We start from the raw sequence: 57,671 nt of genomic DNA on the forward strand, positions 1-57,671 counted from the left end.
GGAGTCGCCGAGGTACCCGATGACGAACCAGTCGGGCTTGGCCTTGCGGGCCATCAGGTCGTCGTACATCCAGCGGGCCTCGGCCTCCGCGCCGGACGTGGCCACCTCGACCCGGGTGTCGTGGTCGAGCGAGCCCTCGGAGATGCGGACGAGCAGGCGGATCACCTCGCCGGGGTCCATGCGCCGCGCGGCCCGGTACGTCAGCCGCCCCGGCTCGTCCGGCAGGTCGCTGCCCGCCGCCCACTCCAGCAGCAGCCGCTCCACCTCCATCACGAACCCGGCCGCGAGCAGCGCCTCGTGCTCGACCGCGCGATCGACGACGGGCGTGAGGCCGGGCGGGAGCGTGATGTCGTGGATGGCCTTGCGCAGGCCCAGCTCGCGCAGGCTGTGGCGGAGCAGCTCGGCGGCGGTGCCGGGGTCGGGGCCCGGCTCGAACTGCCAGACGATCATCGGCTCGGAGCCGGGGATGGGCGTCCAGTACGCAAGCCGCGCCCGTTCCCGCGCGAAACACCACTCAGGCCGCGTCCGCCCCTCGTCGAAGGCGGCTGCGAGCTGGGATCGCGCGGGCTCGGGGAACTGCTCGAACAACGTGACGGCCTCCACATTCGCGCGGCGGCGTACGCCTCCCGCGGCAGGGAAGGCGTACGGCGGAGAAACGATCAGGCGGCGCTGCCGAGCGTGGCGCGTGCCGCGTTGAGGGATTCGCTCGTCTCGAAATGGCGGTCCAAATGAGTGATCGTCAGCAGATGGCGGATCATTCCCGGCCCGACGACGAGGATCATCCGGCCGTGCACATTCTGGATCATGTTGTACGCGGCCACGAGCACGCCGAGCCCGACCGAATCGCAGAAAGGCACCTCGGTCAGATCGACCACCACTCTGGGCGGATCGGCGGCGGACCCGTCGGCCGACCCATCGGAGGACCCAGGGGAGGACCCAGGGGAGGACCCAGGGGAGGACCCAGGGGAGGACAGTGCCTGCTCGAGTTCGGAGCGGAGCCGGGGCGCTCCGGCGACGTCGAGATCGCCTACGACGTGGAGAACCGTGCAGTGGTCCTCTCGCCAGCACTCGACCACCATGGGGCTCACCTGCCCGTCACCCGGATTGTTATACCTATTTCTTACATATGTTCTGCATTGCCGTTTTGGTGCTTGGTGTAACGCTCGGCTTCGCACTTGGCGTGGCGCTGGACTTGCGTTGCTGCACTTTCGGCTGATCGGTGCCCAGAATCAGCTCGATGCCGTCGATATCCGCCTCGCGCAGCTCGGCCCCGGGAATGGCCTGAGCGACCACTTTCGCCGACTCCTCCAAGCCCGCGCCGTACCGGATGAAGGTCTGCTTGTAGTCCTTCTTATTGGTGTTGCCGGGCTGGCCGGGCACCTTGAACCCGTACGCGACCAGCGCCTCCTTCGTACGGGCCGCGAGCCCCGTGATGAGCGTGCCGTTCTTGACCTTGAGCGAGATCTCGCCGGGCGCGGGCGCGGACGGCTTGGCCGACGGCTTCGGCGAGGCCGACGTGGTGGGCTTGCCGGGATCCTCGTCCCTGTCGATCTTCGCGAACAGCTCGCGCGCCGCCGCCTTGTCCCACAGCACCGCCGACTCGCCCGTGGGCGTCTTGAAGTCGACGTCGGCCAGCGGCACCTCAGCGAACTTCACGTCGTTCAGCGACACGTCGCGCAGCTGCGTGGCCAGGCCGAGCAGCCCGTCGTCGGGATCGACCTTCACCGTGCTCAGCGTGGAGTTGACGAACGAGGCCAGCTTCGCGGGATTGGCCAGCGTGTCGGCGCTGAGCGCCCGGTTGAGCAGCGCCGAGATGACCTGCTGCTGGCGGTCGATGCGGTCGAGGTCGGAACGCGCGGTCGCGCGGGTGCGGGCGTAGCCGAGCGCCCGCACGCCGTCGAGCTGGTGCGTGCCGGCCGGCAGGTTGAGGTCGATCTTGGTGTCGTTGATCGGGATCGGCGTGCACACCGTGACGCCGCCGAGCGAGTCGACGACGTCGATGAAGCCCAGGATGTTGACCTCGATGTAGCGGTTGATCTCCAGCCCGGTCGCCGCCTCGACGGTCTGCTTGGCCAGCTTCGGCCCGCCGAACTGATACGCCGAGTTGATCTTGTGCTCGCCCTTGCCGGGGATCGTCACCCAGGTGTCGCGCGGCAGGCTCACCACGGTCACCTTCTTGTGGTCCTCCGACAGGTGGATGACCATCATCGTGTCGGTGCGCTGGCCGGACTCGCGGCCCAGCTTGAGGCGGTTCTGCTGCCGGCGGGGGAGATCGTCGCGCTTGTCCACGCCGACCAGCAGGATGTTCTCCGCCCCGCTCGACGAAGGCGCGGTCACCCCCGCGTCGACCGTGCCGATCTGCCGCGGCGTCGCCCACACCACGCCCGTCGTGACCAGCACGCAGGAGGACAGGAAACCGGCGAGTATCAGGTTTCTGCGGCGGGCCTTCGCGCTCCTGCGCGGCCTCCGGGTGCGGACTGGCGCGAGCCTGACGCCGCCGTAGGCGTCGCCGCCCACGAGCACACCGCCGTCCTCCTCGCCCGGGTCGCCCATCCCGTCCCCCTTTTCACGCCGGAGTATCGGGCGTTGGATTGCCCTCCTCCCTCGGTCGTACAGTAGCGTGAGCCCCGCCATGAAGCAGTTCCCCGACTCGCCGCACGCGCCCGCGGAGACGCGCGGCTGGCCCCCCATCTCCGTCATCATGCCGGTACTCAACGAGGAACGGCACCTCCGCGAGGCCGTCGAACAGGTGCTCGCCCAGGACTACCCCGGCGAGATCGAGGTCGTCCTCGCCGTGGGGCCGTCCCAAGACCGCACCCAGGAGGTCGCCGACGCCATCGCCGCGTCCGACCGCCGCGTGACGGTCGTTCCCAACCCGACAGGACGCACGCCCAACGCGCTCAACGCGGCCATCGCCGCCTCGCGCAACGGCATCGTCGCCAGAGTCGACGGGCACGCCATGCTGCCCCGCGACTACCTGCGCGTCGCCGTCGAGACGCTGGCCGAGACCGGCGCGGACAACGTCGGCGGCATCATGGCCGCCGAGGGCATCACCCCCTTCGAGAAGGCCGTCGCCTGCGCCATGACCTCGAAGATCGGGGTGGGCGCCGCGGCCTTCCACGTGGGCGGCACCGCCGGTCCCGCCGACACCGTCTACCTCGGCGTCTTCCGCCGCTCGGCGCTCGACCGGGTGGGCGGCTACGACGAGCACTTCCTGCGCGCCCAGGACTGGGAGATGAACCACCGCATCCGCCAGACCGGCGGGCTCGTGTGGTTCCAGCCGCGCATGCGGGTCTCGTACCGGCCGCGGCCCAACGTCAAGGCGCTCGCCAAGCAGTACTTCCACTACGGGCGCTGGCGTCGCGTGGTGGCCCGTACGCACGAGGGCACGATCAACCTGCGCTACCTCGCGCCGCCCGCCGCCGTGCTGGCGATGCTGCTCGGGCTGGTCGTCTCGCCGTTCTTCCCCCTCGGGCTCGTCATCCCCGGCGGCTACGTGGTCGCGATCGTGGCCGGGTCGGTGCTGACCGGCGGCGGGCTGCCGCTGAGCTCCCGGCTGTGGCTGCCGGTCGTGTACGCCACCATGCACTGCTCGTGGGGCTGGGGCTTCCTCACCAGCCCGAAGAAACTCTCCCGCCCCCAGCGCTGACCGTTCCCGACCGTAACGGCCCCCGCCGGTGGTTCGGCGGGGGCCGTCAAGGGACGTGCCGGCGTGGCCGGGCGGCGGTCAGGACTCGTTGAAGACTCGTTCGATGGCGGCGTCGAAGCGGGTCATCGCGTCCGGGTACTCAGGACCGAACAGGTAGCTGCGGAGCTTGATGCGGGCCCTGGCGAGGGTGTCCTCGCCGTCCAGGAACTCGGCGAGCCCCGACAGGTCCGAGTTGATCAGCACCCCCGCCTCCGTGCTCGGATACCGCTCGTGGAAGGCGGCCTCGGGCAGCCCGGCCACGTTGGTGACGGCGTACGGCTTCTCACTGGCCAGGAAATCGGCGACGACGCTGGAGATGTCGCTGATCAGCATGTCGCACTCGTTGAAGCAGTCGTAGAGGTGCGGTTCCGGCCCGGTGACGATGAGGTGGCGGATGTGCGGCTGTTCTGCGGCGGCGCGGGAGGGGTGGCGGGCCTTGGACTTGGCGAGCTCGGCGGCCTCGATCATGGCGACGATCTTGCGGTGCGCCCGGGTGGCGGCCTTGTCGCGGTGCCCGGTGAGCGGATGCGGCTTGTAGATGATGCGCAGCGGCGGCTGGTGGTCGAGCAGCGCGCGCACGATGCGCGGGCCCATGGTGATGAGCGAGGTGTGGAAGAGGTCGTCGTTCCAGCCCTCCCAGGTGGGGGCGTACAGGACCGTCCGGTACGGCAGGTCGGGCCCCTTGGTCGAGATGCCTTCGAGCTGCGGCCTGCCGACCTCGTGGATGTTCTCGTCCCTGACGCCCACCTTGGCCCGCCGGTAGCGGTCGCGGCCGGCCGGCCCGGCCACCCACACCTCGTCGTACACGCGCGAGAACGGGTTGAACGACGCCTCCTTGTCGCTGTCGCCGTGGTTGAGGAACACGCTGCGCAGGGTGGGGATGCGCAGCATGTGGACGTTCCTGCCGACGTTGGAGACGTACAGGCAGAGCTTCGCGCCGGTCAGGGCGCGGAAGCTCATCAGGTCGGCGGACGAGGGGATGCACACCATGGGCAGGCTGGTGTCCTCCAGGTGGGCGGCCATGCCGCGCTCGCGCAGGACGACGATGGCGCGGCGGCGGATGCGTTCGAGCACGGGCAGCCACATCTTCGCCTGGTAGGCGGCGGCGGTGGCGCCGGAGAAGTACAGGATGACCTCGGGGGCGTACCGCTCGACCTGCGCGCCGACGACCTCCAGGACGCGGGCGCGGTCGGTGAGCGGGGCGGCGCGGCGGACGTACGGGATGAGCGCGAGCGCCCCGGCGAGCCCGGCGGCGAGCGCCGCAGCGGCCCCCAGCGTGGCGGTGGCGGCCCCCAGGACGGCGCCGAGCACCGGCAGGGCGTCCAGGTAGAGGAAGGGCAGGCTGCGGCCGTCACGCAGCGGCTTGGGCGGCAGCTTGGGGATGCGCAGCGCGGAGACGTCGAGGTTGCGGGTGGTGACCGGCATCCTGCTGAGCATCTGCCGCAGCCGCAGGGCGAGGCCGCTGTGCAGGGCGCGTACGCCGTGGATCGCGAGCATCCCGGCCGCCAGCGCCACGAACCACGGCGCTTCGGCGCCCGCCACGCGTGCGACCAGCAGCAGCGCCAGCGTCTCCCGCACCGCGAAGCGCAGCGTGATGCCGAGGTGCACCTTGCCCAGCGCGTCGGTGAGCGGGCGGGCGGCGCGCGGGGCGGCGTACTCGACGGCGTACGACGCCGCGGCGGCCAGCCCGAACAGCACGGGCGCCGGCAACAGAGCCGCGACCAGCAGGACGGGGTAGCAGCCGAGCAGCGCCGCGCTCACGATGAGTCTCCTCATGCGAACGCACGGTAACAAGGTGCGGGTCAAGCGCCGTCAACGCGCACGTCTATGACTTGCCCTGATAGGTCGGAGATGAGAATGTCCAGCGAGGTCTGCGCGGCCAGGGCAGGAGAGGCCCCGGTATTGACGCAGTTGACCCGGATGCCATCGGCGGCCCATTCGAGGGCGAGTGCCCGGGTCAGCGCGGCCACCGCCGCCGCGCAGGACGCGTGCAGCGCCCCCGAGCCGGGCGGCACCTGGAACAGCAGGCTGCGGCGCACGTGCGGCCGGGCGGCACGCGCCACGTTGAGCGCGCCCAGGTGACCGGCCGCGACCGCGTCGGCGACGGTCTCGCCGCGCGCCGACGCGAGCCCGCCACGGTGGCCCCGGCCCGCCGCGAACACCACGTGGTCCACCGGCCCCACGTCGCCGAGCGCCTTGGCGACCGAGTCGTAGTCCTCGGCACGCACTCCGTCGGCCCTGGTCAGCATGCGTATGACGGCGCCGCCCCACGTCTTCGCGGGCACCGCGCCGCCACCCGTCGCGCCGCCGTCCGCCACGAGGCCGCCCATCACCGTGTCGCCCACCACCGCCACCACCTGGCCCGCCAGCGCGTCGTCGCCGCCGCGCGGCACCGGCGCGGGCAGCTCGAACAGCAGCTCCGCGATGTGCAGGTCGGCGGGATGGGTGACCTTGATGTTGCGCTCGCTGCCCGCGACCAGGTGGATCGGCACCTCCGGCAGGTAGCGCAGCACCACGCCGCAGTCGTCGGTGCCGCCGGCGAAGCCGGGATCGGCCATCGCCAGCTCGTACGCCCGCCTGATCACCGACAGCCGGAAGCACTGCGGGGTCTGGCTGCGCCGCAGCCGCGACCGGTCGAGCACCTCGCCGATCACTTCTCCGTCGTCGCGAGCGACGGCCGTGAAGATGGTGTCGGAGCTCGGGATCGCCACGTTGACGGCCTCGTGGGTCTCCAGCGCACGGACACACTCCGTGATGATCCGGGGCTCCAGGAGGGGGCGTACGGCGTCGTGCAGCAACACGTTGCACTCGGTGTCGCCGAGCGCCTGCAGGGCCCGCCACGTGCTCTCCGTACGGGTGGCCCCGCCGTCCACGACCTTGCTCACCTTGCGGTAGCCGCCGGCCGCCACGATCTCCCGCACCCGGCCCGCGTATCCGGGCGTCATCAGCACCACGACCTCGTCGATCTCGGGCGCCCGCTCGAAGACGGCCAGCGAATGCTCGATGATCGTCCGCCCGGCGACCTCGATGAGCTGCTTGGGCCTGCCCGCCCCGACCCGCTGCCCCACGCCGCCCGCGAGTAGCACTCCAACCGATCGCAGCCGTGAATTCATAGGGGCAGCGTAACGGTGCTGCTCCGTGATCTGACGTTGACCTGTCGCTACGCTGTGTCTACGCACCCCCCAGTCCACCGCACTCCACCCCGACCGGGAGGAGACCTGCGCTTTGCCCGACTCATTGACCCGCGACGGCACGACGACATCCGTCGTGCTGCTCGCCACGACACCTGCAGGCAGGCTGCACAGCGGCGACGGCACCCTGCTCGACCGGCTCAACGACCAGCTCTCCAGGCTGCCCGTGCGCGAGGTGCAGGTGATGAGCGCGGGCGGCGGGCTCGCGGCCGACCTGCGCGGCATCGCCAAGATCATACGCACCTCCACGGGCGCGGTGGCCGTGCTGCCCGCCGACCTGGTGGCCCACACCGAGGCGCTGGCGCTGCTCCTGGAACATCCCGCCCGCTGCACCGGCGCCCTGATCTCCCGCGATCCCACCGCCGGTCCTTTGCGCCCGCCCGTACGCGTCGAGAACGGCAAGGTCGTCGCCGCGGGCAGCTCGTTCCACCTCGTCCCCGAGTCCAACGCCACCTTCCGCGGCATGCTGATGGCCGGCGAGTCCGACCTGGGCACGCTGGCGGAGGTCGCCGAAGAGCTGGCCGAGCTGGCCGAGGAGGGCAGGCTGGGCCCGGTCACCCCGGTCGAGGCGGTCGATCTGCTGCTCGTGGGGCTGGTCAGGTCGGGCGTGAGCGTACGCGCCGCCGCGATCGGGTCGCTGCACGCCGACCGCGTCACCGGCCAGAACGCCGCCGACGCCGCCGTACGCCGCCTGGCCGAGGTCGACGAGGCCAAGGTCAGGCTCGACAGCTCGGTCAAGGCCGACGACGGCTTCTTCGCCACGTTCTTCGTCTCCACCTGGACCCGCCACCTCATCAGGCCCGCCGTACGCCTCAAGGTCACCCCCAACACCGTCACCGGCGTCTCGGCCGGCCTCGCGCTGCTGGCCGCCGTGTGGTTCTCCGGCGGCACCAGGGGCGCGCTGGTGCTGGGCGCGGTGCTGCTCTACCTGTCGTTCGCGCTCGACTGCCTCGACGGCCAGCTCGCCCGCTACACGCGCGCCTTCACCCCGCTCGGCGCGTGGGCCGACGGCATGTCCGACCGGCTCAAGGAGTACGCCGTCTACGTCGGACTCGCCGCCGGGTCCGCCGATCCCGGCATCTGGTACCTCGCCGTCGCCGCGATGGTCCTCCAGGTGGTCAGGCACGCCATCGACGCCACGTACGCGGGGGCGATCGAGGACGGCGCCCGCGTCGGCGCGATGTGGGGCAGGCCCACCCGCTCCCTGCTGGAGTCGCGCGACCTGCGCCGCGCGCCGGGAGGGGTGCTCAAGCTCGCCCACCGCCTGGAACGCGACACGATCGCCCGCTGGCTGAAGAAGATCATCGTGCTGCCCATCGGCGAGCGCATGGCGCTGATCGCCGTCACGGCCGCGCTCTGGGACGCCCGCGTGACGTTCCTGTCGCTGCTGTGCTGGGGCGGCGTGGCCGCCCTCTACCAGCTCGCCGGACGGATCGCGAGGTCGGCCAGATGATTTCGGTGCAGATGACCCCCGTACCCAAGAGCACGGTCGTGGCCTACCGCGACGACGGCCCGCTGTCGCGCGCCATGGGCCTGCTTGTCGCCGGGCAGCTCCCGCCGCTGCCGCCGGTGCTCGCCGGCACGTTCGTGACGGGCGTGCTGCTGCTCATCGGCGTGGCGGGGGCCGACGGGCTCGCGGTGTTCGCGCCCGCCGTGACGCTGCTGCTCGCCGGGCCCGGCAGCACGCACCCCCACGACGGCAGGTTCGACTGGCTGGTGCCGCCGATCCTGCGCCTCATCGAGTACGCCTTCATCGCCGCCTGCGGCTTCGCGCACCAGATGCACCCCGCGCTGATCTTCGCGCTGCTCGGCGCCCTCGCCTTCCATCATTACGATCTGCTCTACCGGCTGCGCCAGCGCGTCTACCCGCCGGCCTGGCTGCCCGCGGCCGGGCTCGGCTGGGACGGCAGGATGATGGCGATCTCACTGGTCGCCCTGTCGGGCTGGCTGAGCGGCGGTTATGCGCTCCTCGCGCTCTATCTGTGGGGACTGTTCGGCTGGGAGAGTCTCACGTGCTGGCTCGCCGCCCCGCGAACCGGGGTGGAAGCCGCAGATGCGGGAACGCAAGACTAACGCCGGATTACCCGCACGGGGGCCAAAGACGAATACTCTTTGGGCCACGGAGTCACGCTGACTGAGGAGTGCACGTTGCTGGGAATGGTGCTGGCCGCTGGGGCCGGACGACGCCTGCGGCCGTACACCGACACGCTGCCCAAGGCGCTCGTGCCGGTCGACGGCGAAACCACGATCATGGACATCTCGCTGCGCAACCTCGCCGAGGTGGGCCTGCGCGAGGTCGTGGTCGTCGTCGGTTACGCGGCGCAGGCCGTACACGAGCGTAAGGACGAGCTGGAGCAGCGCCACGGCGTCAAGCTCACCCTCGTGCACAACGACAAGGCCGAGGAGTGGAACAACGCCTACTCCCTGTGGTGCGCGCGCGACTACTTCTCCCAGGGCGTGCTGCTGGTCAACGGCGACACCGTGCACCCGGTGTCGGTCGAGAAGACCCTGCTGTCGGCCCCCGAGACCAGCGACGTGCTGCTCGCCGTCGACAACGTCAAGAAGCTGGCCGACGAGGAGATGAAGGTGACGCTGTCGCCCGAGGGGGCGCTGCGCCGCATCACCAAGCTGATGGACCCCGCCGACGCCTACGGCGAGTACATCGGCGCCACCCTCATCCGTCCCGGCGCGGCCGACCGCCTGGCCGACGCGCTGAAGACCACGTTCGAGCGCGACCCCCAGCTCTACTACGAGGACGGCTACCAGGAGATGGTCGATCGCGGTGAGGTCATCCACGCCGCGCCCATCGGCGAGGTCGACTGGGTCGAGGTGGACAACCACGACGACCTGGCCAAGGCCCGCGCCATAGCCGTCCACTACTGAGGGAGGCGCGGATGCCGCTTCTCGCGAGGATGTTGCCCGCGCCGCTGACCATGGACGTCAGGCGGGGCGCGGTGGCCGAGCTCGGCGCCCTGCTGGCCGACAGCCGCGTGGCCACCTCCGGACGGGTCGCCGTGGCCGTCGGCCCCGGCCAGGGTGACCACATCGAGAGCCTCATCGCCCCCACGCTGGGCGAGGCCGAGGTGTTCAGGGTGGCCGACGGCACGGTCGACGCGGCCGTCTCGCTCGGGGCCGACCTGCGCAAGGGCGCCTACGAGGTGGTGGTGGGCGTCGGCGGCGGCAAGACGATCGACGCCACCAAGTACGCCGCGTCGCTGGCCGGCATCCCCATGGTCGCCGTGGCCACCAACCTGTCGCACGACGGCATCTGCTCGCCGACCGCCTCGCTGGTCTACGAGGGCGGCAAGGGTACGTTCGGGGTGCCGATGCCGCTGGCCATCCTGGTCGACCTCGACTTCGTGCACAACGCGCCGAAGTCGCTGGTGCGTGCGGGCATCGGCGACGTCATCAGCAACCTGTCGGCGATCGAGGACTGGCAGCTCGGCAACGTCGAGCGCGGAGAGCCCATCGACGGACTCGCCTGCTCGATGTCGCGCACCGCCGCCGAGGCGCTCATCGGGCGCACCGACTCGATCGAGTCCGACGCGTTCCTGACCGTGCTCGCCGAATCGCTGATCCTGTCGGGCATGTCCATGGTGGTCGCGGGCTCATCCCGGCCCGCGAGCGGTGGAGATCATGAGATCCTTCATGCCGTGGATCAGCTCTTCCCCGGCACCTCCAACCACGGCGAGCTCGCCGGCATCGGTGCCGCCTTCTGCTTCTTCCTGCGTGAGGACCACGCCCGCGTGCAGCAGGTGGTCGGCTGCCTGCGCCGCCACGAGCTGCCCGTCGTGCCCGGCGACATCGGGCTGACGGAAGAGCAGTTCGCCGAGGTCGTCGCGCTGGCCCCGGCCACTCGCCCCGGCCGTTACACGATCCTGGAACACCTGCGCATGCAGGAATCGGAGATCCGCGATCGGGTGGGGGACTATGTCCGGGCCTTCGGTAGCTGAGTTCAGGCAGGTGGCCCAGCCCCCGGGCCACCTGGAGCGCCGCAACGGCGAGCACTGGGCGGGCGTGCTCTACATGCGCCGGCTGTCCATCTACGTCACCTGGGCGCTGGCCAAGACCCCGGTCACGCCCAACCAGCTCACCTGGGTGATGACGGTGGCCGGGGTGGCGGCCGGGTTCGTGCTCGCCCTGCCTGGGCTGTGGGCGGCCGTGGGCGCCGCCCTGCTCATCCAGGTCTACCTGCTGCTCGACTGCTCCGACGGCGAGCTGGCCCGCTGGACGGGCAAGACCTCGCTGGCCGGGGTCTACCTCGACCGGGTGGGCGCCTACTTCGCCGAGGCCGCCGTACTGGCCGGGCTGGGCTGGCGGGCCTCGGCGGTGCTGCCCGACTGGTACACCGTGCTCGGCTTCGCCGGGGCGCTCGGCGCCATCCTCATCAAGGCCGAAAGCGACCTGGTGGAGGTGGCCAGGGCCAAGGGCGGGCTTGGCGCGTCGAGCGAGGCGGCGGCCGTGCAGTTCCGCTCGGGGCTGCTGGGGCTGGGCAGGCGGGTGCTCGCGGCCACCAGGTTCCACCGCATCATGCAGCCCATCGAGCTGTCACTGCTCGCGGTGGTGGCCGCGGTGATCGACGCGGTGGCCGGCGTGCCGACGGCGACGCGGGTGCTGGTCGTGGCCTGCGCGGTGGCGGCGGCGTTGCAGGTCGTGCTGCATCTGATCAGCATCATGGCATCGAGGCGACTTGCTTGATCTCGCCCGGAACCGCTCGGGCGTCTTGTCCGTCGTATTGATCGGACGTCCGCGGTTCGGTGGGGGTTCACTGTCGGTTCCGATACGCTTAGCTTCACCATCCAGACCATGCAGACCAGCAGACTCGGTGATCATGAAAGAATGCTCCGCTCGTGTTCTCAACGCGTCAGGACAGTGATTCGTTGAAGATCTCGTGCGTCATCCTCACCATGGGCAACCGGGTCGCGGAGCTGAACCGGGCGGTCGAGTCCGCGCTCAACCAGGTCGACGGAGACGTCGAGGTGGTGATCGTAGGCAACGGAGCCGACGTGCCGGAGTTGTCGGCGACGCCACCCGAGGGTTCGGCCGCGGTCGTGAAGTCCATCCGGCTCGAACACAACACCGGCATTCCCGCCGGCCGCAACCGGGGCGTCGAGGAGTGCTCCGGTGACGTCGTGCTGTTCCTCGACGACGACGGCTGGTACGCCGACCAGAAGGTCGTCTCCCACGTGCGCGACCGCTTCGCCACCGAGCCCGACCTGGCCGTCATCAGCTTCCGGGTGATGGACCCCGACGGCGGCATCGGCCAGCGCCGCCACGTGCCGCGCCTGCGCGCGGGCGACCCGCAGCGCTCGTCCCCGGTCACCACGTTCCTGGGCGGCGCGTCCGCGGTCAGGCGCTCGGCCTTCCTCCAGGTCGGCGGGCTGCCCGAGCGGTTCTTCTACGCCCACGAGGAGACCGACCTGGCCTGGCGGCTGCTGGGCGAGGGCTACCGCATCGAATACGACGCCGAGACGGTGATGTACCACCCGCAGGTGCCGCCCACCAGGCACGCGGAGTTCTACCGCCTCAACGCCCGCAACCGCGTCTGGCTGGCCCGGCGCAACCTGCCGTGGCCGCTCGCGGTCATCTACCTCCTCAACTGGGTGGTGCTCACGCTGGTGCGCGAGCGCGGCTCGTCGGGCGCGCTCAAGGCGTGGTTCGGCGGCTTCATCGAGGGGCTGCGCACTCCGGCGGGCGAGCGGCGTCCCATGGCGTGGCGCACCGCGTGGCGGATGGTCAAGCTCGGCCGCCCGCCGATCGTCTGACCGCCGCCGACCCGCAGCTGATCGGGCAGGCCCGCTGCGGGCCTGCCGCACGGCTCGCCCGGCCGGCCCGCCGCACAGCTCGGGGCCTGCCCGCACAGCTTGCGGGCCTGCCTCATAGCTTGCGGGCCCGCCTCAGAGTTCGCGGGCCTCGCCGAAGCACATCGCGGCGTGCGCGACCGTCGTGCTGAACATCGCCCGCTTGGGCAGCCCCAGCTCGCTCAGCTCCTTGGCGACGGGATGGTTGCCGAGGCGAATCAGCGCGCCGCTGGGCCGCATCCTGGCGCCGCGCACCCGTACGGTCCACGGCACCACCCGCGTCACCCCGTCACAGTGCGTGTACGCGTCGAGCGGCGCCATCACGCCCGCCCCCGGCACCGGCACACCCGGCTTGATCAGCATGTCGAGCACCAGCCGCCCGTCCTTGCGCAGAACGCACCGCTTGTACGGCGACGCCAGCCGCAGCTCGATGTCGGCCAGCTCCTTCGGGAACCCCCACAGCGACCGCCCGGCCTCCAGCGTGAACCCCTGGTCCACCGGCAGCCAGTGCACGAACACCCCCGCGTGCCGCAGCTCACCCGGCCCCACGGACGCGGGCGCGCCGGGCCTGCGCACCAGGAAGGCCATGCCGAACTCGTGGTAGGTGTCGAGGTCGCCGTCGCGGTAGTCGACGAACACCAGCAGGCAGGCGGCCTTGCCGGGCAGCACCTCGGTGACGTCGAGCCCGGAGTAGGCGATCACCGCTCGCGCGGCGTCGGCACGCACAGGGTAGAGGGCACTGCACACCTCGGCGTCCCTCACCCGCACGGGCATGTCCACCGTCCGGCCCTGGATCAGATGCGATGCCATGAGTCCAGTACATCAACCGCCCCGCTCCGTGGCCATTCCCACCGCCGCGGTTGCGGCTGTGTCGGGGGAAAGGGGGCCGACCTGCCGGGGTCAGGTGATGGCGGCCGTGTCGGAGGGAAGGGGGGCGACCTGCCGGCCAGGTGGTGGTGGCCGTGTCGGGGAGGGAGGCGGACCGGTCAGGGGCGGGTGGCGTCCGGCTTGCGCCGGAGCCGCGTGAGCGTCGGCCGTGCCGGGGCGGGGGCGGGCTGGACGGCCGGGGCGTGGGTGGTGGCGCCGGCCCACGACTCGGCGCGGCGGACGAAGGCGGGCGCGTGATCGGGCCAGTGGTGGTTCAGCCGGGCCTGCGCGTGCCCCTCTTTGCCCAGCCGCACCCGCAGCTCCGGGTCCTCTTTCAGATCCAGTACGGCGTTCAGCACCGCGTCCACGTCCAGCGGCACCACCATCCCGCACCCGGCCGCCTCGACCGGCCCCGCGCCCTGCGGTGTGGTGACCACGGGCAGCCCACGACCCATGTAGTCGAGGATCTTGGTGGGTACGGCGGTCACCGACGAGTCGGCCAGGGACAGGCCCGCCAGCGCGCCCTCGGACATGCGCAGGGCGTGCCGGAGCGGCACGTAGCCGTACCAGTCGAGCAGGCCGACCCGTTGCGCGTCGCGCAGCAGCGGCCGCACGCCGGGTGCGGCGGCCCCGATGAGATCGACCCGGATGCCGTGCGGCACCAGGCGCTCGGCCAGCCCGATCAGCTCCATCACGCCGCGCTCGACCGACAGGCGGCCGATGTGCACGACCCTGGTGTCGCCTGGCGGGAGCGGCGCGGGGGACACCAGTGTCGCCTCCGGCACCTCGGCCGGCGTGATCACCTGATGGCGCCGCCGCGCGCGGTCCAGCCGCTTGGGCGCGACCTGCTCGCGGACGTCCCAGACGACCGGAGGACGCCGGTGCGGCAGCGCGCGCAGTAGCCGGTGCTCGTGCACGATCAGCAGGTCGGCGCCGCGCAGGGCGCGCCTGAGCGCGGCCCTGACCCGGCCCGGGGAGGCGAGGTGCGCCACGTCCACCGCGCTCAGCTCGACGGCGGGCGTCACGTTGAAGTGAGTGAACGGTGCCACATAGGTCACCTCGTGGCCCGCGTCGAGCAACGCCCGGATCTGGCGGTGCATGATCCGGGCGTCCTCGGGATGGTGGACGGTCGTGGCGACACATGCACGCATGGATCGATGCTCCGCGCCCGTCCGGTCAACGGCGTTAATGCGAAAGGAACGGTCGCTTAACTTCGCGAAGGCCGGCGATAGAGCCAGGTGAGGCGCGGCTCCAGCATCCACTTGAAGAGCGTGCGGGTCTGCGGCAGGCACAGAATGATCGCCAGCAGGAAGCCGCACGACGAGATGGCCAGCACGCCCAGCGGACCGTACAGCCACGGCACCGACAGCCAGCCCATCTCCTTGGCGATCAGCACCGGGACGCCGTGGAGGAGGTAGCAGTAGAGCGTGCGGGTGCCGAGGTCGGTGTACCAGGTCTCCTTCCTGGGCACCAGCGCCAGGATCGCGAAGCACATCGCCAGCGCGCAGATCAGCAGGCCCGTGCGCACGCCCAGGCCCATCCACCAGGACACGTGGAGGTCCTGGTAGCTGTTCTTGTAGTAGAACGGGCCGAGCGGCGCCTTGGGCGCGATGAGGATCGCCACCGCCGCCGCGCCCAGGATGGTGAAGACCGCGACCACCTTGATCCACGTGCGGTTGAGCATGTCGAAGTGCTCGGGCTGCAGGACCAAACCGATGACGAAGAACGGCAGCAGGCCGAAGAAGCGGTCCATGCTGAAGTCGCCCGAGATCTGCGAGAACCCGGCGAACAGGTAGATCGCGATCGCCACCGGCACCGGGTACCTCATCCGCTTCCACACCGGTGTGGACAGCCGCCAGAACAGCAGCGCCAGCAGGTACCAGTTGAGCCAGGCCGGGTCGATGATCGTCAGGCTCCACTTCTGGCCCAGCGCGAAGCGCAGCGCGGCGTAGCCGACCTCGACGATCACGTACGGGATGAGGAACGTGTCGACGAGCTTGTTGGTCTTCGCGTTGGAGTTCCAGAAGTTCCTGGACAGGAAGCCGCTGATCACCACGAACAGCGGCATGTGGAAGGTGTAGATGAAGATGTAGGCCGCGCGCGCCGAGTCCGCCGACAGCGTCGGCACCAGCGAGTGGCCGATCGGCACCAGCGCGATCAGGAGGAACTTGACGTTGTCGAGGAACGGGTCGCGCTTGCGCTTCGGCCGCTCGGGCTGCTGCTGCGGCTCGGGCCGCTCCTGCGTACGCGTGCCCGTGCCCGCCGCCGCTGCGTCCTGCGATCCCCTGCGCCGCTGACCGCCGGTCGCGGCCTGGCCGGCCTGTCGTGCCGCCGGCTGCCCGGCCTCCTGAGCCGCCGCCGGGGCCGTCGCTCGTGCGACGGGCTCCTCGGCCGCCCTCCTGGCCCGCCTGCCCTCGGGGGCGGCGGCACGGGCCTGCGCCCGCGCGTCACCCGCCTCCGGAGCCCGGCCACGGCCCTGGGTACGCGCGTCGGCGGTCTCCGCGGCCCGGCCACGGCCCTGGCGGGCGTCACTGACCTCCGGAGCCCGGCCACGGCCCTGAGGACGTGCCTCGCCGGCCTCCGGGCTCCGGCCGTGAGCCGGGGAACGCTGCGCGCCGCCCTCAGCACGCCGGTCACGGGAGACCGGCTGCCCGGCATCGCCACGGCGACCGCCGGCGACAAGCCGCCCCGGCTCGCCGCCACGCCCGTTGGCCACGGACCGTCCGGTCTCAGCGCTGCGGCCGTCAGCGGCCGGCTGCCCGGCCTCGGCACCGCGGCCGCCGGCCACAGGCCGTCCAGTCTCGGCGGCGCGCCCGTTGGCGGCCTGCTGCCCGGTCTCACCGCCGCGCCCGTTGGCGGCCGGCTGCCCGGCGGCCTCCGGAGAGCGGCTCTGGAAGTGCGAGCGTCCCGCGTCCCGGCCGTCGCCGAACGGCTGACCGTCCTCGGCGTGGCGGCCACGCGAGAACGCGTGTCCGGCGTCGGAGCGGCGCCCGTTGGAGAGTGCGGCGTCCGGCGCCGCGCTGCCGAAGTACGGGTGCACGGCCTCGGAGCCGCGGTCGCCGGAGCGGGTGCTACCGGCGGCCGAGCCGCGGTCACCAGCGCCGGAGTGGCGGCCGTCGGCGTGCGGGTGTCCGGCGTCGGAGCCGGGGCCGTCGGCGTGCGGGTGTCCGGCGTCGGAGCCGGGGCCGTCGGCGTGCGGGTGGCCGGCGTCGGAGTGGCGGCCGTCGGTGTACGGGTGCCCGGCCTCCGCGTGCCGGCCGTTGGAGCGCGATCGTCCTGACTCCGCGTCGCGGGCGCGCGAGCGCCCGGCCTCGGGGCTGGTGCCGCGAGGCCGGGGCTCGGGAGCCGGGTCCTCCGGTGTGACGGCCGGCTGGGGCTGCGTCAGCTCGCCTGGCGCCACACCGTGCGGGTCGGTGGACTCGCTCCAGAAGGTCTCTTCCGGCATCGGCCAACGGGCTCCCGTGTTGGCAGGTCCCTCCTCATCGGGACGCCGGGGGGTCGTGGCCGGTCGGGAGGATCTGGTGTCAGACACAGAAGGAAGTCGCTCAGCTTCGCTCGGGGCCGGGGAACACGACGGCAGCGCGGTCATGGACCGTACACGGCCCGTTTCGCGCTGCGTCGCCGACCCGCAACAGCCTAGCCCGCCTCAGGAGTCCTGTCTCTCGTAGAGGGCCGGAACGAGACGTTACACAGCGAACTTGGAGCCTCAGGTGCACACGTTCTTCTGCTCTGACGCGGTGATGGTGCTGTTCTTGACGCTGTCGGGCAGCTTGGTGACCTTGACCGACTCGAAGTCCTCGCCCACCACGAGCTGCATCACCGGGGTGCCCTTGGCGGGCGCTCCGGCGGTGGTCGTGGTGGCCGCCGAGGTGTACGGCTGCGCCCCGGCCGCCTTCACCTTGCCGGCGGCGGTCTGCGGCTTGGGCAGGACGGCTCCGGCGAGCGTGTCGGCGTAGTCGGACCCGGTGGCGGCCGTCTTGGCGTAGTGGATCTCGGTCTTGGCCAGGCTCGCGCCGCCGGGGGCCTCGTAGTTGCCCAGGCCCACGACGTTGAAGCCCTGCTTGGCCAGCATGTCGGCGACCTCGCGGGCCTTGCCGACGGTCTTGGTGCCGTTGAGCACCTGGACGCGCACCTGCTCCGGCTTGATCTTCGCCTTCGGCTTGGCGGCCGTCTGGGTGCCCGTCTCGGCCGGCTTGGTGACCTCGGTGTCGGTCTTGATCGCGGTGAACAGCTCGTTGGCGTCGGGCTGTTTCCAGACCACCCGGTTCGGGTCGTCGGGGTCGGGCAGCCAGGGCACCGTGGTGAACTGCACACCGTTGGCCGTCATCTTCTTGGCGCTCATCGCGATCTCGATGAGCCGTTCGGTGTCGTTGGCCAGCTCGGGGTCCATGGTGACGGAGCTGGCGGCGGCGGCGATGAAGTCGCGCAGCCGGCCCACGTCGGTCAGCAGCTCGCTGCTGGTGGCCTTGGCGACGACCTTGCTGAGGAAGATCTGCTGGCGCTTGATGCGCTGGATGTCGCTGCCGTCGCCGTACTTGCGCAGGCGTACGTAGCCGAGCGCCTTCTCACCGTCGAGCAGGCTCTTGCCGGGCGGCAGCACCAGCTTGGACGCCTTGTCGTTGACGCCGGACTTCAGGCAGATCTCGATGCCGCCGAGCGCGTCGACGATGTTCTTGAAGCCGCTGAAGTCGACCTCGACGAAGTGGTTGATGCGGATGCCGGTGAGCGTTTCGAGTGTGGAGATCGTGCAGGCGATGCCGCCCGTGTTGTACGCCGAATTGATCATGTCGCGGCGCGGCGGCATCTCCTGCTTGGTGGTCTCGTTCTTGCACTTGGGGATCTGCACCATGGAGTCGCGCGGGAAGCTGATCAGCCGCGCCTTGTCCCGGTCGGGGGACAGGTGCAGGAGAATGATCGTGTCGGTGCGCTTGCCGCCCGCGTCGGAGGTGCGGGCCATCTTCTGTCCGTATTTCGCGTTGCCGGCCCCCGCCCGCGTGTCGGAGCCGACGAGCAGCACGTTGAGCGCGCCGGTGTCGGGCGGTCGCGGGTTGATGATGTCTTCTTTGACGCTCTTTTCGTTGATGTTGCCGAAGGCGTCGCGGTAGGCGGTGTACGCGGTGAGCGCGCCCGCCACCATGGCCGTGGTGACGCCGACGCTGACCCACGCCAGCACGCGCATCTTGGTCTGGCCGCCGCCCGAGCCGCCGGAACGGTGGCCGCGCGGGGGACGGTCGTCGGGCGGTGGCGGCGGTGCGGCCGCCGCTCTGCGCGCCATCCGGCTGCCCGGCTGCGTGGGGGCGGATCGTCGGCCGTGTGCGGAATCGACTACCGGCACGCTCCTGTAGTCAGTCATACGCCCCCCGACCTCACTCCTTGCGCCGCCGGTTCGGCCGCTTCGCGCCACGAGACTAGGTCACGTACGGCGTGCCACGGGCCATGAACGTGGGGAACGGCCGTGACCCGGGCGTGATGTTTCCGCGGCACAGCATACTCAGAGCCGGACATTTGGTGGAATATCATCGCCAAACTCTTTCTCCGCGACCAGGTCGTCCTCGCTCGTCGCGTCGTCGTTCGCGTCGTCTCACCTCCGCGGGCCCGATGGCGAGGGCCGCCGCCAGGCAGGCCACCGGTACGGCCGGCAGCACGTACCGGTAGTCGAACTCGGCGGCCGCGGCCGGTGTGATCAGCAGCACGACGGCCACCGACCAGGGCACCAGCCAGGCCGGAGGCGCCGCGAGGTGCCTGCCCGCGCGCCTGCGGGCGATCACCGCCACCGGTGGCACGAGCAGGATCGCCAGCAGCAGCGATCCGGGCAGGCGTGCCACGCTCTGGTAGGCCCGAAGCCAACCGGCATACGGCTCGACGATCTCCGTACCGATCGCACCCTGCTCGTAGAGCTTGGCATACTCGGCGCCCACCTGTGCGGGATAGCGGCCAGGCGGGCCCGGCCGCTCGGCAGGGAACTGGTAGTAGCCGTAGATCTCGGCGTCGGGGTAGATCGGCCGGTCCCAGCGGAACGTACGGGCCAGCTCCGCCAGCATCGACTTCGCGTAATCGAGCGGCTGCGAGGTGATCGCGAGCATCGCGAACCTCGCCGCGAGGTCGTCGGTCTCCTTCGTGAACGTGATGCCGGGACGCCGCACCAGCGGGGAGTCCTGGGCCCAGATGTACTCCTGCGACGGCGGCCGCTGGTCAGGCGGGCGCGGGTCGCACAGCTCCCTGAGGTCGGGCGGCGGGTCCATCTCGGCGCAGTCGGCGAACGACATCGTGCGGGCGTACAGGAACACTCCGTTCGCACCTATCAGGCCCACCCGCTGGTAGGTGGCGTAGAACCAGGCGCCGTACGCGATGACCGGCACCAGCGCCGCGGCCAGCAGCACCCCGGCGGGCTTGATCCGCCCGCGCAGCAGGAACCAGGCCGCCAGTACCACGATGAGCGGCTGCCCGACGGTCCTCGTCAGCGTGGCGGCGGCGAGCAGCAGCCCGATGCCCGCAAGCGTGAGCGCCGCCGGCCGCGTCCGCACGGCCAGCACCACCGCGCTCGCCACGAGGAACATGAACAGCGTGTCCGAGACGAGCAGGTGCTCCAGCTCGATCTGGTACGCGTCCAGCAGCACCGGTACCGTCGCCAGCGTCGCCACCCACCTGGGTGCGCGGCGGGCCGCCCGGTAGATCAGCACGCCCGTCGCGAGGCCCAGCAGGTGCTGCGCCGCCGTCACCGCGCCGAACGCGTGCAGCGGCTCCAGCAGCTTGAGGAACATCGAGTAGCCGGCCGGGCGCACCAGGTCGGGGCGGGGCCTGAAGACGGTGACGATGTAGGTGTAGGAGTCGGGGAACCACAGGGCGGGGCGGTAGCCGAGCATCGCGAGCGCCCGAAGCACCGCACCGAGCCCCAGCACCAGCAGGAACCATCGGTGCCGCCGCACCCGGTCACGCACCCCGGCCGCCCGCCGCCTCCTGCCCCGGCCGGGGCTTTCGGCCTCGGCGGGCTTTCCGGCCTCGGCGTGCTCTCCGGCCTCGGCGGGCTCTCCGGACCGCCTGAGCCGTCCCGGAGTCGCGGGTTTTGCGGCGTCTCCGAGATCCGCTGCGTCGGCGGGCTCCCCGGGCCTTCCGGCGTGCGCTTCCGCCATCACCCGCTGGTCCTCCCCATTTCCGGCACGTCGCGTACGCTACCGGCGTTCTCGACCTGCCCGAGCCTCCGGCCCGTCCCGAGCGCCCCTACGGCCGCCCGCGGCCACGGCAGGTCCGCGGGGTTGGATACGCTCGGTCTCCGATGGAACACGATCATCGTCCCGGCCGGTGGCTCGCCACGCTGTCGGTGCTGCCCGCGCTGGCCGTGGCGGGCTGGCTGCTCGCCGGGTTCCCGCTGCTGCTGCTCGGCTGGTTCACGCCGGTCCCCGTCACGATCCTCGGCGTGGCCGCGGCGGCGCTGCTGTGCTGGGCGGGCACCCGCGGCCTGCGGGCCGGGGCGGCCGGGGTTCCGGTCCGGGACGGCGGACCCGAGAGCCCGGTTCAGGAGAGCGAACCCAACGGCCCGGTCCGGGACGGCGAGCCCGAGAGCCCGGCACGGGACCGCGCACCGAAGAGCCTCGTCCAGGACGAGCCCGACGGCTGGGGGCTGCGGGCGGCCTGGTGGCAGCTCTTCGGAGTCGTGGGCGTGGCGCTGGCCTCCGGGATCTTCAACGCGCTCCTGCACTCGGAGCAGCTCGCCGTCAGGCGAGACCCGGCCACCTACGCCCAGTACGCCGCCTGGATCGCCGGCCACGGCTCGCTGCCGATCCCGGTGCACCCCGAGGCGTTCGGCGGCCCGGACCCTGGCCTGGAGTTCGACAGCGTCGGGTTCTACGCCGTGGACGGCGGGGTGCTGCCGCAGTTCATGCCGGGCCCGCCGATGCTGTTCGCGATCGGCGACTGGCTGGGCGCGCCGTTCATGATGCCCGTGGTGCTCGGCGCGCTCGCGGTGCTCACGCTGGGCGGCGTGGTGGCGCGGCTGGCCGGGGCGCGCTGGGCCGTGGTCGCGGCCACGGCGTTCGCGATCTGCATGCCGGTCCTGTACACCTCGCGGACCACGTTCAGCGAGATCCCGTCGATGATCCTGCTGTTCGGCGGGCTGGCGCTGGCCTATGACGCGCTGGCGGGCACCGCGCTCACGGGAGCCGGCGACGGCCGGCCGAACCGGCTGAAGGCGCTGCTCGCCGGGCTGGTGTTCGGGCTCGCGGTGCTGGTCAGGATCGACGGGCTGCGCGACGCGCTGCCGGTGCTCGCCTTCGCCGGGCTGCTGATCGCGCTGCGCAGGCTGGGCCGCCCGGTGGGCCGCCTCGGGCCGCCGCTGCTCGCGGGGCTGGTGGCCGGCGCCGGTGTCGGGCTCGCGGCGGCGTACCTGCTGGCCAGGCCGTACCTGGAGTATCTGTCGGGCTCGGTGCGGCCGCTGCTGCTCATCAGCGCCGCCGTCCTCGTGCTGACCGCCGCGGGCACGGCCGCCGCCCCCGTGCTTGCCCGCCTCCGCATGCCCCGGTGGGTGCCGAGGACCGGCGCGGTGCTGACCGTGCTGCTCATGGTGGCCCTGTACGCCCGCCCGTGGTACCAGACGGTCACCAGGCAGCCGTCGAACCCGGACGACTGGCGCACGTACGAGATGATCCGGCAGATCCAGCGCGCCAACGGCCTGCCGGAGGACGGCACCCGCCTGTACTTCGAGAACTCCCTGCACTGGGTCACCTGGTACCTCGGCCCCGCCACGCTGGCGCTGGCCACGATCGCCGCCGCGCTCCTCGTGCGCCGCCTGCTGCGCGACGGCTCGTCGTTCGCCTGGCTGCTGCCGCTCGCGGTGGTGGGCTGGACGACGGTCACCACGCTGCTGCGGCCGGAGATCACCCCCGACCACCCGTGGGCCGCCCGCCGCCTGGTGCCGGTGGTGATCCCGGGAGTGATCCTGCTGGCCGCGTACGGGCTGACCCGGCTGCGGCGGCTGATGGACCGGCACGGCCCGCTGGTGCTCAAGTGGGGCACGGTGATGGCGGTGCTGCTGGTGCTCGCGCCGCCCGCGGTGACGTCGATCGGCACCGCGTTCACGCCGGTCGAGCGCGGCGAGGCGGCGGCGATCGAGGCGATGTGCGCGCGCCTCCCCGAGCGGGCGTCGGTGCTGTTCGTCGAGCGGGTGACCGGTGACAGGTTCGTTCAGGTCGTACGGGGGATGTGCGACCGGCCGGCGGCGAGGGTGAAGCGGCGGGGCGGCGACGTCGCGCCGCAGAGCGAGGTGCGCCGCCAGATCGAGCGGGTGCGCGCGGCGGGCCGGGTGCCGGTGCTGATGGGGGCCGAGGAGCCGCAGGTCTCGCCGTACGGACCGGCCACGCAGGTGATGCGGCTGGTCACGCGGCAGGACGAGCGGTCGCTCACTGAAGCTCCCAATGCCACTTGGTCGCTGAGAATCAACGTCTGGATGACCGTGGCCTGACCGAGATGAGTCACACTGGGAGGAGAAGTCCCGCAAGCCGGGGTCCCCGCTGGGGCGATGTGCACTCGCCTTCCAGCCGGGCAGAGTAACCTCGACCCCCGTGAGCACGCCAGAGACCCCCAAGAGTGGAACCGCCGTGGAAGAAGCGCCGTACGTCACGATCGTCCTGCCCTGCTACAACGAGCAGGACCACGTCATCGACGAGGTGGAGCGCATCACCAAGGCGATGGACTCGAGCGGCTACACGTACGAGCTCGTCGCCATCGACGACTGCTCCACCGACGAGACTCTGGCGCGGCTGAAGGAGGCCGCACCCGACTATCCGCACCTGCGCGTGCGCGCCTTCCACCGCAACGGCGGCTCCGGCACCGTGCGGCGCATCGGCACGCAGGAGGCCAGGGGCGAGATCGTGGTGTGGACCGACGCCGACATGTCCTACGCCAACGAGCGCATCCCCGAGCTGGTGCAGATTTTGGAGAAGGACCCGTCGATCGACCAGGTGGTCGGGGCGCGCACCAGCGAGGAGGGCTCACACAAGCTGCTGCGCGTGCCGGCCAAGTGGGTGATCCGCAAGATCGCGGAGATGCTGGCGGGCCAGAAGATCCCCGACCTCAACTCCGGCCTGCGGGCCTTCCGCAAAGAGGTGGCGCGGCCCTACCTGCGGCTGCTGCCCCCCGGGTTCTCGTGCGTCACGACGATCACGCTGTCGTTCCTGATGAACCAGCACGACATCTACTACCTGCCGACCGAATACTCCAAGCGGGCCGGCAAGTCGAAGTTCAGCTTCGTCTCCGACGCCTACCGCTACATCCTCCAGGTGCTGCGGATGATCATGTACTTCAACCCGCTCAAGGTGCTCATGCCGCCGGCGCTGTGGCTGGTCGGCATCGGGTTCGTCAAGGGCGTCTGGGACATGATCCAGCACCCGTTCTACTTCCCCGCCAACACCGTCATGATCTTCCTTTCGGGCATGCTGATCGGGTCCGTGGCGCTGCTCGCCGACCTGATCGTGCGCTCGCGGGGCGAGTGACCGTGCGCATCGCGATCATCGGGCCGACCTACCCGTACAAGGGCGGCGGGGCCCAGCACACCACGGAGCTGGCGCACCGGCTGTCGGCGCTCGGCCACGACGTGGTGATCGAGTCCTGGCGCGCCCAATACCCGTCGTTCCTCTACCCGGGGCAGCAGACGATCTCCGAGCCCGAGGGCACCCCGTACGACAGGACGCTGCGCAGGCTCGACTGGCGGCGGCCCGACGGATGGGTGGCCGCCGGGCGGCGGCTGCGCTCGGCGGACCTGGTCGTGCTCGCCGTGCTCAGCCCGGTGCAGGTGCCCGCCTACCTGGGCATCCTGTACGGCCTCAAGCGCCGCGCCCGCACGGTCGCGCTCTGCCACAACGTGCTGCCGCACGAGCGCAAGTTCTACGACGAGCCGCTGATGAAGGCGCTGCTCGGCCGGGTCGACGGCGTGCTCGCCCACTCCGATCAGCAGGCGGAGCTGGCGCGCGGGCTCGCCGCCACGCCGGTCAGCGTGGCCGGGCTGCCGCCGCACCTGCCGTCCACGACGGCGGAGCGCTCGCAGGAGGTGCACCGCAGGCTGCTGTTCTTCGGCATCGTGCGCCCGTACAAGGGGCTCGACCTGCTGCTGCGGGCGCTGCCCGAGGGCATCTCGCTCACCGTGGCGGGGGAGTTCTGGGGCGGGCTCGACGAGACGAAGGCGCTGATCGCCGAGCTGGGCATCGGCGACCGGGTGGACCTGCGGCCCGGCTACGTCGCGGCGAGCGAGGTGCCGAAGCTGTTCGCCACCGCCGACGCGCTCGTGCTGCCCTACCGCAGCGCCACGGCGAGCCAGAACGTCTGGCTCGGCCACGAGCACGGCGTGCCGGTGATCGCCACCCGGGTGGGCGCGCTGGCCGAGCACATCACCGACGGCGTGGACGGCCTGCTGGTCGAGCCCAACGACGTGGGCGCGCTGCGCGAGGCGATCGAGCGGTTCTACGCCTCGGGCGAGCCCGAGAGGTTGCGGTCGGGGGTCAAGGCGGTCGATCCCGAGCCGTTCTGGTCGGCGTACGCGGGGGCCTTGCTCGCCGCCTGACGGCCGAGGAGCATGAACAGCCCCGCCAGCGCGGCGTCGGCCAGCGTGAACGCCACCCGCGACACGATCGCCACCGCGAGCGCCGCGGGCGTGCCGATGAGCGGCCCCAGCACCAGCACCAGGGCGCCCTCCCTGATGCCGACCCCGGCCGGGATCACGACGGCCAGGATGCCGGTTGCCCAGGCGAACGCGTAGGCGCCGGTGGCGATCACGTAGAGGTCGGTGCGGCCCGCGACGAGCCAGATGTGCAGGCCGTAGACGATCCAGCCGAGCGCCGTCCAGCCCACCGCCACCAGCACCGTACGGCCGGGCAGTGCGTTCTCCAGCGGCTCCCTGCGCGCGACCCGCAGCGCCAGGTTGAGGCCCCAGGTCAGCACCTTCGGGTGCAGGCAGACGATGATGACCGGCACCAGCAGCACGAGGTACCACGCCTGCCGCACCGCCTCCTGCGTGCCGAGCGTGGCCGCCGCGATCGAGATCGCCACCCCGAGGTTGATCACCAGGCCGAGCGAGATCGTGGCGAACGTGCGGCGCGGCGGGCTGCCGTGGTCGCGGCCGAGGTCCATCATCGCCGCGTACGCCCACACCGCGCCCGGGATGTACTTCCCGAGCTGGCCCACGAACATGATCCGCCCGGCGATCGGCAGCGGCAGCCGCGTGCCCAGCCCCGCGAGGATCTCCCGCCAGGCCACCAGCATGAAGAACTGACCGAGCAGCACGGAGCCGAACGCGCCGGCCACGGCCCACGGCGACATGCGCGACAGTGCGGCGCTGGTCTCCTGCCAGTTGGAGGCGATCCCGTAGCCGAGGAAAGCGAGCGCGACCAGAGCGAGATAGATGCGCAGCAGTCGGCGGAGCATCAGGCCAGGTTACGCGCGGTACGTCTGGTAAAGCCAGACGACGCAGGCGACGAGCGCCAGCGCGGCCGTCACCGCCGCGACGATCTTCACCACGCTGTACGGCCGCTCGCCCTGCACCTCCCCGCTCACGCCGTTGATGAGCACCTGGTACGTCTTGCCGCCGAACAGGTAGTTGCCCACCCACACCGGCAGCAGCACCAGCTTGAACGTGACGTCCGAATAGTGCGTGTCCACCCGGTGCACCTGCTGAACGTCGCCGCCGATGTCGCGCCGGCAGTCCGCCTCGATGACCTTGGCCATGATCCCCTTCGCCTGCTCCATGCCCGTCTGCGGCTCGACGTCGTAGCGCAGGCTGTGGTGCCCGGCCACGTACGCGGGCTCGTACGGCAGCGCCTGCTTCAGCGGCCACGGCTGCAGCTTGCCGAGGCGGTCGGCGGGGAGCCTCCGGGTGGCGGGGACCAGCACGTCGTCGAAGTCCCGGGCCACCCGGCCGCGCGCCGGATACCAGCGGGTGCGCCGCTCGCGGCGGGTGGTCGTGCGGCCGTTGGAGTCGGTGTGGGTGGTGGTGACGTAGTAGTGCTCGCCGCGCCGGCCGGTGTAGTCGGAGACCGTGCGGGCGTCGTACGTCCAGTGCGGCAGGTACGTGCTCTTCATGGTCTCCGCCTCGGAGACCTTCTTCAGCCGGCTCGGGGCGAACCAGCGGCTGCGCACCCACGTACGCAGGGCCTGCCTGGCGCCGTTCCTGTCGAGCGCGAACGGCAGCACCGCCTCGGGCGCGATCTGGTCGCCGCCCGCCGTGTCCGCCACCAGGGGAGTGCCGCAGAACTGGCAGGCCCGCGACAGCGCGTCGCTCTCGGTGCGCGCGCCGCAGCCGGGACAGGTGAACCTGTTGGGCGCGAGCGCGCGGACGCGCGGCTTGGCCAGGAAGGCGTCGTAGGAGAACTCGCGGACTGGCCGCGCGGGCGGCGCGATCCGCTGCTCGAAGCCGCAGTACGGGCAGCGCAGCGCGAGAGTCCCTGGGGTGTACTCCACGCTCGCGCCGCACCCCTGGCACGGATGGGCGGGCGTCTGGGTGGGCGAGGACATTGCTGTGCTCCTGGTCTGGGCTCCTGGTCTGGGCTCCTGGTCGGGGCTCCTGGTCGGGGCTCCTGGTCGGGGCTCCTGGTCGGGCTCTGGTCTGCGGGTCCGCGGCCGGGCGCCGGTCTGCGGGTCCGCGGCCGGGCGCCGCGCTCCTGATCGGCTCCCGGCCGCCTGCGCGGGTCTGCGGAGTCCTGGTCAGGCGGGCGGGAGCGGGGGCGGGGTGTCGCGCAGGAGCGCGGCCAGCTCGGGCACGTCGCGGGCGGGCAGCCACTGGGGCATGCCGGACGTCCACACGAGCGTGTCGGCGGTCAGCCCGGCCGCCCTCAGGTCCTTCTCCGCGTACGGGCCGCGCTGCTCGCCGCCCACCCCGAGGTACCAGGTCCGCGGCAGCGGCGGCGGGACGTCCTGAGGCGGGTGAGGCGGGACGGGCTGCGCCGCCTGCGGCGGGGCAGCCTGAGGTGCCTGCGGCGGCGCGGGCTGAGGCGCTTGCCGGCCGTGCGGGGCTTGGGGCTGGAGTGCGGCGGCGAGGTGCTGACCGGCGGCCGCCCCCATGCCCATGCCGATCCCGAGCCCCACGCCCTCGCCGGTACCGGCCGCGCCGTCCAGCGCGCCGGCCGCCTGGAAGCGGGCGTACTCGCCGAGATCCCCCACGATGCCCATCTGGGAGCGCTTGTCGAGCGCCTGCTCCACCTCGGGCGGCAGCGAGATGTTCTCGATGGTGAAGGCGGGGATCGACAGGCCCACCCCGGCGAGGTCCTCGGTCAGCGCCCGCGCGATCCGCCGGCTGATCTCGTGCTGCCCGGCGGCGAGGTCGAGCAGCGGCACGCCGGCGGTGGCGAGCGCGTGAGCGAGCCGGCCGACGACCATCTGCCGCAGGTAGCCCTCCACCTCCTCGGTGCGGAACTGCGGGTCGGTCCCGGCCAGCTCGCGCAGCAGCGCGCGGGCGTCGGTCACCCTGGCCGAGTACGCGCCGAACGCCCGCAGCCGCACCGGCCCGAACTCGGGGTCGCGCACGATGATCGGGTTGCGCGTGCCCCACTTGAAGTCGGCGAACTGCCGGGTGCTGACGAAGTACACCTCGGCCTTGAAGGGGGAGTGGAAGCCGTGCTTCCAGCCCTTCAGCGTGGACAGCACCGGCAGGTTCCGCGTCTCCAGCGTGTACGTGCCGGGCGCGAACGCGTCCGCGATGCGGCCCTCGTTGACGAAGACGGCGACCTGCGACTCGCGCACGATGAGCCGGGCGCCCATCTTGATCTCGTTGTCGTACCGGGGGAAGCGCCAGACGAGGGTGTCGCGGCTGTCGTCCAGCCATTCGACGATGTCGATGAACTCGCCGCGGATCTTGTCGAAAAGCGCCACTGTGCCCCCATTCGTCAGCGTTCCGCTGGGTCGGCCACCGTACCAAAGCCGTTTGACGTCGAAGGGGCGCGGAGGTCGGTACGGTTGGGAGTCGTGGTCAGACAACGGGTGAAGCAACGGGTCGCGCAGCTCGAATACTCCGAGTTCCAGTCCGCCATGCTCGACGAGGCGAAGCGGCGGCGGAAGGCGGCGAAGATCATCGCCGTCCTGGAGCATTTCTACGGGCCGCTCCACGGGCGCACCGTGGGCGACGTCGGCTGCTCGGCCGGCTTCATCGCCGACGAGCTGGCTCAGGCGGGCGCGAAGCACACCCTGGGCATCGACATCGACGTGCCGGGGCTGCGCAAGGCGGCCGACCGGTTCGGCGACCGGGTGGCGTTCGTCTGCGGCGACGGCACGGCGCTGCCGTTCCCCGACAACTCGATCGACGTGCTGGTGTTCAACCACATCTACGAGCACGTCGTCGACCCCGACGCGGTGGTGGCCGAGATGCACCGGGTGCTGTCCGACGACGGCGTGCTCTACCTCGGGCTCGGCAACCGGCTCGGCATCATGGAGCCGCACTACAAGCTGCCGTTCCTGTCCTACCTGCCGCCCGCGCTCGCCGACCGCTACGTGCGCGCCTTCGGCCGGGCCGACCACTACTACGAGCGGTTCAGGACCCGGCGCGGGCTGCGGAAGATGCTGCGCGCCTTCCACGTGTGGGACTACACGATCCCAGTGCTGGCCACGCCGGAGAGGTTCGCGGGCGGCGAGCTGTTCCCCGGCCTGCTCGGCAAGGTGGTCAGGGCCGTGCTCGCGCACACGCCGCGCGGGGTGCTCAGGCTGCTTCTGCCCCTCGTGCCGACATACCTGTGGGTGGCCACCAAGCGGGCGCGCAAGCCGATCGGCGCGCACCTGCCGCAGCCGCCCGAGCGAGTGCGGCCGCTGTGACCACCGACGAGGCCGCTTCCGAGGCCGTGCCCCGCCGCTCGCCGGCTCGCCGTCTGGTGAGATACGGCTTCCTGGCGATCGCGCTCGGCTTCGGCGCCTGGGCGGTGATCAGGGAGTGGGACGCCGTCGTCGCCGGCTTCGCCAGGATGTCGCCCCCGGCGCTCGGCGGCTCGCTGGTCGCGGTCGTCGCCGCCCTGCTCGGAGCCATGCTGACCTGGCGCACGCTGCTGTCCGACCTCGGCTCGCCGCTGCCGGTACGCCCGGCCGCGAAGGTGTTCTTCGTCGGCCAGCTCGGCAAGTACATCCCCGGCACGGTCTGGCCGGTGCTCGCCCAGATGGAGATGGGCCGCGACCTCGGCGTGCCGCGCACCCGCAGCGCCGCGGCGTTCTTTCTGATGATGCCCATCCAGCTCGCCACCGGCCTGCTGGTCACGCTCGTCACGCTCGGCTGGGACAGGTTCGGCTGGCTGCTGCTGTTCATCCCCGTGCTGCTCGTGGCGCTGGAGCCCAAGGTCGTCAACGCGGTGATCGGCTTCGCCCTGCGCAAGCTGCGCCGCGAGCCGCTCGAACGCCCGCTGACCAGGCGCGGCATGCTCACCGCGCTCGGCTGGGCGCTGGCCGGCTGGGTGGCCTACGGCGTCCATCTCTACTTCGTCGTCCCGCAGGGCGGCCTGCTCTTCGCCATCGGCGCGTTCGCGCTGTCGTGGTGCCTCGGCATCCTCACCTTCGTGATCCCCGCGGGCGCGGGCGTCAGGGAGGTCGCCATGGTCGCGGTGCTCGCTCCCCAGCTCGACCGCGGCTCGGCGATCGCGGTGGCCCTCGCCTCCCGCGTCGTGATCATCGCCGGCGACCTCATCTGCGCGGGCACCGCGGGAATCGCGGCGCGTCGCGACTCAGTGTGATTTGGCCCACGATTTAGGGGAGGCTGGTCATAAGCTGAAATTTCAGAGGGGGACGCCCGGTCCCGCGTTGATCTTGAGGGGAGAAGATCTTCGTATGCCTCGTGTGCTCGTCGATGCGGCCGCGGTACCCGCGGACCGCGGAGCGCTGATCAGGTACGTGGACGGGCTCGTGGCCGCGCTCGATCGGGCCGGTGCGCAGCTGTCCGTCGTCTGCCAGCGCACGGAGGCCGAGCGCTACCGCCGCCTGGCTCCGTCCGCTGAAGTCATCCCCGGGCCCGTCGCCATCGCCAACAGGGCCGCCAGGCTCGCGTGGGAGCAGACCGGCCTGCCGCTGCTCGCCCGCAAGGCCGGCGCCGACGTCATCCACGCCCCCTACTACTCCATCCCGCTCGGCTCGGGCGTGCCGACCGTGGTGACCGTGCACGACGTCACCTGGTTCACCGAGCCCGACCAGCACAGCCCGCGCGCGTCCTTCTTCCGCTCCGCCACCCGCACCGCCGTACGCCACGCCCGGCGCATCATCGTGCCGTCCAAGGCCACCAGGGACGAGCTGATCCGGGTGCTGGACGCCGACCCCACCCGCATCGACGTCGCCTACCACGGCGTGGACATGACGCAGTTCCACCCGCCGACCGAGGAGGAGATCAAGCGGGCCGCCACGCGCTGCGGGCTGCACGGCCAGCCGTACGTGGCGTTCCTGGGCGCGCTCGACCCCCGCAAGAACGTCCCCAACCTCATCCGCGGTTTCGCCGCCGCCGTCAAGCGGCTGGACAAGCCGCCGGCGCTGGTGATCGGCGGCGGCGTGCACGAGGACGACGTGGACGCCGCCTGCCGCGAGGTGGAGGCCACGGTCAGAGTGGTCAGGCCCGGCTACCTCAGCGCGCCCGAGCTGCCCGGCTTCCTCGGCGGCGCGCTCGTCGTCGCCTTCCCCTCGCGCGGCGAGGGGTTCGGGCTGCCGGTGCTCGAAGCGATGGCCTGCGGCGCGCCGGTGCTGACGACGCACCGCACGTCATTGCCCGAGGTCGGCGGCGACGCGGTGGCCTACACCGAGCCGGACGCCGACAGCATCGCCGACGCGCTCGGCCAGCTCCTGTCGTCCCCCGAACGCAGGCGGCAGCTCAGCGAAGCCGGCCTGGCGCGGGCCCGCGAGTTCACCTGGGACGCCTCGGCGGAAGCGCATCTCAGCTCTTATCAACGCGCGATCGAATAGTTCGGTAACCTCACGGAGTGATGGAGAGCTCTTTGCCAGACCTCGAGGCGATCCTCCTGGTCGGGGGGCAGGGCACGCGCCTGCGTCCGCTGACACTGGGCACGCCGAAGCCGCTGCTGCCGACCGCCGGGGTGCCGTTCCTGGCCCACCAGCTGGCGCGCGCACGATCGTTCGGCGTGCGCCGCATCGTGTTCGCGACCTCGTACAAGGCGTCCATGTTCGAGCCGGCCTTCGGCGACGGGTCGGCTTTCGGGCTCTCGCTCGAGTACATAACGGAGGAGACGCCGCTCGGCACCGGCGGGGCGATCCGCAACGCCGCCGAGGCGCTCACCTCCGGTCCCGATGATCCGGTGCTCGTACTCAACGGCGACATCCTGTCCGGGCACGACATCGGCGAGCAGGTCCGCCTTCACCGCGCGCGCGAGGCCGCTGTAACGCTCCATTTGACAGAAGTGGTCGACCCCAGCCGGTTCGGCTGCGTGCCGACCGACGACGAGGGCCGGGTCACGGCGTTCCTGGAGAAGACGCCCAACCCCGTCACCAACCGCATCAACGCCGGCTGCTACGTCTTCACCCGGTCGGTGATCGACTCCATACCGCGCGGCGAGGTCGTGTCGGTCGAGCGCGAGACGTTCCCCGGCCTCATCGAGTCGGGGCGGCTCGTGCTCGGCTACGCCACCCGCACCTACTGGCTCGACGTCGGCACACCCGCCGCCTTCGTGCAGGGCTCGCGCGACCTGGTGCTCGGGCGGCTGTCCTCGCCCGCGCTGCCCGGCCCGCCTGGCCAATACCTGGCGCTCGACGGCGCGCGGGTCTCGCCCGACGCCAAGGTGCTCGGCGGCACGGCCGTCGGCGCCCGCGCGGTGGTGGAGGCGGGGGCCACGGTGATGGGCTCGGTGCTGAGCGACGACTGCGTCATCGAGGCGGGCGCATCCGTCATCGACTCCGTGGTCGGCCAGGGCGCGCGCGTCTGCGCCGGCACGGTGGTGCGCGACGCGGTCATCGGCGACGGCGCCATCGTGGGTCCCGGCAACGAACTGCAGCACGGCGTGCGCATCTGGCCCGGCGTCGAGCTGCCCGAGCGCGCGCTGCGCTACTCCAGCGACGTCTGAACGCAGTCCCTGGAGGCGGCAGACTGTACGCGTGAAAGAGCGCAGGTGGGTGCCGGACGGGCCGCTCGACGTCCAGCTCGCCCTTGAGCCCCATCGCAGGGGCGGCGGCGATCCCACCTGGCGCAGAGGCCGCGACGGCGCGGTGTGGCGTACGTCCAGGACGCCCGACGGGCCCTGCACGCTGCGGGTGAGCGTGCAGGGCGGCGCCGTGCTCGGGCAGGCGTGGGGCCCCGGAGCCGGATGGGCGCTGGAGACGCTGCCCGCGCTGCTCGGCGCCGACGACGACCTCTCGGGCTTCAGCGTCCGGCACGAGGTGCTGGCCGAGGCGGCCAGGAAGCATCCGGGGCTGCGCATCGGGCGTACCGGGCGGGTCATGGAGGCGCTGGTGCCCGCCGTGCTGGAGCAGAAGGTCGTCGGCAGGGAGGCGTGGCGGTCCTGGCGCTGGCTGCTCGCCCGCTACGGCGAGCCCGCGCCGGGCCCGGCCCCCGAGGGCATGCGGGTCGTGCCCGAGCCCGCCGTGTGGCGGCAGATCCCGAGCTGGCACTGGCACCGGGCGGGCGCCGAGGCCGTACGCGCGCGGACCATCGCCACCGCCGCCTGGCACGCCGGCAAGCTGGAGGCCGCGGCCACCTCGCAGGAGCTCGACCGGCTGCTGCGGGCGCTGCCCGGCGTCGGGGTGTGGACCTCGGCCGAGGTGCGGCAGCGGGCGTTCGGCGACCCCGACGCGGTCAGCGTGGGCGACTACCACCTGGCCAAGCTCGTCGGCTACGCGCTGACCGGGGAGAAGACCGACGACCAGGGGATGCTGCGGCTGCTTGAGCCGTACGCGGGGCATCGGCACCGGGCGACCGTGCTGGTCTGGCTCACCGGGCTGCGCCCGCCCGCGCGCGGTCCGCGCATGCCGGTGCGGGACTACCGGTCGTTCTGAGCCACCCCTGGGTGCGTACGGCGAACTCAGCCCGTCGTACTGTGCCCTTTATGAGTTCTGACTCCGCGCTCCGCCGCGCCCTCGCCCGCGCCAGGGACGGCAAGACGCTCGATGTGACCGAGGCGACCGTCCTGCTGCACGCCCGTGACGAGCATCTCGACACGCTCCTCGACCACGCCTCCCGGGTGCGCGACGCCGGGCTGCGCGCCGCCGGCCGCGAGGGGATCATCACCTACAGCAAGAAGGTGTTCATCCCGTTGACCCGGCTCTGCCGGGACCGTTGTGGCTACTGTACGTTCGCGACCGCGCCGCACAAGCTGCCGGCGGCGTTCCTGAGCCCTGACGAGGTGCTGGAGATCGCCCGGCAGGGGGCGGCGATGGGGTGCAAGGAGGCGCTGTTCACGCTGGGCGACCGCCCGGAGGACCGCTGGCGCCAGGCTCGGGAGTGGCTCGACGCGCACGGCTATGACGACACGCTGTCCTACGTGCGCGCCATGGCGATCAGGGTGCTCGAGGAGACCGGATTGCTGCCGCACCTCAACCCGGGGGTGCTGACCTGGCGTGACTTCCAGCGGCTCAAGCCGGTGGCGCCCTCGATGGGGATGATGCTGGAGACCACCTCGCGCCGCCTGTACGAGGAGAAGGGGCAGCCGCACTACGGCTCGCCCGACAAGGACCCGGCGGTGCGGCTGCGGGTGCTGGAGGACGCCGGGCGCACGAACGTGCCGTTCACCACGGGCATCCTCATCGGCATCGGCGAGACCGTGCAGGACCGCGCGGAGTCGATCTTCGCGATCAGGAAGGTGGCCAGGGAGTACGGCGGTGTCCAGGAGGTCATCGTGCAGAACTTCCGCGCCAAGCCCGACACCGCGATGCGCGGCCTGCCGGACGCCGACCTGCAGGAGCTGGCCGCCACGATCGCGGTGGCCCGGCTCGTGCTCGGCCCCCGTATCCGCATCCAGGCCCCGCCCAACCTGGTGGACTCCGAGTACGAGCTGATGATCAGGGCCGGCATCGACGACTGGGGCGGCGTGTCCCCGCTGACCCCCGACCACGTCAACCCGGAGCGGCCGTGGCCGCAGATCGACGAGCTGACGGCGCGTACCAGGGAGGCCGGGTTCACGCTCAAGGAGCGCCTGACCATCTACCCCGAGTATGTGCGGGCCGGCGAGCCCTGGCTCGACCCCCGCCTGATCGGCCACGTCAGCGCGCTGGCCGACCCCGAGACCGGCCTGGCCCGCGAGGACGCCGTGCCGGAGGGCCGCCCGTGGCAGGAGCCCGACGGCGGCTTCGCCGCCTCCGGCCGGGTGGACCTGCACGTCGAGGTGGACACCGTCGGCCGCACCAGCGACCGCCGCGACGACTTCGACCACGTCTACGGCGACTGGGACGCCCTGCGCGAGCGCCTCGGCACCGTCGCCGCCGCCACGCCGAGCGACGTGCGTCAGGCCCTGCGCAAGGCCGAGTCCGACCCGGCCGGGCTGACCGACGCCGAGGCCGTGGCGCTGCTCGGGGCCGAGGGCGGGGCGCTGGACGAGCTGGCCGCCATCGCCGACGCGCTGCGCCGCGAGGCGGTGGGCGACAACGTCACCTACGTCGTCAACCGCAACATCAACTTCACCAACGTCTGCTACACCGGCTGCCGCTTCTGCGCCTTCGCCCAGCGCAGGACCGACGCCGACGCCTACACGCTCAGCCTCGACCAGGTCGCCGACCGGGCCGAGGAGGCGTGGGCGGCCGGGGCCACCGAGGTGTGCATGCAGGGCGGCATCCACCCCGACCTGCCCGGCACCGCGTACTTCGACATCGCCAGGGCGGTCAAGGAGCGCACGCCGGACATGCACGTGCACGCGTTCTCCCCGATGGAGGTCATCAACGGCGCGAGCCGGACGAACATGTCCATCCGCGACTGGCTGGAGGCCGCCAAGGAGGCCGGCGTCGACTCGCTGCCCGGCACCGCGGCCGAGATCCTCGACGACGACGTGCGCTGGGTGCTCACCAAGGGCAAGCTGCCGGCCAAGGAGTGGATCGAGGTCATCACCACCGCGCACAAGGTGGGCATCCCCACCACCTCGACCATGATGTACGGGCACGTCGACAACCACCTGCACTGGGTGAAGCACATCAAGCTCATCCGGAGCATCCAGGAGGAGACCGGCGGGTTCTCGGAGTTCGTGCTGCTGCCGTTCGTGCACACCAGCGCGCCCATCTACCTGGCGGGCGTGGCGCGGCCCGGGCCCACCGCGCAGGAGAACCGCGCCGTGCACGCTCTCGCGAGGATCCTGCTGCACGGCGCCATCGACAACATCCAGTGCTCGTGGGTCAAGCTCCGCGACGACCTGTGCCGCCAGGTGCTGCAGGGCGGGGTCAACGACCTCGGCGGCACGCTGATGGAGGAGACGATCAGCCGGATGGCCGGGTCGGAGAACGGGTCGTACAAGACGATCAGCGAGCTGCGCGCGATGGTCGAGGTCACCGGGCGGCCGGTGCGGCAGCGCACCACCGACTACGGCGTGCCGAGCGAGGAGCGGCTGGCGGCCGCGGCGGCCAGCGACGGCGTCTGCACGAGCGTCAGAAGGGTCCTGCCGCTGGCCTAGCTGTAACATGTTCTACCAATGTCTCGCGGGCGCCCCCGACGGGGCGCAGCGCGAGGCGCGGAAAGGGCGTCGCGGGCGTCCGAGGGGACGTCCGGCGAGGCGCGGGAAGGGGCTCGCGGGAGAGGTTCATGGTGCGGTTAGGTCGGCACCGCGCCGCGCTGTCCCCCGAGCAGCGCCGCAGGAGAGCGTTCCGGCGCGGCATGCTGGCGGGGCTGACGGCCGTGGCGATGGTCGCGGCCGGCCTCGTCGTCGTCTTCGGCGGCGGCGGTCTGCTGTGCCGTACGCGAGAGCCTGTTCTCGTCGATGTCGCGGCCGCCGTGGACATCGCGCCCGCCGTCATGGAGGCGGCCGACCGGTTCAACGCGACCAAGACGGTCGCGGGCGGCCGGTGCGTGCTCGTCCAGGTGACCGAGCAGCCGCCGGCCACGGTCCTGCGCACGCTCATCGGCGACCGGGCGGGCGTGCTGCGCGAGCGGCCGGACGGCTGGATCGCCGACTCGTCGGCCTGGATCCGCCTCGCCCGCCGGCAGGGGGCGAGCGCGCTGCCCGCGCAGGAGAGCGTGGTGGCCACCTCGCCGCTGGTCTTCGCCACGCGGGCCTCGCTGGCCAGGCGCTTCTCCGTAGGCGGCACGCAGATGAACTGGCGGATGGTCTTCCCCTCGACCGTGCGCGGGCGGCTGACGCCCAACGACGACGAGCCCGACGTCGTACGCGTGCCCGACCCCTCGCTGGCCGGGGCGGGCATCGCGACCGTGGCCGCCGCCAGGGACGTCGTCGGCACCGGGCCCGACGCCGACAAGGCGCTGACCGCGTTCGTCCGGTGGGCGCAGGCCGGCTCGGCCCCCGACTACCGCAGCATGCTGGCCGCCGTGGACGACCACACGTTCTGGCGGCGGCCGGTCGTCATCGTGCCCGAGCAGAGCGTGTGGCAGCACAACCTGCGGCCGTCGGATGACCCGGTGGTGGCGCTGCACCCGCGCGAGGGCACGATCAACCTCGACTACCCGTACGTCGTGACCGCGGGCGACCCGGCCGTGGCCGAGGCGTCGAGCGCGTTCGCCGAGTGGCTGCGCGGCCCTGAGGCGCAGGAGATCGTGCGCAAGGCCGGGTTCAGGTCGGGCGACGGCCGGTCGGGGCCGATCTCGCCGGGCCCGCACATCCCTGCCGCGGCGCCGCTCACCAGAGAGTCGGTGACGCCCGAGGACATCGACGAGGCCCTGCGTGCCTGGAGCCGCCTCGCGCCCGCGACGAACATCCTCGTGCTGACCGACACCTCCAAGCACATGGCCGAGCGGCTGAACGGCCGCACCCGGCTGGACGTCGCGCTCGACGCGGCGAAGATCGGGCTGCGGCTCTTCCCCGACTCCACGCACATGGGGCTGTGGGAGTTCGCCGACGGGATCGGCGGCATCAAGGGCTACCGGCGGCTCGTCGGCCTGGGTGCGATCAACGAGCCCGAGGAGGGCCAGGTCGTCCGCAGAGGCAGGCTCGACGAGCTGACCGGCACGATCAAGGCGCATCCGCGCCGCGACAGCTCCCTGTACGACGCGGTGCTCAGCGGTTTCCGCAAGGTGACCAGCGACTACCGGGAGGAGATGAACAACTCGCTGCTGGTCATCACCGCGGGCCGGGACGACGGCACCGGCATCAAGCTGCCCGAGCTGCTCGACCGGCTCCAGCGCGAATGGGACCCCGACCGGCCGGTGCAGATCATCGTCATCGCCTTCGGCAAGGGCGTGGACCGCGACGGGCTGGCGAAGATCGTCGCGGCCACGAACGGCTCGCTGCACGAGGCGCAGGAGCCGGGCGAGATCATCGACGTGTTCCTCTCCGCGCTCGCCCGCCGCCTGTGCCACCCCACCTGCGAACCCGCGGTCAGCGAGTGAGGATGAAGTCGTCCGGGTCGCGCGGCGCGCGGTCGCGGGGCGGCGCGGCGGCATGGCCGACGGCCACGCAGCCCATCGGGTCCCACGAGGCGGGCAGGTCGAGCACCTCGCGCACCACAGGACGGCAGAACATCGTGGACGACACCCACGCCGAGCCCAGCCCCTCGACGGCGAGCTGGATGAGGAAGTTCTGCACCCCGGCGCCCGTCGCCACCACGAACATCTCCCGCTCGGAGGCGTTGCGCCGGTCGTCGCGGTAGGTGTGGGAGCCGTCCATGACCAGGCAGGGCACGACCAGGTAGGGCGCGTTGCGCAGCACGTCGCCGCGCTTGATCCGCTTGGCGATCGACTCCTCGGAGAAGCCGTCGCCGCGCAGGTCGGCGATCCACGCCTCGCGCATGGCGTCCAGCAGCTTCGTCCGGGTCTCCGGCGACTCCAGCAGCACGAACCGCCACGGCGTCGTGTGGTGCGGCGCGGGCGCCGCGATGCCCGCCGCGACCGCCCTGCGCACCGCCGCGGGATCGACGGGCTCGTCGGAGAACTCCCTGATCGTCCTGCGGGCGAACACGACGTCGCGCGAGCCGTAGCGGAACAGGTCCTCGTCGGCCGGGCGCACCAGCGGCTTCGCCCCGGGGCCGTCGTCGTCGGTCACCAGGTGGGCGAGCCCGCGCACGATCGCCACGGGGACGCCGTCGAGCTTGCCCTTGACCAGCTCGGCGGCGCTCGCGATCTCGTCGGCCAGCGCCGTGACCGTGGCGCTCAACTGGTTGCCGTACGCGTCGGAGCGGCCGCGGTAGTCGTCGAGCGGGCGCAGCCCGGCCACCCCGATCGCCACGTCGGTCAGCCCGTTGCGCCACGGTCGCCCGAACGTGTCGGAGACGATCACCCCGACCCGGCGGCCGAGCCCCGCCCTGATGCGCCTGGCCGAGGCGTCGGGGTCTTCGGGCAGCAGCAGCACCGTCCCGGGTTCGGTGTTGGAGGCGTCGACCCCGGCCGCGGCCATCACGAAGCCGTGGCGGGTCTGCGTGATCACGGTGTCGCCGCGCCGCGCGACCACGCGCGCGGTCTCCTCGGCGATCGCCTGGGTGCGGTCGGGCGCGTGCCGTACCCGGCCCTCCGCCTTGCTCACGATCTTCGACGTGACCACGACGATGTCACCGTCGCGTACGCCGGCGCCGGCGAGCAGCGCCGCCACGTCGTCGCCGGGACGCACCTCGCCGAGGCCGGTCACGGCGATCACTTCGACGTGCTGGGGAGTCGTGGTCATCGGGCGGCCTCCTGGGTCGGGTGCCGGGCGGTCTTCTGGCGGGCCGTCGCAGGGCGGGACGTCATCGGGCCAGCTCCTTGGCGAGGTCGAGGGCGGAACGCGCGATGTCGGCGGCGGCGCCGGCGTCGTGCATGAGGATCGGCCTGGCGACGACCTTGACGCCGTCGAGCGCGACCCCGGCGTCCTCCTCGGCGACCAGCCAGCCGTCGATCAGCTCGGAGCCGTACAGCTCCAGCACGGCCTGCGCGGTCGTCTCGACGCCGATGGCGGTCAGGCACGCATCGGCCATGCCGCGCACCGGCGCGCCGCCGATGATCGGCGAGACGCCGACGACGGTCTTGGGCAGCAGCGCCTCGCGGATGCCGGGGATCTGGAGGATCGTGCCGATGCTCACCACCGGGTTGGACGGCGGCAGCACCACCACGTCGGCCTCCTCGATGGCCTCGAGCACGCCCGGCGCGGGCTTGGCGGTGTCGACCCCGACCAGCGCGAACGACTTGGCGGGCACCGAGGCGCGCAGGCGTACCCACCACTCCTGGAAGTGGATCGCGCGCCTGCCGCGCTCGTCCTCGATCACGACATGCGTCTCGCAGCGGTCGTCGGTCATCGGCAGCAGCCGCACGCCGGGTTGCCAGCGGGCGCAGAGCGCCTCGGTGATCTGCGAGAGCGGGTAGCCGGCCTCCAGCATCTGCGAGCGCACGATGTGGGTGGCGAAGTCGCGGTCGCCGAGGCCGAACCACTGCGGCTCGACGCCGTACGCGGCCAGCTCCTCCTTGACGACGTGGGTCTCCTTGGCCCGGCCCCAGCCCTGCTCTTCGTCGATGCCGCCGCCCAGCGTGTACATGACGGTGTCGAGATCGGGGCAGACCCGCAGGCCGAACAGGGTGATGTCGTCACCCGTGTTACCGATGACGGTGATCGAGGCGTCGGGCGCGGCGGCGCGCAGGCCGCGCAGGAACCGGGCGCCGCCGATGCCGCCGGCGAGGGACACGATGTGCATGCGCACCAGTCTTCCATCGGCCGCTGACGAGGCTGCTCCGGGACCGGATTTGCGGGCGCGGTTAACCGTATATATCGAGGTATTGGCCGATTTGATAGAGAAGTGCTTTCTGTGACTCCCGGCATACGAGTCAGTGATGTGGCAAACTCCCTTCGGACCAATGGGTCCGTTGGGGGTACTTGTGAGCAAACTTGATGTAGCCCGGCTGAGGGAGCCGGCCGCCTGGATCATGCTCGTAGGCGGATTGATCAGGGTGTTGCTGGCGATCGGCCACATCCTGGTCGGCACCTCGGCGCTGTCGTCGTTCGCCGACCGCGCCGCCGCCTTCCAGTCGAGCCTGACCAACCCGGTGGTGACGGCGCTGCTGCTCGGGTCCGTGCTCCTGGTGACCAAGATCGGCGGCGAGCCGTCGCCCAAGGCCAAGCCCATCACGTACGGCGCGGTGGCCGGTCTGGGCCTCGCGGCGCTGTTCGGTCTGGTGGCGTTCGTCGGCGGGCTGTTCGCCGACGCCAGCGGGCGCGAGGCCATCGAGTTCCTGCTCAGCGGTCTTACGAGCCTCGCTCTGACCGTCATCGCGCTGGTCTACCTCCTGCCGCAGGTGCTTCCCCAGCGTCCGGCCGCGCAGGTCTACCACGGCCAGTTCGGCGGCCCGCAGCCCGGGTTCTTCGACCAGCAGCCGTACGGCCAGCCCGGCCAGGCTCAGGGTCCTGCGGGTCCCGGCCAGGCAGGCTTCCCCCAGCAGCCCGGCTTCGGCGGCCCCCAGGACCCCGGCTACGGCCAGCAGCCGATGAGCGGCCAGCAGCCCGGTCACGGCGGGCCGCAGGACCAGGGGCAGGCCGCCGCGTACGATCAGCAGCCCCCGTCGGGCCAGCAGCCCGGCTACGGCCAGCAGCCGATGAGCGGCCAGCAGACGGACCAACCCGCACAGCCCGGCCAGCCCTCCCAGCCGGGCCAGCCCGCCCAGCCGGTCCCCGGCCCCCAGTCCGGCTATGGCCAGCAGTCTCCTTCCACCCCCGGCTACGGCCAGCAGGCTCCTTCCACCCCCGGCTACGGCCAGCAGCCTCCTTCCACCCCGGGCTACAGCCCGCAGCCTCCTTCCACCCCGGGCTACAGCCCGCAGCCCCCGAGCTCCGCCGGGCAGCCTGAGCAGCAGGCGGCCCCGCAGATCAGAGGCGCCCTGCCCGCCGCGCCGTCGGACCAGCAGCAGCCTGAGCCCTTCGCCTCCCAGGGCTTCGAGCAGCAGTCCTACGCTCCGGCGGACACGGCACCGGCGAACCCGCCGGCCGGTGAGTACACCCCCGCCCCGTACGTCCCGGCCGACAGCCAGCCGAACGTCTACAACCAGCCGGGCCAGAGCCCGTATGCTCCGCAGCCCGAGCAGCCGAGCCCGTACGCGCCCGCCGCGAACGACCAGGCCTACGCCCCGGCCGACACCGCGCCCGGCGGCTCGTACCAGGAGCAGCAGCCGTTCGGCCAGCAGCAGTACCAGGGACAGAACGCCTTCGACCAGGCCCAGCAGGCGCAGCAGGCTGGTCAGCCGTTCACCGGCTACTCGGGCGCCGAGTTCGTCCAGCCCGCCTACCAGGAGCCCGTGGACCCGCGCTCCCAGCAGCTCATGGACGCCTACCAGCAGGCGGAGACCTACCAGTCGAACGCCGGCAACCAGCCCGTCCCCGACTTCGGCGGCCAGCAGGCCCGCCCGTACGACGACCCCTTCGGCCACCCCCAGCAGCCGCAGCACGGGTACGAGCCGCAGCAGGGCCAGTACCACGCCACCCACCAGGCCCCGCAGCAGCCCGCCCCCGGCCCCCAGCAGTGGGGGAGCGCGCCCGCGGACTCGACGATGCGCCTCGACGGGTTCCAGCAGGCCGGCGGCTTCGGCGCCCAGCGCATGCCGGGGGACGACCCGATCGACCCGACCGCCATATACACCCCCAACGAGCCACGCAGGTAACGGACCGGCAATGAACGACTAGAGAGAAGGTGGGCCGCAGGCGGGCGTCTATCCCGCCCTGGTACGGTTCCGACCGCTGAGAGTGTTGCACGAGCCAGGACGACGCCATGCACAGGCTGTCAGGCCGGGCTCGAACATGACATGCCGAGCACACCGGGGCGAGATCTGGTCTTTCCCCGGATACCTGCATGCCGCTTGACGCCGCGTAGCGCACACGCGTGTAATTACAACCATGTTGTTACGCCTTCCCGTGGGTGGGTAATAAGGAAGGCGTCCATGGGGGGCTCCATTGCGGGCGGGCGGCAGGGAGGTGTGCAGTGACCGATCCGGTCATCGCACAGGAACAGCTTGACGCTGAAGAACTCGGCTGGCAGGAGCGCGCCTTGTGCGCGCAGACGGATCCGGAGGCGTTCTTCCCGGAGAAGGGCGGCTCCACCAGAGAGGCCAAGAAGGTCTGCCGATCGTGCGAGGTCCGTGCCGAGTGCCTGGAGTACGCACTCGAGCATGATGAGCGCTTCGGCATCTGGGGCGGGCTGTCCGAGCGGGAGCGCCGCCGGATCAAGCGCCAGGCCGTGTGACAGGCCGTAGCAGAGAGACACAAGGGGGGAGAGGGTCACGCGGAGAGCCGTGTGACCCTTTTCGCATCTCTTGAACCGCTTGTCACTGTATGGTGGGCGCGCCTGATCATCCCCCCAGGAGCTCACCGATGTCACGTCCCTACGTCACCGTGATCGTCGTCGCACACGACGGCGCGCGCTGGCTGGGGGAGACACTGCGTGCGCTGATCAACCAGAGCCGCAGGCCGGACCGCGTGGTCGGCGTCGACAACGGCAGCAGGGACGGCTCGGCCGACCTGCTCGCCCAGGCGCTCGGCCCCGGCAACGTGCTCTCCCTGCCGCGTTCGACGAGTTTCGGCGAGTCGGTCGCCGAGGTGCTGGAGAAGCTGCCGCCCGCAGGGCGCGAGGAGTGGATCTGGCTGCTCCACGACGACTGCGCACCCGACAGGCGCGCGCTGGAGGAGCTGCTCACCGCCGCCGCGCAGGATCCGAAGGCCGCCGTGCTCGGCCCCAAGCTGCGCGACTGGCTGCACCGCCGCCGGCTGCTGGAGCTCGGCGTCACCGTGGGCCGCACCGGGCGCAGGGACACCGGTCTCGAACCGCTGGAGTTCGACCAGGGACAGCACGACGGCACGCGCGAGACGCTGTCGGTCTCCACGGCGGGCATGCTCATCAAGCGCGAGGTCTGGGAGCGCGTGGGCGGGCTCGACCCGTTCCTGCCGATCTTCCGCGACGACCTCGACCTGTGCTGGCGGGTCCGCAACGCCGGGCACAAGGTGCTCGTCGTCACCTCCGCAGTGGCCTGGCACGCCGAGGCGGCGGCCCGCAGGCGGCGGCGCATCACGGTCAGCGGCGACCACCCGCGCCGCCTCGACCGGCGCAACGCGATCTTCGTGGTGATGGCGAACCTGCCGTTCCGCGCGATGCTCTGGGCGCTGCTGCGGAACGTGCTCGGCTCGGCCGTGCGCACGCTGCTGTTCATCGTCAGCAAGCAGCCCGCGAACGCCCTCGACGAGGTGCTCGCGCTCGGATCGGTGCTGGGCCATCCCGGACGCCTGCTGCGGGCGCGGCGGGCACGCCGCCAGGGCCGCAGGAAGGGGTACCGGCGCATCAAGTGGTTCCTGACGCCGCCGGGCGCCGCCTACCGCCGGCTCGTCGACATGGTGCAGAGCTTCCTCGCCGGGCAGGCCCCCGTCGACGCGGCAGGACGCCACCACATCGCCACCGACCCCGACGCCGAGCAGGAGCTCGCGCCGCCGCCCGACACCGGCGCCTTCCAGCGCTTCATCGGCCGTCCCGGCGTCATCCTCATGATCGGACTCACCCTGGTCACGCTGGCGGCCGAGCGCTCCCTGCTCGGCGGCGAACGGCTCGGCGGCGGCGCGCTGGTCCCCGTCATCGGCGGTGCCCGCGACCTGTGGGACTTCTACACCGAGGGGTTCCACGACATCGGGCTCGGCTCGACCGACCCCGCGCCGCCGTACGTGGCCGTGATCGCCGCCCTGTCCACGCTGTTCTTCGGCAAGACCTGGCTGGCGGTGTCGGTGCTGCTGCTCGGCTCGGTGCCACTGGCCGGGGCGACCGCGTACCTGGCCACCCGCCATGTCATCCCCGGTGTGCCCGCTCGGGCGTGGGCGGCGGCCACGTACGCGCTGCTGCCCGTCGCCACCGGCGCGATAGCGGCGGGACGGCTGGGCACGGCCGTGGTGTTCGTGCTCGTCCCCCTGTACGCGTGGCTGCTCGGCGTCGTCCTGCTCGCCGCCGACCGGCGCAGGGCGCGGCGGGCCGCATGGGCGCTCGGGTTATGGCTGGCGGTCGGCACCGCGTTCGTCCCCCTGGTGTACCCGCTGTTCGCGGTGCTCGGCGTGCTCGGCGCGGTGGCCTTCGGGGGTGCCGTACGGACGCGCGGCCCGCGCAAGGGAGGCGGCGCGGGAGTCTCGATGATCATCGCTCTCGCCGTACCGCCCGCCCTGCTGCTGCCCTGGCTGGCGAGCCTGGTGACCGACCCCGGCAGGCTGCTGCTGGAGGCCGGGCTGCACGATCCCGCGCTGGTCGATCAGACGCTCGCCCCCGAGTCGCTGCTGGCGCTCAGCCCAGGAGGCCCCGGGCTGCCGCCGTTCTGGGTGACGGCCGGGCTCGTCGTCACCGCGCTGGCCGCGCTGCTCATGCGCCGCCAGCGGATGATCGTCGCCATCGGCTGGGGCGTCGCCCTGTACGGGGTGCTCGCCGCCATCCTGGTCAGCCGGATCACCGTCGAGGGGGCGCGGGTGTGGCCCGGGGTGCCGCTGGCGTTCGCGGGGACCGGTCTCGTCGTGCTCGTCGGGCTGACCGCGCACCGGCTGCCCGAGCTGCGCGCCTCGGGCGGGCTGCGGCGGCTCGGCGCGGTCGCGATCGCGGCCGTGGCGTTCAGCACGCCGCTGCTCGCCGCCGGGTTCTGGGTCGCCACCGGCGTACGCGGGCCGCTCGTCGGCGACGCCCCCGACGTCATGCCCGCCCTGGCGGCCGCCCGTACCGCGAACGGCGAGCGCACCGTCGTGCTCAAGGGCTCGTCGTTCACCGTGCTGCACGGGCGCGGGCCGCTGCTCGGCGAGTCCGAGCTGCCCACCGCCTCGCAGGAGCGCGCCCGCCTGGCGAACGCCGTACGCGGACTGGTCGGCGGCCGGGGCGGCGATGCGGCCACGCTCGGCCAGCTCGGCGTCGGCATGGTCGCCGTCGCGCCGCCCGTACCCGCCGAACTCGCCGCGACGCTCGACTCGCAGCCGTCACTCGAGCGCATGAGCCTGTCGAAGGACGGCGGCGGTCTATGGCGGCTGGCCGAGCCGGTGACCCGGGTGCCCGTCCAGCCCGTCGGCGTCTGGCACACCATGTGGCTGTACGCGCAGGGCGCGATGGTGCTGGTCGTGGCCCTCCTCGCGGCCCCCGGCCGGCGGCAGGAGGAAAGCGCCGAGCCCGGCGCCGTGGCCTTGGCGGGGGCGTGATGAAGGCGTTCATCGAGAACCGGTTCGGCCTGCTCACGCTCGTCGTGGTCGCTCTGGCCGCCATGTACGGCATCGCGTACGTCACCAGGCCCGCCCCGCTGCCGCCCCCGCCCACAGGACCCACGAAGGTCGCCGTCGAGTCCGTCACCACCGTGTGCCCCGGCGACAAGGGCCGCCGCGTGGACGTCTACCTGCCCGGCTCGCTCAGCAGCGAGACCATGGAGAAGGACGCCCCGTACGTCACCAAAGGCCCCGGCGGGCTGGAGGCCGGCTACGTCACCCGCGCCACCAGCGGATCGGCCCGCGGCCTGGCCGGCGTCCGCTGCACCGAGCCCGCCCCCGCCACCTGGCTGCTCGGCCCCGGCCCCGCCGACGCCGACGTGCGCCTGCACCTCATCAACGCCGACAAGGCGCCTGCCATGGTGGACGTGCAGGTGTTCGCCGCCGAAGGGCTCGTCTCCGGAGACGCCGGGATCGGCCTGGAGATCGCCCCCGGCAAGCACCGCGAGATCGACCTCAAGACGCTCGCACCGTCGGCCGACGTGATGGCGGTCAGCGTCACCACCTCCTTCGGACGGGTGGCCGTCGCCGCCAGGACCGTCCTGGAGAGCGGCGGCGTGGACTGGCTGCCCGCGGCCGGCGCCCCCGCCACCCGCGTCGTCGTCCCCGGCATCCCCAAGGGCGGCGGCCTGCGCAGGCTCCTCGTCGCCGCACCCGGCGAGACCGACGCCACCGTGCAGATCAAGGCCGTCAGCGAGGACGCCGAGTACGCGATGAAAGGCCGCGAGACCCTCGACGTGCCCGCCGGCACCGTCACCGCGCTCGACATCACCACCGGCGTCGCCGGCTCGTCCGCCGCGCTCGTCCTCACCTCGCCGGTCCCCATCGTCGCCGGAGCCGTCTCCATCGGCACCGGCTCCAAGCCCGACGTCGCCTACACGGCCGGCACCCCCTCGCTCGCCCTCGGCAGCGCCGTCGCCCGCAACACCACCGGCGCCCGCCTGCTCCTCACCGCGCTCGGCGGGCCCGGCAAGGTGCGCGTCCAGGTCGTGCCCGACAAGGGGGCGGCGGGGGAGCCGTACGAGGTGGCGGTGCCCGCCGGGCGTACGCGGGACGTGCGCCTCAAGGCCAAGGGCGACTTCGCGGTGGTGGTCACACCCGTGTCAGGCGAGGTCTACGGTGCCCGCCTGCTGGAGGAACGCCGCAGGGACGGCGTCATGCTGACCACCCAACCCCTCGCCCCCGCCCGCACGTGGACCCTCCTCCCGCCGTTGCAGGACACCCCGCGCGTGGTCCTTCCGTAGCGGGCGACACGCGTATCGGCCCGGCGGAACGCAGGTCACCTGAAGAGGCGGACGGGCCGCCTCGGTGCGAGCAGGACACGTGCAGCTTCGGGTGGCAGGGGACGACGCCGCAGGCCCAGTAGCCGACCGCGGTGTAGTCGCCGCGAGGGTTGCGCGTGCTGTAGGTGGGCGGGGTGGTCAGGGGGTCGGCGTCGCCGGGCCACACGCCCCAGCCGTCGCCCCACCACGCGACCCGCCACAGCTTCTCCTCGGGGTCGAACAGCGGGCCCGCCGGGAAGTCCTCCGTCTCGGCCCTGTGCCACCGGCGGCGAGAGCTGGGCTTGTAGTAGAAGCGATGTTCGCCGCGCCTGACTCGCCTGCGCAAGTGACGGAACATGCACCCAGCATCGCACACCGTGACGAACCGCGACACCCGGTTACGCGAAGACCGTCTGCGGGGGTCAGCGGCGGTCGTCGTAGCCCGGGTCCACGGTCTCGGGGGCGAGGCCGAGGAGCGAGGCGACCTGTTCGACCACGGTGTCGTGGACCATCGCGCCCAGCGTGTCGCGGTCGCGCGCCCTGGCCTCCAGGGGCCGCCGGTAGACCACGATGGACGCCGGCGAGTGGCCGGTGGCCGCGTCGGCCCGGCCGAAGGGTACGGGGTCGGAGTCGAGCCCTGGGCCGTCGCCGAGCTCGCTCAGCGGGGGCACCTCCTCCACCGCGAACTCCACCGCCGACAGCTGCCGCTCCCACCGGGGCCGCAGCCGGTCGACGGCGTCGAGCACGAGGTCGTCGAAGCGCTCGCTGCGGGATTTGGCCATGGGAATGTGGGAGGGGGCGAGCGGGCCGCGGAGCCCGCGACCGTGGCGATCGCGCCGTCTGGGACCGCGCTTGTGAGTCACGTGTGTCAGTGTACGGGGACGTCACGCGGATGCCCGGACAGCGGTCACCGGGTGTCCGAAAGGCGGGGTGTGAAGTGGCAGAAATGTGATCTTCCACGAAGATCGGAACGGTAGGATTGAGCCGGTGACCTCGCGGGGAAAGGCGGGAATGGAAGCGCGGTCAAAGGGACGGAGGTCTCGGGGCATGTGGGTGGAAACGCTGCGACAGGTGTCCGAATTGTGGCGACACGCTCGTTAAGAGCGCTCAGGTAGTGGCGCCGCGCACTCTTACCGGATACGGTCCCTCCGTGAGCCCCGTCCGCCGCTGTTCCCGCACCGCTTGCAGTCAGCCTGCCGTCTTCACGCTCACGTACGTATACGCCGACTCGACCGCTGTCCTCGGCCCCCTGGCGACGTACGCGGAGCCACACTGTTATGACCTGTGCGCCGAACACGCCGAGCGACTGACCGCCCCCCGCGGCTGGGAGGTGGTGCGGTTGCCCACCGACGGCGCCTCGCCCAGCTCCGACGATCTCGAAGCGCTGGCCAACGCGGTCAGGGAGGCCGCGCGCCCGACGTCGTCCGGCAGCGGTGAGCCGGTCGGCCAGGGCGTCGAGGTCGGCCGCCGCGGGCACCTGCGCGTTCTGAGATCGGCCCAGCAGCACCGTGACCGGTAGGCTCCTTCTGTAAGGCGGAAACCGACCTAGGGCGGAGCTGGAGAGTGGGCGACCTCGCCAAGATCTTCAAAGCGTACGACGTTCGCGGGGTGGTGCCCGACGAGCTTGACGAGCCGACCGCCGAGGCCGTGGGGGCGGCTTTCGTCGAGGTCACCGAAGCCGAGTCGATCGTGGTCGCGCACGACATGCGCGAGTCGTCGCCCGCGCTGGCCGAGGCGTTCATCCGCGGCGCCCGCGCGCGCCGGGCCGACGTCGTGCACGCCGGCCTGGGCTCCACCGACCTGCTCTACTACGCCAGCGGCAGCCTCGGCCTGCCCGGCGTGATGTTCACCGCCAGCCACAACCCGGCCCGCTACAACGGCATGAAGATGTGCCGTTCCGGCGCGGTGCCGATCGGCGGCGACACCGGCCTGACCCGCATCCGCGACAGGGCGGCCGAGCTGCTGCGCGAGCAGACCCCGGTCGGGGCGCCGGCCGGTTCCGTGATCGAGAAGGACCTGCTCTCCGGCTACGCCCACCACCTGCGCACGCTCGTCGACCTGAGCGGCATCCGGCCGCTGAAGGTGGTCGTCGACGCGGGCAACGGCATGGGCGGCCACACGGTGCCCGCGGTCTTCGACGGGCTGCCGATCGACCTGGTACCGCTCTACTTCGAGCTCGACGGCACCTTCCCCAACCACGAGGCCAACCCGCTCGAGCCGCAGAACCTCGTCGATCTGCAGCGCGCCGTGGTCGAGACCGGCGCCGACATCGGGCTCGCCTTCGACGGCGACGCCGACCGGTGCTGGGTGATCGACGAGCGCGGCGAGTCGGTCTCGCCGTCGGCGATCACGGCGCTGGTGGCCGTACGCGAGCTGGCCAAGCACCCCGGCGCGACGGTCATCCACAACCTGATCACATCGAAGGGCGTGCCGGAGATCGTCGGTGAGCACGGCGGCGTGCCGGTGCGCACCCGGGTCGGCCACTCCTTCATCAAGGCGGAGATGGCCCGCACCGGGGCCGTGTTCGGCGGCGAGCACTCCGCCCACTACTACTTCAGGGACTTCTGGTTCGCCGACTCCGGCATGCTGGCGGCCATGCACGTGCTGGCGGCGCTCGGCGAGCAGGAGCGTGCGCTGTCCGAAGTGGCCGGCGCCTACTCCCGCTACCACGCGTCGGGCGAGGTCAACAGCACGGTGTCCGACCAGGCGGAGGCGCTGCGGCGGGTGCGCGCGGCGTTCGCGGGCCGGGGCGAGTTCGACGAGATCGACGGGCTGACCGTCACCGGATCCGGCTGGTGGTTCAATCTGCGTCCCTCCAACACCGAGCCGCTGCTCAGGCTGAACGCCGAGGCGGCCGACGAGAGCACAATGACGGCGATCAGGGACGAGGTCCTCGCCATCGTGGGAAAGGTGTCAGAGTGAAGATCGACGACTGGCTGCTGGAGATCCTGGCCTGCCCGGCGTGCAAGGCTCCGCTGCGGGCCGAGCAGGAGGCCGATGAGCTGGCCTGCACCGGCTGCGGCCTGATCTACCCGGTCCGAGACGACATTCCGGTCCTGCTCGTCGACGAGGCCAGGAAGCCGTGACCTGGGAGCCGGAGCGGCTCGACGACCAGGGACACCTCACCGAGGCCGACCCGGGCGGCATGCTTCCGGCGGTGGCCGCGTCAGCGGCCCACATACGCACCGGCCACCGCAGTGCGGTCGAGGCCGGCGTGGAGCGGCTGGCCGCCGACGGGCGCCCGCGGGCCATCGTGGTGGTGGGCATGGGCGTCGCCGGTCTCGCCGGCGACATCCTGGCGGCCGTCCTGGGCAACGGCGCCCCGCTGCCCATCGTGACCGTGCGCTCCTACCAGCTCCCCGGCTGGGTGGGGGCCACTGACCTGGTCATCGCCGTCTCCGGCTCGGGCGACACCGAGGAGACGCTGGCCCTGGCCGCGCAGGCGGTGCGCCGGGGCTGCTCGCTGCTCGCCGTCGGCCCGGCGGGCTCCCCGCTGGAGGCGGTGGCCGTGCAGGCGTCGGCCGTCTACGTGCCGGTGCCGGTCACCGGTCCCGCGCGGGCCAACCTGTGGCTGCTGAGCGTCCCGCCGATCGTGGCGGCCGCCGCCCTGCGGCTGGTGCAGGCGGACGCCGACCTGTTCGAGCGGGTGGCGCGGCTGCTCGAGGACATCGCGCACCGGTGCCGGCCGTCGAGCGAGTCGTTCATCAACCCGGGCAAGTCGCTGGCGCTCGACCTGGCCGAGACCGTGCCGATGATCTGGGGGACGTCGCAGGTGTCGGCGGTGGCGGCGTACCGGCTGGCCTGCCAGCTCGCGGCGAGCGCCAAATACCCCGCGCTGCACGGCACGCTGCCGGAGGCCGGTCACCATCAGGTGGCGGCGTTCGACGGGCCGCTGGCCGAGCGCGACATCTTCGCCGACACCTCCGGCCGTTCGCTCAGGCTCGTCGTCCTGCGCGACACCGAGGAGCACCCGCAGGTGACCCGGCGGCGCGAGGCGGCGCTGCGGCTGGCGGGCGAGCGCGACGTGCCGGTGACCGAGCTGGCCGCTGAGGGCGTTCATCCGCTGGAGCGCATCGCGAGCCTGATGGCGCTCGGTGACTACGCGAGCACCTATCTGGCCTTGGGATACGGCGTCGACCCGGCCGCCGAGTCGGCGATTGCTGAGGTCACTGCGACAATTTCCCCATAGGATCCTCTTTCAAGACTTTTGACGTGATCTTATGAGTGGAGAAGATCGGTGAGCGCGAGCGGCGGAACGAAAGCAATCATTGCGGCATTGTCCGCGAACTTGGCGATCGCCGTGTCCAAGTTCGTGGCCGCGTTCTTCACCGGTTCCTCATCGATGCTCGCCGAGGGCATCCACTCGGTCGCCGACTCCGGCAACCAGGTCCTGCTGCTGATCGGCGGCAAGCGGGCGGCCAGGGCGAGCACCCGCCAGCATCCCTTCGGATACGGCCGCGAGCGTTACTTCTACGCGTTCGTGGTGGCCGTCGTGCTGTTCACGATCGGTGCGGCGTTCTCGCTTTACGAGGGCGTTCACAAGATCGCCGATCCGCACGAGGTGGAGTCGCCGATCTGGGCGTTCGCGGTGCTGATCTTCGCGATCATCGCCGAAGGGCTCTCCTTCCGTACGGCGGTCAAGGAATCGAACCCGCTGCGCGGCGATCAGTCGTGGTTCGCCTTCATCCGGCGTTCCAAGTCGCCTGAGCTGCCCGTCATCCTGCTGGAGGACCTGGGCGCGCTGCTCGGCCTGATCTTCGCGCTGTTCGGCGTGACGATGGCCGTGCTGACCGGCAACGGCGTCTGGGACGGCATCGGCACCCTCATGATCGGCGTGCTGCTCGCCGTCATCGCGATCGTGCTGGCCATCGAGACCAAGTCGCTGCTCGTCGGCGAGGGCGCGTCCCCCGAGATGGAGGAGCAGATCAGGGCCGCGCTGGAGAGCGCGCCCGAGGTGGACAGGATCATCCACATGCGCACCCTGCACCTCGGCCCCGAGGAGCTGCTGGTGGCCGCGAAGATCGCGGTCGAGCACAACGACACGGCGGCCGAAGTGGCGCACGGCATCGACGAGGCAGAGCGGCGCATCCGCGAGGCGGTGCCGATCGCCCGGGTCATCTACCTGGAGCCCGACCTCGACCGCAGCCGCAGCACCAGCGCCTCGGCAGGCTGACCCACGGCTCCGGTTCGGCGGGGTGATCCCCGGATACCCAGAACAGCGGCGGTGCCGCCCCTCCATCGGGGCGGCACCGTCAGGTGTGCCGGTCAGTCTCCCTGACGGGGCTGGGCGGGGCGGAGCAGACGCAGGGCCTTCTCCTTCTCGAAGTCGAGGGCCCGGCGCGGCGCCTGGATGCGCCCGATGCGCACCCCGAGGTCGCGTACGGCCGCCGCCACCGCCGGCTCGCTCAGCACCCGCAGCGCGAACGCCAGCTCGGCCGGCGAGACGTCGAACCGCTTCTCCAGCTCCACCCCCTGGGCCACGGCGGCCAGCTCGTCAGGGCCGAACCGCCGGTGGGCCCCCTGCTCCCTGACCGGCGGCAGCAGGCCGAGGGCTTCCCGGTATCGGAGCATTCGCGGCGACATGCCGAGCCGCTTGGCCGCTTCCGTGATGCGCATTCTTACATTCTTACGTCAGATTCGCCGTCCGTGAGGTGCGCCGGTGCGGTGGCGCCGCCTAAACTCGTCGCGACAACCATCCGTGACGCGAGGGGACATCCGATGGACTTCAAGGTCGCCGACCTTTCACTTGCCGAGTTCGGCCGGAAGGAGATCCGGCTCGCCGAGCACGAGATGCCCGGCCTGATGGCGGTACGCAAGGAGTACGCGGCCTCCCAGCCCCTTCGCGGCGCGAGGATCATGGGCTCGCTGCACATGACGGTCCAGACCGCCGTCCTCATCGAGACTTTGGTGGCCCTCGGCGCCGAGGTGCGCTGGGTGAGCTGCAACATCTTCTCCACGCAGGACCACGCCGCCGCCGCGGTGGTCGTGGGCCCCGACGGCACCCCCGACGACCCGAAGGGCGTGCCGGTGTTCGCGTGGAAGGGCGAGACGCTGCAGGAGTACTGGTGGTGCACCGAGCAGGCGCTCACCTGGCCCGACGGCGGCGCCCCCAACATGATCCTCGACGACGGCGGCGACGCCACGCTGCTGGTCCACAAGGGCGCCGAGTACGAGAAGGCCGGCGCCGTGCCCCCGGCGACCGCTGACGACCCGGAGGAGTGGCACGTCATCATCGACCTGCTCACCCGCACGGTCGGTCCCGAGAAGAAGTGGACGAAGATCGCCGAGAGCATCAAGGGCGTCACCGAGGAGACCACGACCGGCGTGCACCGCCTCTACGAGATGCACAAGAACGGCCAGCTCCTCTTCCCGGCCATCAACGTCAACGACTCGGTCACCAAGTCGAAGTTCGACAACAAGTACGGCTGCCGCCACTCCGTCATCGACGGCCTCAACCGCGCCACCGACGTGCTCATCGGCGGCAAGGTGGCCGTGGTCTGCGGCTACGGCGACGTCGGCAAGGGCTGCGCCGACGCGCTGCGCGGCCAGGGCGCCCGCGTCATCGTCACCGAGATCGACCCGATCTGCGCGCTTCAGGCCGCCATGGACGGCTTCCAGGTCACCACGCTGGACGAGGTCGTCGGCATCGCCGACATCTTCGTCACCGCGACCGGCAACTTCAACATCATCACCGCCGAGCACATGTCGCGGATGAAGCACCAGGCGATCGTGTCCAACATCGGCCACTTCGACAACGAGATCGACATGGCCGGCCTGGCCAAGTGGCCCGGCGTCGAGAAGCGCAACATCAAGCCGCAGGTCGACGAGTGGGTCTTCCCCGACGGCCACTCGATCATCGTGCTCGCCGAGGGCCGGCTGATGAACCTGGGCTGCGCCACCGGCCACCCCAGCTTCGTGATGTCCAACTCGTTCACCAACCAGGTGATCGCGCAGATCGAGCTGTTCACCAAGACCGAGGACTACCCGATCGGCGTCTACACGCTGCCCAAGCACCTCGACGAGAAGGTGGCCAGGCTGCACCTCGACGCGCTCGGCGTCAAGCTCACCACGCTGACCAAGGAGCAGGCCGCCTACATCGGCGTCCACGTTGAGGGCCCGTACAAGCCGGACCACTACCGCTACTGAGCACCGTCTCTCGCTGAGCTCCGGGAGGTCTCCGCGCCTCCCGGAGCTCACCCATACGCTCCCCGGGCCCGTCCCGGGCTCTTCTTTCTGTACCTGTACGGCGGGGCGAAGCCGTCCCGCACGCGCCGACGTCAAGGCTGGCCATGGATCTCAGTGAAAGCGGCGAGCGGCAGATCTCCTGGGCCGCTCGGTCGATGCCGGTGCTGACCGCGATCGGCGAGCGGTTCGCGCTCGAACGGCCGCTCGACGGGCTGAAGATCGCGGCCTGCCTGCACGTCACCGCCGAGACGGCCGTGCTCCTCGGCGCGCTCAAGGCGGGCGGCGCGGAGATCTCGCTGGCCGCGTCCAACCCGCTGTCCACGCAGGACGACGTGGCCGAGGCGCTGCGCTCGTACGGGATCGGGGTGCACGCCAGGGCCGGGGTGGACCGCGCGACGTACTACCGGCACATCCACGAGGCCCTCGACATCGCGCCCGACCTCGTGCTCGACGACGGCTGCGACCTCGTCAACACCCTGCACACCGAGCGGCGCGACCTGCTCGACGGGGTGAGCGGCGGCTGCGAGGAGACCACGACGGGGATCATCAGGCTGCGCCAGATGGCGGCCGAGGACGCGCTGCGCTTCCCCGTGGTGGCCGTGAACGACACCCGCACCAAGCGGATGTTCGACAACCGGTACGGCACCGGCCAATCCACCTTCGACGGCATCATGCGCGCCACCAACACGATGCTGGCGGGGCGCACGGTGGTGGTGGCCGGGTTCGGATACTGCGGGCGCGGCGTCGCCGAGCGGGCCAAGGGGCTCGGCGCGCGGGTGATCGTCACCGAGATCGACGCGGTGAAGGCGCTCGACGCGACGCTCCAGGGCTACGAGGTACGCCCGATGGCGCAGGCGGCTCCGGCCGGCGACCTGTTCATCACCGTGACCGGCAACCGCGACGTCATCAGGGCCGAGCACCTGTCGGTCATGAAGGACGGTGCGATCCTGGCCAACGCGGGGCACTTCGACGTCGAGATCGACGTACGGGCGCTGGACGAGCTGGCCATCGACGTGCGTCGCGGCGTGCGGCCCAACACCGACGAGTACCTCATGCCCGACGGGCGGCGCCTGCTGCTGCTCGCCGAGGGCCGCCTGGTCAACCTGACCGCCGCCGAGGGGCATCCCGCGGCCGTCATGGACATGTCGTTCTCCGCGCAGGCGCTCGCCGTGGCCTGGCTGGCGGGTGAGCGGGCCTCACTCTCGCCCGGCGTGTACGACGTGCCCGAGGAGATCGACCACGAGGTGGCCAGGCTCAAGCTGGCCGCCGCCGGCATCGACATCGACCGGCTCACGTCCGACCAGGAGGACTACCTCCACAGCTGGCGCGTCGGCTCCTGACGTCCCGCAGGGGCGGCTGCGGGACCGTCCGCACCCGCCGCGAGCGTGCGGCGCGCCCCGTTCCTGTGCGCCGTGTACCGGCGTCCATAGGGTCCCGGCCCGCGCGCCGAAGCGCCGGCGGCTACAGCTCCGCCTGCATCTGCTGCATGCGGCGGATCTCCGCGGCCTGGGTGACACTGACGTCGCCGGCCAGCTCCTCGATCCTGATGTGCGAGCCGTCGGTCAGGACCTGCTTCGACATCTGGATCGCGCCGAGGTGGTGGTTGATCATGAGCTGGAGGAACATCCGGTCGAAGTCCTTGCCCTTGGCCGCCTTCAGCGCCTCGAGCTGTTCGGGCGTCGCCATCCCCGGCATGCCCTCGTGGGCCGCGTGATGGTCGGGCACTTTCTGCTCCTGCTCCCGCAGCCACCTGCTCATGAACTGGATCTCGGGCTCCTGCGCGACCTTGATGCGGTCGGCGAGGGTCTTGAGCTTGCCCGACTCGGCGCGGCTGGGCGCGAGCAGGGCCATGTCCACGGCCTGGCGGTGGTGGACGATCATGTTCTGGACGTACTGCACGTCCGCCGCGTTGGGAGTGGCGGACGGCACGGCGGTGACGGCCTCGTCCGGTGAGAGCGTCCTGGCCTGCTCTCCGGGACGTCCTGGGGCGATGACGGGCGCCGTCGAGCCGGCTCTGGGGGCCTGCGGTGCGGAGCCGGATGTGCACCCGGTGAGGGCGACGATCAAGCCCACGATGACGACGAGCGCGGCGCGCACTCACCCTCCTGACTGACTTAGTCCAGATTGCGAACTATAGGGGAAAAGTCCAAACCTGAGAAGAGGGCGAAGCGCAATAAACTTTGACATCTTGGACGCTGGTCATCGGCACGAAGAAAGGTGAGGATGGCGTAGATTTACGCTCCCTTTACCGGAGGTTCCTTCGTGTCCCCCCTCCGCAGAGCCCTCGTCCTGGGCGCCGCGCCGACCGCGCAGGTCCGGACGGCGCACGTCCCGGCTCCGGCGGCCGACCGCGTCACGATGGACCGGCTGAACGCTCGGACGGCCACGCCTCACATCGAGCGGGGGCACGGCCACGGCTTTTGACTCCGGATGCGCGGCGGGGCATCCGGCACGGTCACCGCCGCCGTCCCGTTCTTTTCACCGACCCGGCCAGAAACCCTGTCAAGGAGGCTTCCGAGTGTCCCTATCGCGCCGTTCCATCGTCACGGCGGCGGCGGCCACGGTCTTAGCGCTGGCGGGCATGCCCGCCGCCGCGGCGGACATCCCACCCGCCGACACCGTGGTGCACAGCCCCAACGTGACCCACGTTCTCAACATCCCCAAGCCGGACCCGATCGCCGGAACGATCAACACCGACATCGCGTTCCAGGACGGCTACGCGTACGTCGGCAACTACGGCGGCTTCTCCATCTACGACATCAGGAAGCCGGAGAAGGCGAAGGTCGTCAGCTCCGTCGTCTGCCCCGGCGCCCAGATGGACGTCAGCGTCTACGGCAACCTGCTGTTCACCGCCGTCGACTCCTCCCGCAGCGACGACTCCTGCAACAGCGAGTCACAGAGCGCGACGATCAAGGAGTCGTGGGAGGGCGTCCGCATCTTCGACATCTCCGACAAGACCAATCCGAAGTACATCAAGTCGGTCGAGACGAACTGCGGTTCGCACACGCTGACCCTGGTGCCGGGCAAGGGCCCCGACAAGAACAAGAACGTCTACATCTACGTCTCGTCCTACCAGCCGGCGGACAACTTCCCCGACTGCGCGCCGCCGCACGACAAGATCTCGATCATCAAGGTGCCGCTGCGCAACCCGGCCGCGGCCGAGGTCGCGGCCACGCCCGTCGTCTTCCCCGACGGTGGCAACGAGACGCAGCCCGGTCTGCTGCTGCCCACCAGCGGCTGCCACGACATCACCGCCTACGCCGAGAAGGACATCGCGGCCGGCGCCTGCATGGGTGACGGCGTGCTGTTCGACATCCGCGACCGGCTCAACCCGAAGGTCACCGCCAGGGTCACCGACCCGAACTTCGCGTTCTGGCACTCGGCCACGTTCAGCAACGACGCCAAGAAGGTCGTCTTCACCGACGAGCTGGGCGGCGGCGGCGCGG

At 71.7% G+C, this 57,671-nt stretch carries 47 protein-coding genes (2 of these 47 running past the window's edge); 29 read left to right on the plus strand and 18 right to left on the minus strand.

The genetic code is table 11. The features are described 5' to 3' along the window. The 3 genes from AB0K67_RS16795 to AB0K67_RS16805 form a co-directional block, all read right to left on the minus strand. A protein-coding gene (locus AB0K67_RS16795) for a GNAT family N-acetyltransferase (RefSeq protein ID WP_364060051.1) crosses the window boundary here: on the minus strand, nt 1-588 show its 5' portion. Its footprint begins 243 nt before the window's first position; 588 of the gene's 831 nt are visible here — the first part of the coding sequence; it begins with the start codon at nt 586-588; its stop codon lies beyond the left edge, outside the window. A gap of 71 nt (nt 589-659) precedes the next feature. Then, nucleotides 660-1,079 carry an STAS domain-containing protein gene (locus AB0K67_RS16800; RefSeq protein WP_364060054.1) on the minus strand — a complete coding sequence of 140 codons (420 nt, stop codon included), beginning with the start codon at nt 1,077-1,079 and terminating at the stop codon, nt 660-662. Between the two features lie 34 nt (nt 1,080-1,113). Next, nucleotides 1,114-2,553: an LCP family protein gene (locus AB0K67_RS16805; protein ID WP_364060057.1), complete on the minus strand. Its 1,440-nt coding sequence runs from the start codon at nt 2,551-2,553 to the stop codon at nt 1,114-1,116. 79 nt (nt 2,554-2,632) lie between these two features. Here AB0K67_RS16805 and AB0K67_RS16810 point away from each other — a divergent pair, with 79 nt between their 5' ends. Next, a complete protein-coding gene (locus tag AB0K67_RS16810; protein ID WP_364060060.1) occupies nt 2,633-3,649 on the plus strand; it encodes a glycosyltransferase family 2 protein in 1,017 nt (338 codons plus the stop codon). 78 nt (nt 3,650-3,727) lie between these two features. Here AB0K67_RS16810 and AB0K67_RS16815 read toward each other — a convergent pair whose 3' ends face one another. Both AB0K67_RS16815 and AB0K67_RS16820 read right to left on the minus strand, forming a co-directional pair. Beyond that, complete coding sequence (locus AB0K67_RS16815; protein WP_364060063.1) at nt 3,728-5,464, minus strand: CDP-glycerol glycerophosphotransferase family protein; 1,737 nt, start codon at nt 5,462-5,464, stop codon at nt 3,728-3,730. Nucleotides 5,465-5,490: 26 nt separating this feature from the next. Then, on the minus strand, nt 5,491-6,801 hold the full coding sequence (locus tag AB0K67_RS16820) for a bifunctional cytidylyltransferase/SDR family oxidoreductase (protein ID WP_364060066.1): 1,311 nt from the start codon (nt 6,799-6,801) through the stop codon (nt 5,491-5,493). A 112-nt stretch (nt 6,802-6,913) separates the two neighbouring features. Between AB0K67_RS16820 and AB0K67_RS16825 the strand changes: the two genes are divergently transcribed. The 6 genes from AB0K67_RS16825 (at nt 6,914) to AB0K67_RS16850 (ending at nt 12,644) form a co-directional block, all read left to right on the plus strand. Further along, nucleotides 6,914-8,332, plus strand: coding sequence for a CDP-alcohol phosphatidyltransferase family protein (locus AB0K67_RS16825; protein WP_364060069.1), 1,419 nt, complete (start codon nt 6,914-6,916; stop codon nt 8,330-8,332). Then, complete coding sequence (locus AB0K67_RS16830; protein ID WP_364060072.1) at nt 8,329-8,952, plus strand: DUF5941 domain-containing protein; 624 nt, start codon at nt 8,329-8,331, stop codon at nt 8,950-8,952. The genes AB0K67_RS16825 and AB0K67_RS16830 overlap by 4 nt, the downstream gene beginning before the upstream one ends. 75 nt (nt 8,953-9,027) lie before the next feature. Next, on the plus strand, nt 9,028-9,762 hold the full coding sequence (locus AB0K67_RS16835) for a phosphocholine cytidylyltransferase family protein (protein WP_364060075.1): 735 nt from the start codon (nt 9,028-9,030) through the stop codon (nt 9,760-9,762). 29 nt (nt 9,763-9,791) lie between these two features. Further along, nucleotides 9,792-10,832 (plus strand): iron-containing alcohol dehydrogenase family protein, encoded by a 1,041-nt coding sequence (locus AB0K67_RS16840; RefSeq protein WP_364061353.1) that lies wholly within the window; start codon nt 9,792-9,794, stop codon nt 10,830-10,832. Further along, a complete protein-coding gene (locus AB0K67_RS16845) occupies nt 10,810-11,577 on the plus strand; it encodes a CDP-alcohol phosphatidyltransferase family protein (protein ID WP_364060078.1) in 768 nt (255 codons plus the stop codon). The genes AB0K67_RS16840 and AB0K67_RS16845 overlap by 23 nt, the downstream gene beginning before the upstream one ends. 182 nt (nt 11,578-11,759) lie before the next feature. Continuing rightward, entirely contained in the window at nt 11,760-12,644 is an 885-nt protein-coding gene (locus tag AB0K67_RS16850) for a glycosyltransferase (RefSeq protein ID WP_364060081.1), read from the plus strand. A 132-nt stretch (nt 12,645-12,776) separates the two neighbouring features. Here the strand turns inward: AB0K67_RS16850 and AB0K67_RS16855 are convergent, their stop codons facing one another. From AB0K67_RS16855 to AB0K67_RS16875, 5 genes are all read right to left on the minus strand, one after another. Further along, entirely contained in the window at nt 12,777-13,490 is a 714-nt protein-coding gene (locus AB0K67_RS16855; protein WP_364060084.1) for an acetoacetate decarboxylase family protein, read from the minus strand. Nucleotides 13,491-13,666: 176 nt separating this feature from the next. Then, a complete protein-coding gene (locus tag AB0K67_RS16860) occupies nt 13,667-14,698 on the minus strand; it encodes a glycosyltransferase (RefSeq protein ID WP_364060087.1) in 1,032 nt (343 codons plus the stop codon). A gap of 56 nt (nt 14,699-14,754) precedes the next feature. Further along, complete coding sequence (locus tag AB0K67_RS16865; protein WP_364060090.1) at nt 14,755-16,992, minus strand: acyltransferase family protein; 2,238 nt, start codon at nt 16,990-16,992, stop codon at nt 14,755-14,757. A gap of 261 nt (nt 16,993-17,253) precedes the next feature. Further along, nucleotides 17,254-18,822, minus strand: coding sequence for an LCP family protein (locus tag AB0K67_RS16870; RefSeq protein ID WP_364060093.1), 1,569 nt, complete (start codon nt 18,820-18,822; stop codon nt 17,254-17,256). Between the two features lie 241 nt (nt 18,823-19,063). After that, a complete protein-coding gene (locus AB0K67_RS16875) occupies nt 19,064-20,473 on the minus strand; it encodes a hypothetical protein (RefSeq protein ID WP_364060096.1) in 1,410 nt (469 codons plus the stop codon). 347 nt (nt 20,474-20,820) lie between these two features. Here AB0K67_RS16875 and AB0K67_RS16880 point away from each other — a divergent pair, with 347 nt between their 5' ends. The 3 genes from AB0K67_RS16880 (at nt 20,821) to AB0K67_RS16890 (ending at nt 25,095) form a co-directional block, all read left to right on the plus strand. Beyond that, nucleotides 20,821-23,001 carry a hypothetical protein gene (locus AB0K67_RS16880; RefSeq protein WP_364060099.1) on the plus strand — a complete coding sequence of 727 codons (2,181 nt, stop codon included), beginning with the start codon at nt 20,821-20,823 and terminating at the stop codon, nt 22,999-23,001. Nucleotides 23,002-23,101: 100 nt separating this feature from the next. Continuing rightward, a complete protein-coding gene (locus AB0K67_RS16885) occupies nt 23,102-24,031 on the plus strand; it encodes a glycosyltransferase family 2 protein (protein WP_364060102.1) in 930 nt (309 codons plus the stop codon). 2 nt (nt 24,032-24,033) lie between these two features. Further along, nucleotides 24,034-25,095, plus strand: coding sequence for a glycosyltransferase family 4 protein (locus tag AB0K67_RS16890; protein ID WP_364061356.1), 1,062 nt, complete (start codon nt 24,034-24,036; stop codon nt 25,093-25,095). Here AB0K67_RS16890 and AB0K67_RS16895 read toward each other — a convergent pair. The 3 genes from AB0K67_RS16895 to AB0K67_RS16905 form a co-directional block, all read right to left on the minus strand. Beyond that, a complete protein-coding gene (locus tag AB0K67_RS16895; RefSeq protein WP_364060105.1) occupies nt 24,996-25,955 on the minus strand; it encodes a lysylphosphatidylglycerol synthase transmembrane domain-containing protein in 960 nt (319 codons plus the stop codon). The genes AB0K67_RS16890 and AB0K67_RS16895 overlap by 100 nt on opposite strands. Nucleotides 25,956-25,964: 9 nt before the next feature. Continuing rightward, on the minus strand, nt 25,965-27,041 hold the full coding sequence (locus AB0K67_RS16900) for a hypothetical protein (protein ID WP_364060108.1): 1,077 nt from the start codon (nt 27,039-27,041) through the stop codon (nt 25,965-25,967). A 189-nt stretch (nt 27,042-27,230) separates the two neighbouring features. After that, nucleotides 27,231-28,394: an SPFH domain-containing protein gene (locus AB0K67_RS16905; protein ID WP_364060111.1), complete on the minus strand. Its 1,164-nt coding sequence runs from the start codon at nt 28,392-28,394 to the stop codon at nt 27,231-27,233. Between the two features lie 93 nt (nt 28,395-28,487). Between AB0K67_RS16905 and AB0K67_RS16910 the strand changes: the two genes are divergently transcribed. The 7 genes from AB0K67_RS16910 (at nt 28,488) to AB0K67_RS16940 (ending at nt 37,962) form a co-directional block, all read left to right on the plus strand. Continuing rightward, a complete protein-coding gene (locus tag AB0K67_RS16910; protein WP_364060114.1) occupies nt 28,488-29,327 on the plus strand; it encodes a methyltransferase domain-containing protein in 840 nt (279 codons plus the stop codon). Beyond that, entirely contained in the window at nt 29,324-30,229 is a 906-nt protein-coding gene (locus AB0K67_RS16915; protein ID WP_364060117.1) for a lysylphosphatidylglycerol synthase transmembrane domain-containing protein, read from the plus strand. Before AB0K67_RS16910 ends, AB0K67_RS16915 begins: the two co-directional genes overlap by 4 nt. Nucleotides 30,230-30,323: 94 nt before the next feature. Then, on the plus strand, nt 30,324-31,439 hold the full coding sequence (locus AB0K67_RS16920; protein WP_364060120.1) for a glycosyltransferase family 1 protein: 1,116 nt from the start codon (nt 30,324-30,326) through the stop codon (nt 31,437-31,439). 20 nt (nt 31,440-31,459) lie between these two features. Further along, nucleotides 31,460-32,551 carry an NDP-sugar synthase gene (locus AB0K67_RS16925; RefSeq protein WP_364061359.1) on the plus strand — a complete coding sequence of 364 codons (1,092 nt, stop codon included), beginning with the start codon at nt 31,460-31,462 and terminating at the stop codon, nt 32,549-32,551. Nucleotides 32,552-32,582: 31 nt separating this feature from the next. Further along, nucleotides 32,583-33,479 carry a DNA-3-methyladenine glycosylase 2 family protein gene (locus AB0K67_RS16930; protein ID WP_364060123.1) on the plus strand — a complete coding sequence of 299 codons (897 nt, stop codon included), beginning with the start codon at nt 32,583-32,585 and terminating at the stop codon, nt 33,477-33,479. Between the two features lie 50 nt (nt 33,480-33,529). Beyond that, nucleotides 33,530-36,076 carry a bifunctional FO biosynthesis protein CofGH gene (locus tag AB0K67_RS16935; protein ID WP_364060126.1) on the plus strand — a complete coding sequence of 849 codons (2,547 nt, stop codon included), beginning with the start codon at nt 33,530-33,532 and terminating at the stop codon, nt 36,074-36,076. 128 nt (nt 36,077-36,204) lie between these two features. Continuing rightward, on the plus strand, nt 36,205-37,962 hold the full coding sequence (locus tag AB0K67_RS16940) for a substrate-binding and VWA domain-containing protein (RefSeq protein ID WP_364060129.1): 1,758 nt from the start codon (nt 36,205-36,207) through the stop codon (nt 37,960-37,962). Here AB0K67_RS16940 and AB0K67_RS16945 read toward each other — a convergent pair. Both AB0K67_RS16945 and cofD read right to left on the minus strand, forming a co-directional pair. Beyond that, nucleotides 37,952-39,229: a coenzyme F420-0:L-glutamate ligase gene (locus tag AB0K67_RS16945; protein ID WP_364060131.1), complete on the minus strand. Its 1,278-nt coding sequence runs from the start codon at nt 39,227-39,229 to the stop codon at nt 37,952-37,954. The two genes, AB0K67_RS16940 and AB0K67_RS16945, sit on opposite strands and share 11 nt — an antisense overlap. Before the next feature lie 61 nt (nt 39,230-39,290). Continuing rightward, nucleotides 39,291-40,229 carry a 2-phospho-L-lactate transferase gene (gene cofD, locus AB0K67_RS16950; protein ID WP_364060134.1) on the minus strand — a complete coding sequence of 313 codons (939 nt, stop codon included), beginning with the start codon at nt 40,227-40,229 and terminating at the stop codon, nt 39,291-39,293. A gap of 181 nt (nt 40,230-40,410) precedes the next feature. On the opposite strand from cofD, the gene AB0K67_RS16955 reads away from it, so the two are divergent. The 4 genes from AB0K67_RS16955 to AB0K67_RS16970 all read left to right on the plus strand — a co-directional run bounded on the left by AB0K67_RS16955 (nt 40,411) and on the right by AB0K67_RS16970 (nt 47,022). Beyond that, nucleotides 40,411-42,183 (plus strand): hypothetical protein, encoded by a 1,773-nt coding sequence (locus AB0K67_RS16955; protein WP_364060137.1) that lies wholly within the window; start codon nt 40,411-40,413, stop codon nt 42,181-42,183. A 317-nt stretch (nt 42,184-42,500) separates the two neighbouring features. Next, nucleotides 42,501-42,761: a WhiB family transcriptional regulator gene (locus AB0K67_RS16960; RefSeq protein WP_176903063.1), complete on the plus strand. Its 261-nt coding sequence runs from the start codon at nt 42,501-42,503 to the stop codon at nt 42,759-42,761. 128 nt (nt 42,762-42,889) lie between these two features. Further along, nucleotides 42,890-45,718 (plus strand): glycosyltransferase family 2 protein, encoded by a 2,829-nt coding sequence (locus tag AB0K67_RS16965; RefSeq protein WP_364060140.1) that lies wholly within the window; start codon nt 42,890-42,892, stop codon nt 45,716-45,718. After that, nucleotides 45,718-47,022, plus strand: a complete 1,305-nt coding sequence (locus AB0K67_RS16970; protein WP_364060143.1) for a DUF5719 family protein — start codon at nt 45,718-45,720, stop codon at nt 47,020-47,022. The genes AB0K67_RS16965 and AB0K67_RS16970 overlap by 1 nt, the downstream gene beginning before the upstream one ends. A 440-nt stretch (nt 47,023-47,462) precedes the next feature. Here the strand turns inward: AB0K67_RS16970 and AB0K67_RS16975 are convergent, their stop codons facing one another. After that, nucleotides 47,463-47,822 carry a metallopeptidase family protein gene (locus AB0K67_RS16975; protein ID WP_364060146.1) on the minus strand — a complete coding sequence of 120 codons (360 nt, stop codon included), beginning with the start codon at nt 47,820-47,822 and terminating at the stop codon, nt 47,463-47,465. 368 nt (nt 47,823-48,190) lie between these two features. Between AB0K67_RS16975 and AB0K67_RS16980 the strand changes: the two genes are divergently transcribed. The 5 genes from AB0K67_RS16980 to AB0K67_RS17000 are packed head-to-tail and all read left to right on the plus strand — an operon-like array spanning nt 48,191 to nt 52,213. After that, nucleotides 48,191-48,559, plus strand: a complete 369-nt coding sequence (locus AB0K67_RS16980) for a DUF3499 domain-containing protein (protein WP_364060149.1) — start codon at nt 48,191-48,193, stop codon at nt 48,557-48,559. A gap of 44 nt (nt 48,560-48,603) precedes the next feature. After that, nucleotides 48,604-49,962, plus strand: coding sequence for a phosphomannomutase/phosphoglucomutase (locus AB0K67_RS16985; RefSeq protein WP_364060152.1), 1,359 nt, complete (start codon nt 48,604-48,606; stop codon nt 49,960-49,962). Beyond that, the gene (locus tag AB0K67_RS16990; protein WP_364060155.1) at nt 49,959-50,126 is read left to right on the plus strand and encodes a Trm112 family protein; all 168 of its coding nucleotides are present in this window, start codon (nt 49,959-49,961) and stop codon (nt 50,124-50,126) included. The genes AB0K67_RS16985 and AB0K67_RS16990 overlap by 4 nt, the downstream gene beginning before the upstream one ends. After that, nucleotides 50,123-51,229 carry an SIS domain-containing protein gene (locus tag AB0K67_RS16995; protein WP_364060158.1) on the plus strand — a complete coding sequence of 369 codons (1,107 nt, stop codon included), beginning with the start codon at nt 50,123-50,125 and terminating at the stop codon, nt 51,227-51,229. The genes AB0K67_RS16990 and AB0K67_RS16995 overlap by 4 nt, the downstream gene beginning before the upstream one ends. A 48-nt stretch (nt 51,230-51,277) precedes the next feature. Further along, nucleotides 51,278-52,213: a cation diffusion facilitator family transporter gene (locus AB0K67_RS17000; protein WP_364060161.1), complete on the plus strand. Its 936-nt coding sequence runs from the start codon at nt 51,278-51,280 to the stop codon at nt 52,211-52,213. Nucleotides 52,214-52,305: 92 nt separating this feature from the next. On the opposite strand, the gene AB0K67_RS17005 is transcribed toward AB0K67_RS17000, so the two are convergent. After that, complete coding sequence (locus tag AB0K67_RS17005) at nt 52,306-52,656, minus strand: MerR family DNA-binding transcriptional regulator (RefSeq protein WP_364060164.1); 351 nt, start codon at nt 52,654-52,656, stop codon at nt 52,306-52,308. Between the two features lie 102 nt (nt 52,657-52,758). Here AB0K67_RS17005 and ahcY point away from each other — a divergent pair, with 102 nt between their 5' ends. After that, a complete protein-coding gene (gene ahcY, locus AB0K67_RS17010) occupies nt 52,759-54,186 on the plus strand; it encodes an adenosylhomocysteinase (RefSeq protein ID WP_364060167.1) in 1,428 nt (475 codons plus the stop codon). A gap of 143 nt (nt 54,187-54,329) precedes the next feature. Then, the gene (locus tag AB0K67_RS17015) at nt 54,330-55,565 is read left to right on the plus strand and encodes an adenosylhomocysteinase (protein WP_364060170.1); all 1,236 of its coding nucleotides are present in this window, start codon (nt 54,330-54,332) and stop codon (nt 55,563-55,565) included. Between the two features lie 121 nt (nt 55,566-55,686). Here the strand turns inward: AB0K67_RS17015 and AB0K67_RS17020 are convergent, their stop codons facing one another. Beyond that, complete coding sequence (locus AB0K67_RS17020; protein WP_364060173.1) at nt 55,687-56,322, minus strand: DUF305 domain-containing protein; 636 nt, start codon at nt 56,320-56,322, stop codon at nt 55,687-55,689. Nucleotides 56,323-56,743: 421 nt separating this feature from the next. Here AB0K67_RS17020 and AB0K67_RS17025 point away from each other — a divergent pair, with 421 nt between their 5' ends. Further along, nucleotides 56,744-57,671, plus strand: partial view of a hypothetical protein gene (locus AB0K67_RS17025; protein ID WP_364060176.1) — the 5' portion only. It continues 464 nt past the right edge of the window; only the first 928 of its 1,392 coding nucleotides appear in the window; the start codon lies at nt 56,744-56,746; its stop codon lies beyond the right edge, outside the window.

It is taken from the genome of Nonomuraea sp. NPDC052634 (assembly GCF_040678535.1).
GTDB classification, from domain to species: Bacteria; Actinomycetota; Actinomycetes; order Streptosporangiales; family Streptosporangiaceae; genus Nonomuraea; species Nonomuraea fastidiosa.

Coding starts and splice junctions, on each gene's coding strand:
- AB0K67_RS16975 (WP_364060146.1), bottom strand. CDS start 47,822: ATGGCCAAATCCCGCAGCGAGCGCTTCGACGACCTCGTGCTCGACGCC.
- AB0K67_RS16810 (WP_364060060.1), top strand. CDS start 2,633: ATGAAGCAGTTCCCCGACTCGCCGCACGCGCCCGCGGAGACGCGCGGC.
- AB0K67_RS16900 (WP_364060108.1), bottom strand. CDS start 27,041: ATGTCCTCGCCCACCCAGACGCCCGCCCATCCGTGCCAGGGGTGCGGC.
- AB0K67_RS16880 (WP_364060099.1), top strand. CDS start 20,821: ATGGAACACGATCATCGTCCCGGCCGGTGGCTCGCCACGCTGTCGGTG.
- AB0K67_RS17015 (WP_364060170.1), top strand. CDS start 54,330: ATGGATCTCAGTGAAAGCGGCGAGCGGCAGATCTCCTGGGCCGCTCGG.
- AB0K67_RS17005 (WP_364060164.1), bottom strand. CDS start 52,656: ATGCGCATCACGGAAGCGGCCAAGCGGCTCGGCATGTCGCCGCGAATG.
- AB0K67_RS16970 (WP_364060143.1), top strand. CDS start 45,718: ATGAAGGCGTTCATCGAGAACCGGTTCGGCCTGCTCACGCTCGTCGTG.
- AB0K67_RS16805 (WP_364060057.1), bottom strand. CDS start 2,553: ATGGGCGACCCGGGCGAGGAGGACGGCGGTGTGCTCGTGGGCGGCGAC.
- AB0K67_RS16845 (WP_364060078.1), top strand. CDS start 10,810: ATGTCCGGGCCTTCGGTAGCTGAGTTCAGGCAGGTGGCCCAGCCCCCG.
- cofD (WP_364060134.1), bottom strand. CDS start 40,229: ATGCACATCGTGTCCCTCGCCGGCGGCATCGGCGGCGCCCGGTTCCTG.
- AB0K67_RS16820 (WP_364060066.1), bottom strand. CDS start 6,801: ATGAATTCACGGCTGCGATCGGTTGGAGTGCTACTCGCGGGCGGCGTG.
- AB0K67_RS16840 (WP_364061353.1), top strand. CDS start 9,792: ATGTTGCCCGCGCCGCTGACCATGGACGTCAGGCGGGGCGCGGTGGCC.
- ahcY (WP_364060167.1), top strand. CDS start 52,759: ATGGACTTCAAGGTCGCCGACCTTTCACTTGCCGAGTTCGGCCGGAAG.
- AB0K67_RS16870 (WP_364060093.1), bottom strand. CDS start 18,822: ATGGCGCGCAGAGCGGCGGCCGCACCGCCGCCACCGCCCGACGACCGT.
- AB0K67_RS16815 (WP_364060063.1), bottom strand. CDS start 5,464: ATGAGGAGACTCATCGTGAGCGCGGCGCTGCTCGGCTGCTACCCCGTC.
- AB0K67_RS16925 (WP_364061359.1), top strand. CDS start 31,460: ATGGAGAGCTCTTTGCCAGACCTCGAGGCGATCCTCCTGGTCGGGGGG.
- AB0K67_RS16920 (WP_364060120.1), top strand. CDS start 30,324: ATGCCTCGTGTGCTCGTCGATGCGGCCGCGGTACCCGCGGACCGCGGA.
- AB0K67_RS16865 (WP_364060090.1), bottom strand. CDS start 16,992: ATGCCGGAAGAGACCTTCTGGAGCGAGTCCACCGACCCGCACGGTGTG.
- AB0K67_RS16965 (WP_364060140.1), top strand. CDS start 42,890: ATGTCACGTCCCTACGTCACCGTGATCGTCGTCGCACACGACGGCGCG.
- AB0K67_RS16855 (WP_364060084.1), bottom strand. CDS start 13,490: ATGGCATCGCATCTGATCCAGGGCCGGACGGTGGACATGCCCGTGCGG.
- AB0K67_RS16945 (WP_364060131.1), bottom strand. CDS start 39,229: ATGACCACGACTCCCCAGCACGTCGAAGTGATCGCCGTGACCGGCCTC.
- AB0K67_RS16940 (WP_364060129.1), top strand. CDS start 36,205: ATGGTGCGGTTAGGTCGGCACCGCGCCGCGCTGTCCCCCGAGCAGCGC.
- AB0K67_RS16895 (WP_364060105.1), bottom strand. CDS start 25,955: ATGCTCCGCCGACTGCTGCGCATCTATCTCGCTCTGGTCGCGCTCGCT.
- AB0K67_RS16935 (WP_364060126.1), top strand. CDS start 33,530: ATGAGTTCTGACTCCGCGCTCCGCCGCGCCCTCGCCCGCGCCAGGGAC.
- AB0K67_RS16860 (WP_364060087.1), bottom strand. CDS start 14,698: ATGCGTGCATGTGTCGCCACGACCGTCCACCATCCCGAGGACGCCCGG.
- AB0K67_RS16800 (WP_364060054.1), bottom strand. CDS start 1,079: ATGGTGGTCGAGTGCTGGCGAGAGGACCACTGCACGGTTCTCCACGTC.
- AB0K67_RS16830 (WP_364060072.1), top strand. CDS start 8,329: ATGATTTCGGTGCAGATGACCCCCGTACCCAAGAGCACGGTCGTGGCC.